Here is a 53,009-nt window from a genome sequence, read left to right as displayed (position 1 = left end):
GCAAGACGATCGGCCGGTTCAGCAGAAACTCGCCGCTTGAAATCGATCGCCGTCAATTTGTTCATACACCACTATTGACGTTAGCTCAGAAGCGACGGACGCTATATCCAATCCTAGCAGTCTCGGGCCGGCGCGCTCGAACGCATAGTCGCATCCCGCGAGCAACGGCAGTTCTTCTCCATAAAGCCTATCGACATTGCCCGCAGCAGCATAGTTCTCCAGCAGATACCGAAAATCCACCGCGTCCTTCGGGTTGGACTGTCCGCGGTCCAGCCACGCGATCAATTTCGTCATCACGAGGCCCGGTATCGACGCAACGGGGATATCGCAATGATCTGCGATGTGTACAGTCACGGCACTATCGAGCGCTTCGGCATAGCCCGCTACATTCATCACGATTGCCATGTCTGGCGGCCATGCCACCTGCGAGGGGGAAATCTCGACACCGCCGAACGGCACCAGATCGACCGGAAAACCCTCTCCCACTGCTGGCGAATAGTGAAGCCGATGCACGATCTTCGCGTCCGGTCGGAACGTCGGCTCCCGACTGGCGCGGTTAAGAGGGAATCCATGAAGGTGGTACATCAAAATATCTCGCGCCGTCGCACCGACAACGAAGTACCGCAGGTTCGTCAGCCGGGCAACGCGGTCCATGATTATCAGCACAGCCCGCTTTCCTTCCGGCAGCGGCGTTTTCAGTTGTATCGCCGTCACGCGCCCTTCTCCATTTGTTGGCGAATCAACGTCGCGGCCTCGACGTTTCGCGGTTCCCTCGTACGCTGGAGATCTGCATACACGAGCAAAGGTGGCGCCGTCAGTTGTTTCATTCGTGTCTCGTCGACATCACGAGGTTCGCATCCGTGAGCGCCAGAAGCGCGTTCTGTACCGAGCTCTGCGACACGGGCGTACCGACCTCGGCCGCTAAGGCTTTGACAGTCTCGGCGGCGTATAGCCCGCCCGCCGGACCGTCGCTCTGGCAGATCCGGTATACACGGCTATGGCCAGGTCGCCCAATCCCTCGACCCGGTTAATCTCGATATCGGCGGCGCACTGGCGCAACGCCTGAACGATGATGGGCAGTTGCGTGTCCGGCTCGAGATGCGCGGGGCTGTCGCGCAGCGCGATCAGGGCCTTGAGCAGTTCCTCCGGTCGGCTGCCCAGTTGCTCGAACGCGTTGACCGCCGCTGGCAAGGTTGGCGAACGATCGGCCAGTTGCTTCCTGGTCCGATCCAGCACATAGGCAACGTACTGTTCGCCCAGCAAGGGGAACGGCTGTGAAAATGCGCCCTGGAAGGCCTGGTTGCCGCGGACGACCATCTCCTGCACTTGCGCACGGTGCGACCCGGTACCGATGATGCACAGTCGCCCCGGCATGTCCGGGCGCAGATTCACCGCGTCCCTGGCGGCCTTCAGCGCAAGCAGCAGATCATTGCCGGAGGTGCTGGCCATCGCATGCTGGATCTCGTCAATGATGAGCACGACATCCGCGCGTGTCTTCTCGGCCAATTCAGTAAACACCTGAGCCAACGTCGGGCCGGCGGGCTTGCCTATCTGATCCAGCCTGAAGCCAAATGTGAACCCCGCCCCGCCTGCGTCGAGTTCAGAGACACGCTTGAGCTGCCGGCCGATTCGCCCGAACAGATCCGACGCTGGCGTTTGCAGTTCTTTGATGGTCTGCTGGAGGGCGCCCGTCACGAGATCGGCAGGGTTGGCCTGGACCTGGCTCCATAGATCGACGTACACGACGATGGCGCCCTGGTTCTGCAGCGCAGGTATGTAAATAATTCATAGTAAATCCGGCTCCGCTGTACGCCGATCCTCAGTTGAACACCCTCGCTCAAGCCGCCGCAGCCCGGCGCTCCGTTGATGGCCGCCAGCCTAGCGCGGGTGCGATGCGCGTGACGAAATCCTCGAGAATCTGCCGATAATCGTCGAACGGCAAATCGTAGGGCAATTCCAACCGAAGCTCGCGCACCTGCTCCAGTACAGGGTCCGCCAGCAGCCGATCGATGATCTCGTCGGCCGGGCCGACCAAATCCGGCAAGAACACCGTGCGCCGCTCGCCGTGCGGCGCCAGCGTCCGCGCGTGACGCGCTTCGGCGAAGGCCTGGTAGCGCCGCCGCGTCGCCGCGTCGGCGCCGTCGGTCGGCACGATCACGCGCCCCAGCGCGACGCGCGGCGCCCGCCCCTCACTCCAGTTCGAACGGAACGTTTCGATCTGGCGCAACTGCGCTTCGCGGAAATCGTCGGTGCCCTCGCCCGTCGTGATATTGCCGAGCAGCAAGTTGAAGCCGTTGCGCCCCGCCCACTCGGCCGAGTGCCGCGAACCGCCTCCATACCACAGCCGCCCCACGAGGCCCGGCGCGTAGGGCGTCACGCGCGGCCGAACCCGGCCCGCCGCCGATTCGACGAACGTTTCCTCGTCGCCCAGCCACTCCCCCTCGAGGTTCCGACGCAATCGCGTCAGGCGTGCATGGGAAAAATCGACAAGCCCCGGATCCGTGTCGAACAGCCGCTCGCCGAGCAGCTCGCCATGATTCGGCGCACCCGCGCTGAGCCCGACGTTGAGCCGGCCTCTGGAGATGATGTCCACGGTCGCAAGGTCTTCGGCCAGTCTGAACGGGTTCTCATAGCCCATCTGAATGACCGCCGAGCCGAGCTCGATACACGAGGTGCGCTGGCTAGCCGCCGCAAGAAAAGTCGAGGCGGACGACACGGCGCATTCGAGATGGCGCTGCCGCACCCACGCGCTGTCGTAGCCGAGCGCTTCGCCCACCCGAAACAGTTCGAGCGACCGCTCGAAGCCGTTGACGGGATCCTCGCCGGGATAATTTCCGGGCGTCAGAAATGCGATGTGATCAATGCGGATGGCGCACATGCCGGTTTCCTGTGCTGATGTATTTCTAGTCCTTCGATTGCCGAAAACATCGACATCGATCGATTAGGAATCCTTATAACCTGGCGGATTGGTCTCCGATTGCCGGATCGCTTCCTCCTCGAGTCCCCAGCGCGCGAGCGCCGCGCGATATTGGCCGCCGGCGATCAGGCCGTTCGTCGCCGTCGTCAGTGCCGGCGCGAGCCCGCTGCCCTTGCGCGTGGCGATGGCCACATCGGCCTTGAGCGGCCAACCGGCGTTCACCATGCCGGCGATGCGGATGTTCCCCTTCGTCGCGGCTTCGTAGGTGAGCGGCGCGTGCGGATTGAAGATCGCATCTGCCCTGCCGGACACGAGCGCGAGTATCGCCGAGTCGCTATCGTCGAAGTAGAGCAGCGAGGTTTCCTTCAAACCATGGGCCGTGTTTTGCCGGCTCCACTCGAGCAGGATCCGCTCTTGAATCGTTCCCGAGCTCGTAATGACACGCAGCCCCGCGATATCCTTGGGCTCGCGGATCGACTGGATCGCGCTCGTCACCGGCACATAGAACGCATGCAGCCCGAGACGATACGTCGTGAAATCGAACTTGCGCTTGCGCTGCTCGGTCACGCCCACGTTCGAAATGACCGCATCGTATTTGCCCGACGTGAGCCCGAGCGGCCAGTCCGGCCACGCAACCGGCACCAGCGCGAGCTTCAGGCCGAGGGCGTCGGCGAGCAACTGAGCGTAATCCGGGTCCGAGCCGATGACGGTGCGCGCATCGGTGGCGTATGTCCCGATCGGCACCGCGAACGGCGCGACGGCCACCGTAAAGGTTCCGGGCGTCACGAAATGGAAGGCGCCCAATTCATGAATGGCGTCGGGATTTTTCGGCGCCCTCAGCCGCCCGCGCTGCTCGGGACTGAAATCGAACGAATGCGTATCGGCCCGTGCGCTTCGCACCGGCCATACCGCTGCCGCGACCGCGAGCGCCGCGACGTTCATCAGGAATGTTCTTCTTTGCGTCATGAAAACCTTTCGGCAACGGTGCTAGCCCAGATACTGCAAGGCGAGAGTCAATACACTATCGACGCCCATCCCCCGAGTAAACGAAGAATTCCGCATTTGGATTTCTTCCCGAGAGGAACACGCATCGGCTTGGGCCGCGCGCGGCATCGTTAGAACTGGTAACGCGCGCGGAGATAGTAAAAGCCGCCGTCGAGGCCGATCGCCGACGTCGTGGAGTCGTACACGGTCCCCGCATACTGCGCGGCCAACGGCATCTTGTTCGGCCGCGCATCGAATAGATTCCTGGCGCCCACCGCGACCTGGAAGCGTTTCGTCACCTTGTAGCGCGCTTCGACATCCGTCGTGTACTCCACTCTGTTGGTGAAAGGAATGAACACCGAGACCGAGCCGGCATTGGGTCCCGTGCGGTATGACTCCTGAGCCGAAGTCGTACCGTAGCGCGTCTCGTGCAAAGAAAGTCCCCATCTGCCCAATTGCCAAACTCCGCCGACGACTATCTTGCTCTTGGGCGTGCCGGTCGTCAGGAAATCGATCTGCTGGCCGTTGAGCAGCGGCTGGCCGTTCGCGCCTCGCGCGAGGCGCTTCAATGCCGTGTCGTTCAGATTGATCCCGGCGTTCCAATCCACCGTGCCGAACCGGCCGAACGACGTGTGATAGGTCGCCGACAGATCGATGCCTCTCGTACGCGTATTCGCCCCGTTCGTGAAGTAGCTGGCCGAAACGGCCGATGACGGAATGCCCAGCGGAGCAGAGAAACCGGCCAAGTCGATGGCGCCGAGCGCTGCCGCCCCCACCTGCGAGCCGCCTTCGACGATGCGGTTGCGAATATCGATTTGGTACGCATCGATCGTCACATTGAGATCGTGCGACGGCGTCAGCACGAGCCCGACGTTATAGCTCGTCGATTGCTCGGGCTTCAACGGCTGCGCGCCGAGCGATGCCGCCGCCGCGGAATTCGCGGCAAGCAGCGCGAATGCCGATGTCGGCGTCGGGCTCAACGTCGTGTAGTGCTCCTCGGCGAGCGTCGGTGCACGGAACCCTGTCCCGACGCTGCCGCGCAGCGCGATCCAAGGCGCGAAATCGTAGCGGCTGGAAATCTTTCCGTTCGTGGTATCGCCGACGTCGCTATAGTGTTCGAAGCGCCCCGATAGATCGAGCCGCCATTTTTTCGTGAGGTTGGTCGAAAAATCCAGATAGATGCCGAACACGTCGCGCGTCGTATTGCTCGCGGCGGCCGGTGCTAGACCGACGAGCGCCGGCGTGCCGCCGTACAAATACGCATTGGGCTCTCCCGGGCCAACCGAATAACCCTCCGTGCGCTGCTCGAAACCGAACGACACGTTGACGGGCGCGGGCAACAGCGGGAGGTTGACCGGGCGCGTGAAATCGAGGTTATTTGTCCACTGCGTGTTCTCCTGGCGGCCAATATAGAAATTGGTCGGCGTGCTGCCCGTTGCCCTATATAAGCCGATGTTCTCCGACGACGCCTGACTGAAATTGTCGTAGTCGCCGCCGTAGGTCGAACTCAAATCCCACTTCCAGCCCAGCAGGTCGTCGCCCTTCGCCCCGACCGTGACCGAGAAATCATTTTCATTCAGAAGATCCTGCGGCATGAAGCCGTTCGAATAGATCGCCGGCAAAACGCCCGCGCCGCGCACGGTCTGATAGCTCGCCGCATTCTTATGCGCATAGGTGCCGAACCCATAGAGCCGAACGTTATCGCCGAGGTCATAACCCGCGTTGAAGCCGAAGGCCTCGCGCGTGCTCGATGGATCGCCTGTATAGGCGTTACTGACCGATCCCGCGAGGGCCCCGGTATGCGCGTAGGGATCGGTGCGGTTCGTATGGTTCTGCCGTGCGATCTCGGCGCTCAGCGCCAGAAATCCATTCCCTCCAAGCGGCAGTCCGTAATGAGCGGACTCCGTTTGATTCAGGCCATCGCCGCGATAGGTCTGCCCCGTCGAGCTCTCGATATAGCCTCCGCTGCGATCCGACTTCAAAATGATGTTGATCACGCCCGCGATCGCATCGGAACCGTACTGCGCCGCCGCACCGTCGCGCAGCACTTCGACGTGATCGACGGCGCTCACGGGAATCGTGTCGATGTCCACGCCAGTGGAACCCTGCTGCGGGCCGGGGTTTAGCGAAATAGTCGCCGTGGAGTGCCGTCGCTTGCCGTTGACGAGCACGAGTACCTGGTCGGGCGTCAGCCCATGCAGCGTCAAGACGTCGACCAGCGCGGCCTGCGCCCCGCCCATCGCTTGTCGCTGAATCGAGGGCGACAGAGAAACGAGCGCATCACGCAAATTGCTTTGGCCCGTGGATTGAAGTTGCGCGGCCGTGATCACGTCCACCGGCGTGAGGCTCCGGGCGGCCTTCGTCGCCGTACGCGTGCCGGTCACGACTACTCGGTCCTGAACCTGCACGTCGATCTGTCCGCCTTGCTGCGCGGGCGCGGCCGGCTGCCCCGAACTCTGTGCATAGGCCGCGCCGGTAAGGGCGAAGGCTGCAACCGCCGCGGGAATGGACTTCCGTCGCCATTGGACAATGGTCATGCGACGCTGCTTCGTCGCGCGTGTCTTCCGATGCATGCCGACCCCGGCCGATAGAGTAGAGAGACGCAGGATCGTCCCGGTCCTTCGATTAATAAGGAATGCTTATCATCTTTCTCGTGTTGCCGATCGGATCGAATTCGTCGAGCTCATGCGAACGGCATCACCGCGCAAAATAGTGCATGACCCGCGTGCGGGCTCAAACGAAGTAATTCGCAGGTCGTTATTCCTGCGCCGCTGAAATGCAAGCGCCCAGACGGTGCGTGCGGCGCGGTCATCGCGAGCGGGCGCAGGCTGTCCGCGCACCTCGATCGCGCACAATCCCGGAAAGCTCCTTTCTATTTCACTTCTTAATTCGTTGCCGTCGGGGTCATATAGTCATCCGGTTAGAGCGATCAAAGCTGACTGGAGACATCGATGTACGAAGACCGAATCCGTTGCGCCGCATTGCACCCGAAAATCACGACGGCGGCCGAGGCGGCGCGCCTGGTGCGCAACGGCATGCGAATCGGCGCGAGCGGCTTCACGCGCGCCGGCGACACGAAGGCCGTGCCGATCGAGTTGGCCCGCCGCGCACGCGAGGAGAACGAGCCGCTGCGCATTACGTTGATGACCGGCGCCTCGCTCGGTCACGACATCGACCGCATGCTGACCGAAGCGGGCGTGCTCGAACGCCGTCTGCCATTTCAAGCCGATCCCACCTTGCGCCGCGCCATCAACAGCGGCGAGGTCATGTTCGTCGACCAGCATCTATCCGAAACGGTCGAAATGCTGCGTGCGAATCTGCTCGGCAAACTCGATCTAGCGATCATCGAGGCCGCGGCGATTACGGAGACAGGCGGCATCGTGCCGACCACGTCGGTAGGCAACTCCGCGAGCTTCGCGATTCTGGCGGAAAAGGTCATCGTCGAGATCAATTTGTCGCAGCCCCTGGCGCTCGAAGGCTTGCATGACATTTGGATTCCGGGCCGCCGTCCGCAGCGCGAGCCGTTGCCGATCGTGCACGTTCAAGATCGCATCGGCACACCCACGATCGAGATTCCGCCTGAGAAAATCGCGGCGATCGTGATCACGAACGAGCCGGACAGCCCCTCCACCGTCCTACCCGCCGACGAGGAGACGGCCCGCATCGCCGGCCATCTCATCGAATTTCTAATGCACGAAGTGAAGCACGGCCGGATGCCCGCGAAACTGCCGCCGCTCCAAGCCGGTATCGGCACGATCGCCAACGCCGTGCTCTCGGGCTTCGCGCACTCACCGTTCGAGGCGCTCACGATGTACTCGGAGGTGCTGCAGGATTCGACGTTCGACCTGATCGATGCAGGCAAGATGGTCTTCGCCTCAGGCTCCTCGATCACGCTGTCCGGGCCGCGTCAAACACAGGTGCTCGCGGAACTCGACCGTTACCGCGACAAACTCGTGTTGCGCCCGCAGGAGGTCAGCAATCATCCTGAAGTAATCCGGCGCCTGGGGCTGATCGCACTGAACACCGCGCTCGAATGCGACATCTACGGCAATGTGAATTCGACGCACGTGGGCGGCACCCATATGATGAACGGCATCGGCGGCTCGGGTGATTTCGCGCGCAATGCCGCGTGCGCGATCTTCGCGACGAAGTCCGTGGCCAAGGATGGGCGCATCTCGAGCATCGTACCGATGGTCCCGCACGTCGATCACAACGAACACGACGTGGACGTGATCGTCACGGAACAAGGTCTCGCCGACTTGCGCGGACTCGCGCCGCGCGAGCGCGCCACGCTGATCGTCGAGCGATGCACGCATCCGAGCTATCGCGACTTGCTGCGCGACTACTATCGTGATGCGCTCAAGCTCGGCGGCCAGACGCCGCACGATCTCGGCAGGGCGTTCGAAATGTATACGCGCTACAAGGAAACGGGTTCGATGATTCCGCGCTCCAATACCGTTTAAAAACCGCGTGGCGTCACGAGGTCCGCGGCGCGCAGATGCGCTCGCTGTACGAGCGGAATTTTTACCCAGGCGAAGACGCTCATATCGCGATAGCCGGGCGACGCGCGATAGCCCACACCCGCGCCGACGATCACGTTCGGCGCAACAAGCGCGGCGATCGTCGTCGTGTCTTCGCCGAAGGCACCCGACGCGCGCCCCGTGAACAGTTGGCGCGCGGCATACCCCAGCCTGCCGCCTGTCTTGAACAGCAAACGGCCGCCCTCTTCCGACTGCGCATTGAAAACGAGCCCGGCCTCGCGATTCGATTTCGGGCTCCAATAACCGGCATAGGGACCGTCGAAGCGGTTCGCGTCATAGCGGTACGAACTGAATCTCACCTCGGGGCCTGCGTTGAGCCAACTCCAGCCTTTCGCCGTGAAGTCGCGTGTTACGCCGAGACTAGCGGCGTAGAACGGATTGAAGGCCGTGCCGCTCGCGGTCACCGCTCCGCCCGCGAGCGATTCGCCCACGTGCCACGCGCTGCCGCCGATGGGCTCCCGCGCAGCCATTTCGAGCGAGGACGCAATCGCCGGTCCGGGGCCCGAAGGCGTACCCTCGTAGGCACGCAAAGAGTCGTAAATGCCGTCGCGCTTCGCCGTGATGCGGAAGAACGCATCTTCGTCACGCGCGTAGCGCAGGAATTGGATTTTGCCGAGCCATTGCGTGGGCCCACGTCCCGGCAATTGTGCGCCCGCACCGGCGCTGAACTCGCCGCCTAGCCAATCGGTTCGCGCGCTCATCGCGAGTTGCTTTCCCCAAGCGTGGCGCACCTCGTCGTCGAGCCTCAGCAGCGCCGCGTCGACTTGCACGGTGAGGGTTGGCGTCGGCAGCATCGTCGCCGAGAACTGCGGCATGGTCCAGACGGTCAGCTTGTCCTGTCCGGCGGTACCCGACTTCCGGTCGAAGTCCATCATTGCTTGCAACGCGGCCTCATGGCCCTCTATCGGATGGCCCGCCACCCTACTCGCGCTTGAATAGAGCGCTAACCGCGCATCATGCTCGGCGAGCGCCTCGCGAGCAAGGGCCGGGGTGCCCGGCTTGTTCTCTCCCACCAGGGCATCGAGCGCCGCATAATCGCGTGCGGCAGCCGACGCATAAGCGAGCCCTTGCACGTATTCCTCGTTATCCGGGGCTTGCTCGTGCAAGTCGCGAAAGATCGCTTGCGCTCGCGCCGGGCGAGCGCTCGACAAGAGCGCCCAGGCCATCAGCGCACGTGTCGGCGCGTCGCTCGCCCCGCCGGTTTCATCGATAAGCGCCAAAGCGGCATCGACCTGTGCTCGATCTCCCGATGTCTTGGCGCGAGCCAGCGCGATCTGCGCGTTTAGCCTGCGCCCCGCCGGGGTCGCCGATACTCGCGACTCGGCTTGCGCTTCGTCGAGCCGCCCTTGATGGAGCAGCGCTAACGCGAGCCCTTGACGCGCGGGCTCGGGATCGCTCGCGGTTTCGAGTGCTTGCCGGAACAGTCGTTCGGCGGTTGCATCTTCATGGGCTTGCTCCTCGAGCCAGCCCGATACCTGCAGGGCCGAGGGATCCAGTTTGACCGACGGGTCGGCGCGCAGCGAACGAGAATACTCGAGCGCCGCGGCGAAATGGCCCGCCGCATTCTCGACGTACATTTGCTGCAGTTCGATGTCCGAACGCGTCTTACGCAACGCCGCTGTATCGAATGCGGGATCGGCAAGGAGCCGAGCGACATGCGCGGCAGGCAATGCCTTCGCCGCTTTCCATGCCGTGCCTTCGAGTTCGCCGGCTCCAGAGCACGTGTGCAGCAACTGCGCATAGATGCCATATGCCTCATCGATACGGCCGGATTCGGCCAGTCGCTCGGCATGTGCCCACTTCACCGGCAAGTTCGCGCAGCCGGACGCCTCGGTGCGTGCTCTGCCTTTCGCGTGCGCGGCAAGTCCGGCGCCGTGGCTTCGATGCGATGTACCGCGAACAGTCCGAGCTGGTGCCGGCGTTGAGGGCGTCGGCTGTACGGGCGGCTCGGCGAGTCGCAACGAACTTGCCGCCGCCGGGGCATTGCCCCAACCGTTTTGCGTTTCGCTTGCCTGGCCGGCCACGCTCGATGCCTGCCGCGACTCGGGCACCGGCCGCGCCGCTGACTGCGCCGCACTTGACGCGTTATACGAGGCAAGAACGGAGGCCGTAGCCGTCAGTGCAAGCACGCGCTTCATATCGATTCGTTGTTCGTTCCGATCGAAGACCTTTCGCCGGCCGCCACGAGGCGCCCCGCGATTTGCGCCTTCAACGCGAGATTGACGAAGACGAAGCTCGCCAGGAGCAAGCCCCCGAGCAATGGCCAAAAGACGAGCGGGTCGGCCAGGACGAGGCGCGCTTCGGCAAGCGGCGTACGTCGGGCGACGGCAAGCGGCAATACGGTTTGCGTCCGCGAATCGATGAGCGTCGCATGCTGCGTGAGGAGGGGCCATGCTGCCTGCCGGCGCAGTATGTCGACGGCATCGGCGACGACCGCGTTGCGCACGCCTACGATGGCGACGAACGCCTGCCCGCCGATGCGTGCCGGAAGCGACACGGCCTGTCCCGGTTGAAGCGGCGCATAGGTGGGCAGGTGACGACGCAGACTCATCGGCAGCGACGAGTCGCGCGCAAGCAATAGGTTCGCCCCCGACGCATCGGTCGAGAATCGAATCGTGAAATCGGCGACGATTCCCGTCGCCTGTGCGCGCAGCGCGGCGAACCGGAGCACCGCGCGCACGAGCGCCGGATCGTCCTCGGCGAGCGCAACGTTCATGCGTGCGGCAAGCGGCATTGCCGGGACATCGCTGCCAAGGACGCGCGCCGCGCTCGAAGGCATCGAGGCCGAGCTATCCGCAAAGAACCGGGCGGCGCGAGCGCAATCGGCATCGCTGTCGCCGGAAATCACGACCGCGACGGACCGGCCGCCGTTGACCGGATATATACCGACAAAGGGACCTGTCACGGCCCGCGCAACGGACGCCGGCAGTTCACGCGAAAGCGCGGCGCGCGTACCGACGAGCAGCACATCGCCCGCCGCGATCTCTTCTTGCGCGATCCCCCAGGACTCGGCATCGCGGCTCCACGGCGCAAGTGTTGTTTCGCTTCGGTACGCCACCATGAGGTTCGACGGCCGCATCCGTGCCGCCACGCCTTGCACGGCGATCGATGCGGCGCGCAGTTGGCCGGGCGAGATCGCGCCCTCGCCGAGATCGACGGTCACCGTACGCGGCAGCCATCCGCGCGCGTCGAATGCGAGCGGAAGTTGCGCGAGTGTAGGCGCCGGATTGTCGCGCACGCCCGCGAAATCCAGTATCAAGTTCGAGCGCGCATCGTCGACCGGCGCCGCGTCCGTTACCGCCAGAGCCGCGCTTGGCCCAGCGCCGTCCGGCACGAGCGCCATTTGAATCGTGTTGACGCCAGGGGCGAACGCGCCGGGTGCGAGCGCGAGCGTCTGCGTCACCCCGCTTGCCGCGACATCGGCCGCTAGCGCGCCGTTCACCCACACCGCGTAGTGCGATCCCGTCGGCGGTATCGACGCGCTCACGATCGCCAGGTGCGCGCCGCTCAGCACTTCGCGCGGCGCAAGCTCCACCACGAGCGCATGGGCGGCCGCTGCCGGCCCGCTCGCGGGACGCAGCGCCGTGAAAGGCCGCGCCGCCGTCTGCGCACGGATGTTCGTCGTCGCGCAGGCGCATCCGAGCACGAGCAAGGCGGCGAGGCTCGCGAGCCGGCTAACCATGAAAGACTTTGCGTCCGAGATGGCGGGCATGGGCATGGGCGCCTTTGATCGAGGCGAGAAGCATGCCCGCGAGCGAACTCACGAAATTCGCCGGTGCCTCGCGCTCCTTCCATTGCCGCAGCCAGCGCTCGCTGTCGCCGTAGGCGAGCACGACGGCGGCTCGTTCCTCCTCGGGCGAGCCCGGGGTGTAGAGGCCGACGTACTCGCCGCGGCTGCTATCCACGAACGCGCTGATACGGGCATTGAGCAAGCGCCCCGCGAATTTGACGGCGAAACGCCCGTCCGCAAGCGGCGCCCGCACCCGCACGCGCAGTCCGATTTCGTTGGCATCGACGAGCAGCGCTTGTTGTTCGCCGATCGAATCGACGACGGTGATCGATTCGCCGATGGCAATGCGCGGCCTCACGCGACGCTGGGCTTTCTCGAAGAGCGCGCCGAGGGCACCGAAGCTGAGCAGCAAATTGAAGCCGATCCAGGCCACGGCCGCGGCCAGAATGGGGCGCGCCTCGGGCTCGAGAATCACGCGTGCGATACCCCAGACGAGCCCAATGGCCGATCCGGCGAAGATGGCGTAGAACGGCAAACGGAATTCGCTGATAAAGTCGGCTTCGCTGCGCTCTCCCTTGGGCGTCACGCTGAACGTCGGCGCGTTCGGTCGCACGAGCGCGGAAACGATAGCCGGAAGCATATAAAACGCTTGCAGCGTTTCGTAGAGCTCGGACGAAAAAATCCGTCTGAAACGTCCATTCAACCGCTCGGCCGTCAGCAAGGCCGCAACCAGGTACGGCAGCGTATAGCCGATGAGGTTTTCGGCGCCGCCCGGATACATCTGCAGCTTGAAGACGATGCTGATGAGCGGCACGACGAACGTGACCAGACGCGCAAACGGAAAAAACCAAAAGAGTCCGACCGAAAAATAGCTGACGCGCTGCGCGAGCGAGAGTCCGCGGATGAACCAGGGGTTTTGCTTCATCAGGATCTGCATCATGCCCACGCCCCAACGGATGCGCTGCACGAGAAAACCCGAGATCGTTTCGGGTTGCAGCCCGGCCACCATCGGCCGGCCGAGGTAGACGGAGCGCCAGCCTCGCTGGTGAAGCTTCACCGAGGTCGATGCGTCCTCGGTGATCGAATCGGTTGAAAATCCCCCGACTTGCTCGATGGCCGTACGCCGCACGAGCGCGCCGGAGCCGCAAAAAAACGAGGTATTCCAAGTGTCGAGTCCCTTCTGCACCACACGATAAAACAAATCGTTTTCCGCCGGCATCCGATTGAACAAGCCCAGGTTCTTTTCCAGCGGATCGGGATTCGTGAAGAAGTGCGGTGTCTGCACCAGCGCCGCCTTGTTATCGGCAAGAAAAAAACCCACCGTCGAGCGCAGAAAATCGCGCGTCGGCACATGATCGGCATCGAGAATGGCGATAAGCTCGCCCGAGGTGTGGGCCATCGCCGCGTTCAAGTTTCCACTTTTCGCATGCGCATTGGTTTCGCGCGTCAAATAGGTTGCGCCGTGCCGGGCGCAGAGCGCCTTGAGCGCTTCGGCCCGCTCGGCCAGTTCGGCCCGCTGCTCGGCCAGCTTGGCCGTTTTCGAGCGCGGAAAGCCGTCGTCGAGGACGAATACGCGAAAACGCTCGTGGGGGTAATCGATTTCGACGGCGCCGCATACCGTCGGCGCGACGACGCTCAAGGGCTCCGAATAGGTTGGAATGTAGACGTCGACGAACGGCAGCCGCGCGGGATCATCGGGCAGCGGCAACGGATGCCGCTCCAGGGGCCTCGCGCTCACGAAGTACCCGAACAGCACCACTGCCATGCAATAGAGTTCGGCCGCCAACAAGGCGACGGCAACGATCTGGGACGGTAAACCGCTATGGATAGGAAACGACGCGAAGCGCCAGGCGATGTAGCGCGTAATCAGAAAGCCGCTAAAGACAAGCAATAGCGTGCGCGTGAGCGGCGTCTGCAGCGCTACCAGCACCCCGAACACGGCAAGAAAGCCGAACGCAGTCGCCATCTCGTGCGGCAGGCCGACCGAGAGCACGGCAAGCGCGAGCAGCGCGACGAGGCTCAGGATCGCCGCAGCCCTATAGATATTCAATAGCATGTTCGGCTTATCGACGGGGTCGGTCGGACATGAATTGAACGCCGCATTCCCAACGGCATCGATTGCGGCGCAAGCACGGAACGCGTACTCAGCGTTCCGATCCCATAGCAGCATAGTCGCAAGGCCGCATTCGCGCCATAACCGAACGCTGCTGAACGCGCTCGGTTATGGCGGTGCCAAGCTCACGCTCACTGACCCGGGAGCGCGTAGGCGATCACGTAATCGCCAAGCTTGGTGCCGAACGAACCATGTCCTCCGGCCGCGATCACCACGTACTGACGGCCGTTCACGGAGTATGTCATCGGCGTGGCTTGCCCCCCGGCGGGCAGACGCGCGCGCCATAGTTCCCGACCGTCGTCGACGTCGAACGCGCGGATGTAGTTGTCCGCCGTCGCTCCGATGAATGCGACGCCCCCCGCCGTAACGATCGGACCGCCCAGCATCGGCATGCCGACCTTGAATCGCAGCGGGATCGGCGAGCTGTCGCGCGTCGTGCCGATCCGCTTCTTCCAAACGATTTGGTTCGTCTTCAAGTCGATCGCCGACATGTAGCCCCATGCGGGTTGTTTGCAAGGCAGCCCGAACGGCGAAAGAAACGGATTGAGCGTCACGCCGTAGGGCACGCCGTATTGCGGCTGTACGCCGGCCTCCGTGCCGCTGCCCTTGGCCCCGGCCACGGGCTCCATCGGATTACCGGGGCCGCGCGGGATCAGGCGCGAGACGAACGGAAGCGCGATCGGATTGGCGATCGCGATCTGGCGATCGGTATCGACGGCGATTCCGCCCCACTCGAACATGCCGAGATTGCCCGGGAAGACGAGTGTCCCTTGAAGCGACGGCGGCGTGTAAATGCCTTCGTAGCGAAGCCGATGGAACATTACGCGGCACACGAGCTGGTCATACATCGTGGCGCCCCACATGTCGGCGTCGGATAGGTTGTTGGCGGGGCGGAACGTCAGGTCCGAGAACGGCTGCGTCGGCGCCACGTGATCGCCCGGCGCGGCACCCTGCGGCACGGGCCGCTCCGGCGCCGGCACGACCGGCGTGCCGGTGCGTCGGTCCAGTACGTACAGATTGCCGGTTTTCGCGGGCGCATAAACGACGGGTACGGTCTTGCCGTCCTTACCGGTGATATCGGCTACCGTCGGCTGCGACGGCTGGTCCATATCCCAGAGATCGTGATGCGTGCTTTGGTAAAACCATGCGAGCTTGCCTGTCGATGCATGGAGCGCGAGCAGGCCGCTCGCATAGCGCTCTTGCAACGGCGTGCGATTGCCGCCCCAGATATCGGGCGTCGAGACGCCCATCGGCAGATAGACCATATCGAGCGCCGGATCGTAAGCGGCCGGCGCCCATGAGTTCGGAGAATTCCACGTGTAATGCCCGCCCGGCCCCGGCATTGCGTTGGGGTCTTGCGCGCCCGGATCGAATACCCAGAGCAGCTTGCCCGTGCGCACGTCGAAACCTCGGATCACGCCCGACGGTTCGCGCGTCGAGAAGTTATCCTCGACGGATCCCGCCACGATAATGACCCTGCTCGTGACGACGGGGGGTGACGTAGGTTCGTACATGCCGGGCGTCGTCACGGGCTCGTTGTGCTGCAAATCGAGATCGCCGTTGTCCGCGAAATCGGCACAGCGCTGGCCGGTTTGCGCGTCGAGCGCATAGAGATGGCCGTCGTTTACGGGCAGCAGGATCCGGCGTGTACAAATGCCCGGGGCCGTGCCGGCGGCTGCAGGCTGTGCGGGAATGTTCGCGGCGGGGACATCGGAGGCCGCGGAGGCTTCCGAGGCCGCGGAGGCTTCCGAGGCTGACGATGCTTCGGCCGCATTGCCGCCGCTCGCCGACAGGTCGGCGTAAGACACGCCGCGGCACGTCACGTGCTGAAACGATGGATCGGCTTTCAGCTTCGGGTCGAATTTCCACTTCAGCTCGCCCGTGCGCGCGTCGAGCGCAAACAGAATTTGGTGCGGCGAGCATAAATACAGCATGTCGCCGATTTTGAGCGGAGTCACCTCGTTCGTGATCTCGACGGGGTCGTTGGGCCCTTTCATGTCGCCGGTGCGAAAGGTCCATGCAACCTTCAAGTTCTTCACGTTCTCAGGCGTGATTTGAGCGAGCGGCGAGTAGCGTGTGCCCTGCTCGGTGCGCCCGTAAGCGGGCCAATCGGCTGCGCCGGACGGGCTAGAGGCCGCGGGCGCGGCCTGAGCGGTCACGACGCCGTTCACGGTTTGCGGATCGTTGAAGACCGCGTACACGAGCACCCCGCCCCAAATGACAAGCGCCGCGAGCAGCGCACCGACCGGAATGGCGCGCGGCGGCATCAACGAGGGGCTCCCGAGCAGCAGCAGCCAAAGGCCGAAGATGGCGAGCACGTCGCAGCGCGGCACGAGCGCCCAGAAGTCAGGCCCCGATTCCCACAAGCCCCATCCGGCGGTGCCGAGCAGAACTACCGCATAAAGGACGAATGCTCCCGGATGGCGGCGCCAGATGAGCCATGCGACGACGAGCAAGGCGATGCCGGTCGCGACGTAATACGGCGATCCGCCGATCGCAACGAGCCATGCCCCGCCGACAACGAGATACAGGGCCGTAAGGCCGCAAAAGATCACGGACAACACGTCGACGACGCGCTTCGAACTGGATGAGGTGGTCATGCTGGTTTCAACCTTTCCCTCGATGACGGTTTAGAGAGCGACGCACCACGATGCGATACCCGTTGCGCCGGACTTGCTCCGATCCAGCGCAAAAATCGTTCCGGAGTCCGGCGAAGATCGACCGGACTGCCGTACGACAGGGCGGCGGCCGCGAGAAGGCGGCCGCGCAATCGCGGTCCTTATTTCGACGTAGCTTTTACCTCCAGCTCGTTTCGCACAGCCGTCACACCGTCCAGGCCTCCCACGACATCGCCGGCCTTTTGCTTCTGAGCGGCATTCGCCACATGGCCGGAAAGCGTCACGATGCTGCCGTGCGTAGCGACATGCACGTCGCCGGTGTCCAAGTTGTCGGCGCGCAGGAGCGCCATCTTCGCCCGAGCCGTGATGACGCTATCGCCGACGCCGCTCCCCTGCGACGGCACCGATAGGCTCTCCGGCGGAACCACCTGCGGCGCCATTGCCCCCGAACTCGCCTGAGACCATGCCCCGCCCGAGGCCAAGCTCAGGGCAAAACCCAGCCCCGCGACCATCAACGCTCTGCGCTTCATCGGAATCTCCCTCGTACTGAACGATCCGCTCATGGATCGGCCTCGATGAGCGCACCGCCGCAACGCCCATACCCAATCCCACGCGCCGTCGGCGCCATCTGCCCGGGGCGAATTCGCCATTCGGAAGCAGACAGAACGTTCAATAAGATGGGCTTATATCAATTGCCTTCGCATCATCAACTACTAAATTTCATAAATAAACCCTTAACAGACGATAAATACATCGGAGAAATACCACCCCTCTGATAACGCCTAATACTCGGGACGATGTGGCACCACATTTATTCATTTTATCGATTGATTTTTAAATCGATCTATTTATGATCATCACCTTTCCTTGGCCGCGGATCGGGCGGCATTCGGCGTGTACCGAAAGAAGCGGATTTGCATTCCGCGGTGAGGTACTAACAGACAGACGGGGCATTATGCAAACCATCCGAATGAATACGACAGACGTTCCGGCGCAACGCAAACGTTCGATGTCTTTCATCCTCGCCGCAATCGCGGCCCTATGCGTCATACCGGCTTCGGCAAACGCCGGGACACTTCCCGGCGGCGGACGTTTCGTTGCGGGAAGCGGCACGATCTCCGGCAACGGAACATCGATGACGATCAATCAGACCGCGCCTCGCGGCGTGATCGACTGGGATAGCTTCTCGATCGGCCAAGGCAACAGCGTTGCCTTGAACAACGGATCGGGTGCCACCCTGAACCGCGTGACGGGTGGCAGCCTTTCGATGATCCTCGGTTCGCTCACGTCCAGCGGCAGTGTCTATCTGATCAATCCGCAAGGCATCGTCGTCGGCGCCAGCGGCACGATCGCGACGGCGGGCCGCTTCGTTGCCTCCACGCTCGATACGAAGGACGACGAATTCATGAAGGGCGGTTCGCTCACGCTGAGGGGCAATTCGGCCGCGGAAATCGTCAACCTCGGCCGCATCGGATCGAGCGGCGGCGACGTCTTTCTCATCGCGAATAGCGAAGTGATCAATCTCGGTCGGATCGAGGCGCCGAAGGGGTCCGTCGAACTTGCCGCCGGGCAGAGCGTGTTGCTGCAAGATTCGTCCACGAGCCGCCAAGTCTTCGTTCAGACCGGCAGCCAAGGCACCGTGACGAACGTCGGCGCACTCGATGCGGCGCAAATCAGTCTGCAAGCGGCGGACGGCAACGTATTCGCATTGAGCGGCAATCATTCGGCCATCCGTGCGAACGGCACCGCCACGCGCGACGGACATGTGTGGCTCGTTGCCGACCAAGGCACCGTGGACATGGAAGGTAGCTTCACCGCGAAAAACGCGGACGGCACGGGCGGCACCGTCGATACGTCCGCCTCGACGTTGGCCGCGGATCCGCTCGGCGCCACCGTAGGCGCGGCCAAGTGGAACGTGACGACGCCGAGTTCGACGCTCACGCAGGCGCTCGGCATCGCGGTGACGAATAGCCTCGGCGCGGGAACGTCGGTCAACGTCAACACGACGCAAGGCGATATCGAAGTCGGCACCAATCTTCAATGGTCGAGTAACGCGTCGCTCAAGCTGAACGCCTTCGGTTCGATTGCGGTCGACCAAGGCGTCACGATCGGTAATCGAGGCGGCGGTAATCTCACGCTGCGCGCCGATACCACCGGCATCGACAATAAAGGCTCGGTGACGAACAACGGCACGATCGATTGGTCCCACGGCACCGGCATCGTCAGCGCGCTCTACGACATGAACGGCAAATACGCGCCCGGTACCGTACTGGCCAATCGAGCATGGGCACCGGCGGCAGGCAGCGGACTTCTTACTCAGATCACCGGTTACCAGCTCGTAAACTCATTTGGCGATCTGCAAGACGTTTCGCGCGACCTCGGCGGAAACTACGCGCTCGGCAAAGATATCGCCGCCGGCAGCGTAACGCCGATCGGCGACCTCACGACGCCGTTTTCCGGTCAATTCGACGGAATGGGCCACTCGATCAACGGCCTAAGCTTCGCCTCCCTCTACTCGTCCGTCGATGGGTCGCCGCTGCCGTCGGGGTTGTTCGGCGTCATCGGCGATACGGGCGTCGTGCGCAATCTAAACATCTCGGGTTCCTCGGAATCGATCGACAATCGCACTTACACGATGGCTCCGGCGGGTCTTCTGGCAGGACTGAATCGCGGCCATATCGCCAATACGTTCGCGAGCGGTTCGCTGTTTTCGTTCGATGAGATGGACCTCGGCGGTCTCGTCGGGTTGAACACGGGGCTCATCGAGCGCTCGGCCGCCGCCGTGAACGTCACGGGCCGGCAAAGCTACATGGGCGGACTCGTCGGCCAGAACGACGGCACGATCGCGCAGTGCTACTCGACAGGCGCGGTCGAGGGCATGCTGCATCCCTCGGTACCGGCCGGGTTGGTCGGTGTCAACACCGGTACCATCGAGCAGTCGTTTGCCACCGGGCAAGTCACCGGCGATTGGCAAGTCACCCCATACATCGGCGCGATTACGAGCAGCAACTCGGGCACCGTCACGGCCGATAACTATTGGAACGTGCAGACCACGGGCGTGCCCGATGGAGGCGGAGCTCCGGCCGGCAACGGCTTGACCACGGCGCAGATGAGCCGCGCCGCAAGCTTCGCCGGATGGGACTTCAGCGCGAACGGCGCCTGGGCGATGCCGGCCGGCGCATCGCATCCCGTACTGCGCTGGCAACTGGCGAACGGAGCGCCGGGCCAATGAGCCGGCACGCCGCCGAGACCTCACACGGCGCGTTCGACGCATCGATCGAATTCGTCGAAGGCCCGCCCGTCAAATGGCGGGAGGCGGCGGCTCGTTGAGCACGGCCCAAAACATTCCGAGATCGTTGATAGCGGCCATGAAGTCGTCGAACTCCACGGGTTTGACGACATACGCGTTGACACCGAGATCGTAGCTGCGCAGCAGATCCTTCTCCTCCCGCGAGGACGTGAGCATGACGACCGGGATCCGCTTGAGCTTTTCGTCCAACCGCACGGCCTTGAGCACTTCATGGCCGTCCATCTTCGGCAGCTTCTTATCGAGCAAAATGACGGCGGGATTCTCGTTGAGCCGCGTGGCGTACTGCCCTTCACGCCGCAGGAATTCGAGCGCCTCCACGCCGTCGCGCACCGAAACGACCGGATTGGCGATACGGCTTCGCTCCAGTGCGATCATCGTCAGCTCGATGTCATTGGGATTGTCTTCAACGAGCAGGATCGGTCTTAACACGTTTGTTGTCCTCAAATTTCGAATCTTTTAATACCGGCCTGAAGGGTTGGCCCTGCGAAAGCGCCGCGAGACGAGCCACCGCATCGCTGGCCGTTTCGTGATCCTCGACGACCTGCGGCTTGAATTCGCGCGGCAAGGAGAAATAGATCGTTGCCCCCCGCCCTACTTCTCCGACGGCCCAGGCCCGGCCGCCATGACGTTCCACGATTCGCCTCACCGTCGCGAGGCCGATCCCGGTGCCCTCGAATTCCTCGTAGCGATGCAGTCGCTGGAATACGCCGAAGAGCTTATCGACGTAGCGCATATCGAAGCCGATGCCGTTATCGCGTACGTAAAACACGTCTTGATCGGCCAGTACCCCGTCGCCGGGCTTGTATCCGATCTCGATGAGCGTATGTTCGCGCGGTTTGCCCGGCTCGCTTTCACGCGTGAATTTCAGCGCATTGCCGATCAAGTTTTGCAACACGACCTTGGTCAACACGGGATCGGCCACGACCGCGCGCAGCTCACCGATTTTCCACTCGATCGACCGGTCCGCCGCATCCTTCGATTCCTCCGCGATCACCGCATCGACGAGCGAGCGCAGCTCGAAGCGTTCGGGATGCAGCGCCGAGCGCCCGGTGCGCGAAAACGCCAATAGGTCGTCGACGAGCCGTCCGCCGAAACGCGCCGCGCTGATCACGCGTTCCACAAAGTGTTTGCCGCGCTCCGAGAGCCGATCGCCGTCCAATTGATAGAGCAAGTCCGCGAATCCGACGATATGACGCAGCGGCGCGCGAAGATCGTGGGAGACGGTGTAGGAGAATCCTTCCAATTCCTGGTTGGCGCGGCCCAGTTGCGTCGCCAGTTGCGCAAGCTCCTCGGCGCGCCGCAAAACGATCCCGAGCAGCGCCGTGCGGAATTCGACGGCGATTTCGAGCTCCGCCGTCAGCCAGCCGGGCGAGCGCCCCCGGACTGTCCCGGTCCACGCATCGAAGCTCTCCCGCGACTCGCCCGCCCCTTCGATCGTTCGTGCGCGTTCGGCACGAAACCAAATGATGTAATTGCGAAAGAGCTTCGAAAACGACAATACCAGTATGCCCGCGTTATCCGGATCCACGGGCTTGCCCCATGCCGCCGCAAGGCTGTCCGTCGCGAAGACGTCCTCGCTTTTCCCGTCGAGCCAGGTCACGAGATCGTTCACCGTCTCGGCCCGAGGCGTCGTACCGATCGTGACCGTGTGCCCGTCGAACACGATCGCGGCGCCGCTCGCGCGCATCAGGCCGAGCAGCGCGGACGGGTCCTGCGCCAACGCATCGACGAAATTCACCGAGTTGGCCATCGCTGCTAGCAGTGCGGATAAGCGCGTGCGCAATGCGAGGCGCCGCTCCGCCTCCTGCTGGTCTTCCTTGGCCTCCACCTGCAGCGAGAGCACCTGAGCGATGTGTTCACACGCCGTTCGCACCTCGAAAGAAGGCACGCGCGGCGTGGCATGGTGGCACGAGATCAAGCCCCACAGCTTACCGCGCACGACGATCGACATGGACATGGACGACCACATACCCATGTCTTTCATGGACTGCGTATGCAGCGGCGAAACGCCGCGCAGCGACGCGTACGTCAAATCGGTCGGCTTACCCGTTCGAGGGTGAATCGCCGGAATCAGACGTGCCGGCGTATAACCGGCGTCGGCGATTACGCGCAGGCGATTGCGCACGTACAGCGCACGCGCCGGGGCCGGAATATCCGATGCCGGGAAATGCCGGCCCAAATAAGAGTGGTAGCCCGGCAGTAGCGCCTGTGCCAGCACCGCGCCGTTACCCTCCTCGTCGAAGCGGTGCACGAGCGTACGGCCATAGCCTGTAATGCGCTGCACCTCCTGGGCGGCCAGCTCGGCCAGCTCGATCACGCCTTGCGCCTTCTGCAAGTTGCCGACGAACGTTCGCACCAGCGGATACATCGAGAAAAATACGTCGTCGGTACCGCGTGCGGGCTCCAGCTCGATCAACGCGACGCCGTCGAATCGATGGACGACGATCGCCAGTGGCGCAGCGTGCGCGAGCGCCTCGCTGCGCGGGTGTTCCATCGATCCGGCGTATAACGGCACGCCTTCCTCGCGCAATTGGCCAAGCGCGGCGGCGATCGCGGCTGCCGGCGACTCACCCAGCACCTCGCGTAAGGAGGCGCCGAGAATCGTCTCGAACGTCCCCCCGGTCAACTCCGCGGCATTCTCGCTCGCCTGAACGATGACGCCGTTCTCTTCGACGCAGAACAAAAAGCCATGCGGCTGAATGCCGCCGGGAATATGAATGGGCTCCGTTGCGCAGATCGCAATTCGTTCATCGACGCTTTGGGGTGCCGCGGTGGCCATGCATGCTCCGTAAGCTCAGTCCGTGACATATGAATTGGACAAGCCGTCATGTTGCCAGATTTATGTCCTCTTCGCTGCCAGCCATTGCCCCGCATCCGAAAATAGAACATCGAATTTTCGGTACATTTTTCTCAAATCGAAAAGCATTGCACACTCAGCTTCGGCATTTAATTCTGATATTAAGCACGCGCGCCTTCCGCGCGTGCTTGCGCCGCTAAAGCGTGCTTTGTGCGGAGCACAGCGCGTGCCTAAAGTGCGTTCGGCGCCCCGCACGATGCACTTGAGCGAATGGTGCGATAAGCGCTAGTCTTGCATGTTGCCGTGAACGCGAGCCTCCGGCGATGAAATACGCCTCGAAGAAGACGCAGTGCGAGGCAAGCCCTGGCACGATCGCCCTTTCAGGAATTCGCATGCAAGTTTATATGCCCTCTACAACTTCGGAAAACGATTGGGATACCGGGCCGCTAATTGTTTTCGACCTCGGGCTACGCGTCGTTAGCGCAAAGAACATTGAACCGACACCTGTGATCGGCATGCATTTGAGTGAAATCGGCGAATCGCTCGGGCATCCCGCCTGGCTGCCCGACGTCGACAAGCTCCACCAGGCGATCGAGGCGGCGCTGCATTCGGGACGGGCTCAGACGGTCAGCGTCGAGGCGGCGCTCTCGTCGCCCTCGGTGTCGATTTATCCGCTCTGGGGCAACGGCGAACGCACGATCGCATGCCAGGCGCAACCGCAATTGAAGCGAGGTCCCGCCGGCAAGGACCGTCCAAGCGGCGAGTCGGAACTAGCGGCGCAACGCCGGTGGTTCAGCCGGGTACCGGGCAGCGCGGGCAATCGACTGCTGCTCGAAACCGCGAGTCGTCTCGAGATGGCGGTCGAGGCTGCCGATATCGGCACGTTCTACGTTCCCCTGCCGATGAGCCGCATCTATTGGAATGCGCAGTGCGCCGCGCATTTCTGGGTGCCGGCCGATGCGAGAATCGATTTCGATCTGTTCTACTCGCGGCTGCACCCCGACGACCGCGAGCGTGCCCGAGCGGCCGTGAGCGGAGCCGTGTACGAGGGACGCCCCTACGATATCGAATACCGGGTACTCTCCCCTCAAGGCGAAATCAGATGGATACGCGCCAAGGGCGCGGTGCGCTACTCCGCGCAAGGCGTTCCGACGCGTTTCGACGGCATCACGATCGATATTTCGGCGCAAAAACGGGCTGAGGAAGAGCGCGACCGACTGTTGCAAAACGAACGGCTTCAACGTATCGAAGCCGAGCGCGAGAGCCGCATGAAAGATACCTTCATCGCCACCGCGTCGCACGAGTTGCGCACGCCGCTCAATGCGATCCAGAACTGGATCGAACTGCTCGAGCGCAAACCCGGCGATCCGTCGTTCGTCAATCAGTGCATCGCGGTGGTGAAGCGCAACCTTTTGAGCCAGACGCGCCTGCTCAACGACCTGCTCGACGCGAGCCGCATCGCCGCCGGCAAAATGGAAATGCGCGCGGACCGCGTGAACCTGACCGACGTTCTCGGTGCGGAATTGCAGGCGCTACGCCCACTCGCCGACCGCAAGGAGGTGCGCGTCATCGCCGACTGGATGCCGCAAGCTTATATCCTCGGCGACGAGACTCGGCTTAGGCAGGTATTCGGCAATATTCTCGGCAACGCACTGAAGCACACGCCGGCCGGAGGCAGCATTGCCGTCTCGCTAAAATCGCGGCGCGGCGAGTTCGCTGTCGAAGTGACCGACACCGGAGAAGGCATCCCGCCGCAGTTTCTCGAAACGATCTTCGCCTCTTTTGCCCAGGTGGACGGTTCGTCCACGCGCAAACACGGCGGCCTCGGCCTCGGGCTCGCGATCGCCCGCAAGCTCGTCTCGCTTCATAACGGGCGCATCGAGGCATTCAGCGAAGGCGCCGGCAAAGGCGCGACGTTTACCGTATCGCTGCCGCGCCTGCAAGCCACCGGCGACCAGCAGGACCAAGATTCGGGCAACGACGAATGGGCCGCGGATAAGCACGACGACTTCAGCGGTTTGAACGTCCTGCTCGTGGAGGACGACCGCGACTCGCTGGAGGGCTTCCGCCTCATGTTGATGGGTTTGGGCGTCGAGGTCACCTCGGCGATGTCTGCCCAGGAAGCGCGCGCTGCCCTAAGCCGGCGAACGTTCGACGCGATCTTTTCCGATATCTGCATGCCGGACGAGGACGGCTACCAGTTCATGAAATCGGTCAGAACCGACGGCGTGACCGTTCCGGCGTTCGCGGTCACCGCTCTGGCACGCGACCAGGATATCCGGCAGGCCGTCGCGGCCGGCTACGACGACCACATTCGCAAACCTGTCGAGAGACTGGCGATCGTGCAAACCCTCGCCCGCGTACGCGCGCTCTCGAATGCGAGCGCGCAAGCCAGGATCCAGCCTTGAACCGATCCCACATTACGCGCGCAACTGCTCACGCAGGAGATCTTCGGTCCGCGTCCGCCGCCGCGCGCGCACCGCATCGGCAAGCGCCTCGAACAGATAGCCGGTGTCCTCCAGCGACACGCATGCGTCGGTAATGCTCTGCCCGTACGCGAGCGCGGTGCCCGGAACGACGTCTTGCCGTCCCTCCTTGATGTTCGATTCGATCATCACGCCGACGATGCGCTCGTCGCCGCGCGCGACTTGATCGGCGACATCCGCGCATACGCTCACTTGATTGCGGTACTGTCGCCGGCTATTCGCATGACTGAAGTCGATCATGACGCGTGGCGCAAAATGCGCCGCGGCGATACGCTTGCAAGCCGCATCGACGCAATGCGCCTCGTAGTTCGGCTCGCTGCCGCCGCGCAGCACCACGTGCGTATGACGATTGCCGGATGTGGACAACGCGCACAGCCGGCCTTGCGCATCGATCGACATGAAGCGATGCCCGCGTGCCGCGGCCGACATTGCGTCGACCGCAACCTGCACGTTGCCGTCGGTGCCGTTCTTGAAGCCGACCGGTAGCGGCAACGCGGAGACCATCTCGCGATGAATCTGCGATTCGACCGTGCGCGCGCCGATCGCCCCCCACGCGATGAGATCGCTCAGAAACCGGATCGATAACGGGTCGAGAAACTCCGTGGCGGCCGGCATTTCCCGATCGTTGATATCGCCGAGCAGCGCCCGTGCGGTGTAAAGGCCCACGTCGATCCGATGACTGTTGTCGAGCAGCGGATCGTTGACGAGTCCCTTCCATCCCACCGTCGTGCGCGGCTTCTCGAAATACACGCGCATGACGATTTCGAGTTCCTGGGCGAAGCGGGCGCGCTGCAACGCGAGCCGTGCGGCGTAATCGCGCGCGGCGACAGGGTCGTGGACGGAGCACGGCCCGACGATCACGACGAGCCGATCGTCGGTACCGTTCAAGATATCGACGATTGCGTTCCGGGCTTTTTGAACGGTACGTAATGCGCGAGGCGTCGCCGGCAGTGCCTCCGACAATTCGGCCGGGGACGGCAGGCACTGCACAGCCTCATGGTCTGTCGACCACGATTTCGATTGCATCGCACTTCCTCCTTTCGGTAAATCGACGAGATCGAACCAGCACGGACTCTATTCAGATCGCGCCGTTCATGCAACTAAGATATCTAGCAGTTCATTCACTTAAAAATGGAAAATCAAACGAAAATCACAGCCAGATCACGAGAGATCTATTTAACGAATTTCTTTCATCATTATTTAATATATCTCAAGTTCTCCACCGCCCATGATCGCGACAGCAGATCCCCACGCGAAACGTCCTACTAGATCTTGCAGTCTCCATCCTGCCGCTGTCTCGTGACAAATGACTGACTCCCAGTCATAATCAGGCTATCATGTACCCAAAGTGCTTTGCAACAAGCTGTTTTCGCAATGATCGTCACATCATTGACGCCATTTATTGCCTGAATTTTCTGCATCACTACCTTTTCTTGTAGCGATCACGATGCGTCAACCGGACGATTGATGCGATATCGAAAGAGATAATTGATTCAAATGCGGTTTACTTATATGAGTCCAGTGAATAGATTTCGGCACCGAGAAGAAGGCGAAAAACGTACGAATAGGCACATTGAAATGACGGCATTCGACTTAATCAACCGCGACCAAACGCGCACGGCCGCATGTGCCATTCTCATTTCGGAGCGAACGATATGTCGGAGCAATTGATCGGTGTCGAAGACCGCGGCGCCGGGAGGGATCGGTCGTTGATGGTTCTCGGCATGCATGCGACAAGCGCCGACCGAATTCGAAAACTGCATCCCGATGTTGTCGATGTGCTGACTCGGCATGGTGTCGTTCGTCATTTCGTTCCTCGCGCGTTCGGCGGAGCGCATGGGTCGTTCTCGGAGCTGATGCCTACGATTCGCGCACTAGCGATGTACTGCACTTCCGCAGCTTGGTGCGCGGTCGTGTACGCGGTTGCGGCTCGCATGGCGGCCTATTTGCCCGTGCCGGCGCAACGCGAAATCTGGCGAGACGGGCCCGATACGCGCATCTGCGCGTCGTTTCGCCCGACCGGCCGCGCGGCACCTGCCGTTGGCGGCTGGGCCCTATCCGGGCAATGGCACGCGCTATCGGGCATCGATTTCGCCTCCTGGGCCTTGCTTTGTATCGAGCCGAGCGGTCGTGACGGCGCGCCGCGCTATGCGGCCGTGCCCTTGTCGTCGCCGCGCGCCCGCGTGATCGACGATTGGCACACCCTCGGCATGCGAGGAACCGGCAGCAAATCGCTGGAGCTCGACGGCGTTTTCGTGCCCCACCATATGACGCTTCTAAAAAGCGCGTTATGGGACGGACGCTCGTCGCACGCGCATGGCCCCTGCTATCACGTTTCCCCTATCGCCGCCGATCCGCATCTGTTCACAGCCGCGGCACTAGGCGCCGCGGTGGCCGGTCTCGGCTTTTGGGGCGCGGCCTTCGGCGATAGCCCCCCTGCCGGAGAGCTGGCTGCCGTCTACGCCAGATCGGCGGGTGAGATCGACGCAGCTCGCCTGCTCGTCGAGCGCGGATGCCGAACCGCCGATCGAGGCGGATTGCCGCCCGCGCTCACGGCACGTAATGCGCGCGACGCATCGCTTGCGGCGGACATGGTGCTGACGGCCGTGAGCCGTCTGTTCAAGTGCGGCGGGAGTCAAACGCATTTCGAGCACAACGCGTTGCAGCGCGTTTGGCGCGATATCCAAACCCTGAGTTCGCATATCGCGCTGAGGCCGGATATGAATTTCGAACACTACGTTCGAAGCGCCTGGACCACGGACCTCATTGGTCACGCGGAATTGAAATTATCGTGGGAAGCGGCTTGGGCTTGCCCGAGCGCCGACCCGATTTCAACCTAACCGGTGTTCTATGCAAACTATCGATGAAACCGTCGGCAACGAATCGATTTTCAACGATTCACCCGAAAACCCGATCACGGCAGTGCGTTCCTGGTACGCCGACGCCATCGCCCGCAACGTCTCGGAACCGGGCGCGATGGCGGTCGCGACCGTCAGTGCGCAGGGCGTGCCGTCGAGCCGGACCATCCAAATCCTCGAGCTGAGAGACGAAGGCTTCGTCTTCGCGACGCATGCGCAGAGCCCCAAAGGCAGGGATATCGCCGCAACCGGATGGGCCTCGGGCGTCTGGTATTGGCGCGAGACCAAACGCCAAGTCATCGTCACGGGCAAGGTGACGCCGCTCGCCGATCACGAGTCGGACGCACTGTGGGCGTCCCGCCCGCACGAATCGCATGCGATGTCGACCGTCAGCCGCCAAAGCGCGCCGTTGGAGGACGAGCACGCACTGGCCGAGCAGATCGAGATGGCCAGCAAGTCGGACACGCTCGTGCGGCCGGATGGATGGCTCGGCTACATCCTGCGCCCGAGCGCCGTGGAATTCTGGGAGTTCTCGCCCGACCGTATCTATAAGCGACTGCGATACGAAGAGTCCGGCGGCGCCTGGTCGAACCATCGGCTGCAGCCGTAATCGAGCCTTCGCTCGCCGCCGCACCGCGCAAGCATCGCCCTTCGAAGATGCTTGCGCGGCGGCCGGCGAGCCGTACAAGAACCTGGGAGATATCCATGCCTGGCATTCCGACAATCGCTCCATATCAAGTTCCCGGCACGACCGACGTATGCGCGAATATCGCGGGCTGGCATCCGCAACCCGAACGCGCCGCGCTACTCGTGCACGACATGCAACGCTTTTTTTTGCGTCCGCTACCAGTCGACGCCATCGCGCGACCACTCGTCGAAAACGTGACGCACCTCGTCACGCGCGCGCGTGAGCTGGATGTACCGATCGCCTACACCGCGCAACCGGGCGGCATGACGCCCGATCAGCGCGGGCTGTTGAAAGACTTCTGGGGCCCCGGCATGGCCGTGGCGCCCGCCGATCGAGAAATCGCCGGTACGCTCGCGCCGCGCTCCGGAGATTGGGTCTTCACCAAATGGCGCTATAGCGCATTTTTCAAGTCCGATCTGCTTCGCTCGCTGCGCGAGGCGGGCCGCGACCAACTGATCATCTGCGGTGTCTACGCGCACATCGGCATCCTCGCCACGGCCATCGACGCCTTTTCGAACGATATCGAAACGTTCATCGTCGCGGACGCCGTGGCCGACTTCAACCGGGACGACCACTTGATGGCGCTGAACTACGCTGCGCGCTCATGCGCGGTGGTTACCAGAACCGAGGAGGTTTGGCAATGAACGATTCGCTCCTATCGTCGCTGCTGAACGAGCCCGGCCGCGTCGGGCCGTTCGCCCTGCTCGTGCGTGGCGATCGCACGCGCGAGCCCGTGCTCGAAATTTATGCCGGGGATGCTTTGACGTGCGCCCGGCTCGAAGACATCCCTCTGCCGGCGCCTGGCCGGACGGGTCGATCGGCGCTCGCCGTGGTGCCCTACCGGCAGCTTGCCGAGCGCGGCTACGCCGCCGTGGATGACGGAGAACCGCTACGCGTGATCCGCATCGAGCGCGAACAAAGCGTTCCACTCGACGCCGCGCTGCGCGCCTGGCCCGACGCGCCGATCGATGTTTCCGGCGGCCATTTCGACGTGGAGGATGCTGCCTACGCCGAACAAGTGAAGCGGATCGTCGCCGACGAAATCGGCGCGGGGGAAGGATCCAATTTCGTTTTGAAGCGCACTTTCCGCGCACGCTTGGACAACTACTCGCTCGTCACGGCATTGACCGCGTTCGGCCGCCTCGTGCGCCGCGAAGTCGGCGCCTATTGGACGTTCCTCGTGCATACCGGCGATCGGACCTGGATCGGCGCGAGCCCGGAGCGCCATGTCAGCGTAAGAGCCGGGACCGCGAGCATGAACCCGATCAGCGGAACGTACCGCTATCCGCCGAGCGGTCCGACGCTTGACGGCATCGTCGAATTCCTCTCGAACAAGAAGGAAAGCGACGAGCTTTACATGGTCGTCGACGAGGAACTGAAAATGATGGCGCGCTTTTGCACCCAAGGCGCCAAAGTCATCGGCCCGAAGCTGAAGGAAATGTCGCGCCTCGCTCATACGGAGTACGTTTTGGAGGGGCAGACGCAGGCCGATCCGCGTGACATCTTGAGGGAGACGCTGTTTTCGCCGGCGGTGACGGGCAGCCCCATCGAGAACGCGTGCCGGGTCATCGCGAAGTACGAGGACGGGGGACGCGGCTACTATGCCGGCGTCGTGGCATTGTTCGGCCGCGACGAGCAAGACCGGGCCGAACTCGACTCGGCGATCGTCATTCGCACGGCGGATATCGACAGGGATGGGGGCCTGCGCGTCTCGGTCGGGGCAACGATCGTGAGGCACTCGGAACCCGAGTCGGAAGCCGCGGAAACGCGAGCCAAGGCGCAAGCGATACTGAACGCGCTGGGCCAACCCTCCTCTGAACACTTCTCGACCCACCCGCGGGTACGTTCGGCGCTGAGCGAGCGCAACGTCGGCATTTCACGATTTTGGCTGGCGGATGTCGACAAACGCAAGGAGACCATCGCGGGACTCGACGGCCGCAAGCTGCTCATCATCGATGCGGAAGACGCCTTTACCTCGATGCTCGATCATCAATTGCGCGCGATGGGGCTGACCGTCTCGCTCGCGCGCTTCGACGACGAGCGCGTGCGCACGGGCAACTGGGACTTGGCCGTCTTCGGCCCCGGCCCCGGAGATCCGCGCAGCAATAGCGATATCCGCGTGCGCACGCTGCGCAAAGCGCTGTCCGATGCCCTCGCCAACCACAAACCGTTCTTCGCGGTATGCCTGAGCCATCAAATGCTTTGCCTCGAACTGGGCATGCCCATCGCACGCCGCCATCAGCCGAACCAAGGCGTACAGCTCGAGATCGACTATTTCGGCTCGCGCGAGCGTGTGGGCTTTTACAACACGTTTAGCGCGACCTACGCCAGCGATGAACTTTGGTACGACAACGAACGCGTGGAGGTTTGCCGCGACGCCCGCACGGGTGAAGTCCACGCATTGCGCGGCAAAGGATTCTCGTCGATTCAATTTCACGCCGAGTCGGTACTGACCGAACGAGGCATCGACATCGTCTCCGAAGCGTTGCTGAGCGTGCTGTCCACGCAGCTTGAATCGGTCCACTGAACCGCCCTTCGCTTGACTTCGAGATCGTCCAATGAGCGCTTCCGAGTTTTACGACTACGTCGTTGCCGATGCTTTTACCGACACGCCGCTCTGCGGCAATCCGGTCGCCGTGTTCACGAATGCGACCGGACTCACGGCGCGAGACATGCAGCGCATCGCGCGCGAACTGAATCTGTCGGAAAGCACGTTTGTCTTTCGCCCCAAAAGCGATGGCGATTATCACGTGCGTATCTTCACGCCGGTCAATGAGTTGCCGTTCGCCGGCCACCCCACTTTGGGCACCGCCTTCGTGTTGGGGCGCACGCACGCGGGGCCGCAACTGGTGATGGAAACGGCGATGGGCCATGTACCGTTCGCGCTCGAGCGCGATAGCGGCGGGCAGATGATCTCGGCGACGATGACGCAACCCGTGCCCACTTGGTCCTCGTACGAATTCGAGGACACGCTGCTCAGGGGGCTCGGCCTCGATGCCTCGACGTTGCCCGTCGAGGTCTATCGCAACGGACCACGCCATGTGTTCGTGGGCTTGCCGAGCCTATCCGCGCTATCGGCCGTCAAGCCGGATCAACGCATCCTCGCTCTCTTGCCCGACGTCGCGGCGAACTGTTTTGCCGGCAGCGGCCATCAGTGGCGCCTGCGAATGTTTTCGCCGGCCTACGGCGTCGCGGAGGATGCGGCCACGGGTTCGGCCGCGGGACCACTGGCATTGCACTTGATTCGTCACGGTCTACTTGATTTCGGCCAGCGGATCGAGATCGAGCAAGGGGTGGAAATGGGACGCCGTTCCGTGATGCGGGCCGAGGTACACGGCACGCTCGGGGAGTTGGGCCCGATCCGCGTATCGGGCAGCGCGGTCATCGTCGCCAAAGGGCAGTTCGTTCGCTGGTAATCCGCATGGGGCCGTCGAGCCCCGACATCAACCGTAACAGGAGAAAACATGTCACAGGACGTTTCGGCAGTTGAGGTCGAAGACCAAGATTCGGAACTGCGCCGCCGCAATCGAGCCGTGGTGGAAGATTATATGAGCCGCCGCGGGGAAGGACGCCTAACGCGTTACGAGCTGTTCGCCGAAGACGGCGTCGGCGGACTATGGACCAACGATACACTCGAGCCTATCGTGGCGCGCGGGCACGAAACGCTGAAAAAACACGCGACTTGGTCATTGAAGTGCTTCCCGGACTGGCAATGGACCGATGTGAAGATCTTCGAAACGCAAGATCCGAATCGTTTCTGGGTCGAATGCGGGGGGCATGGAAAGATCTTATTCCCCGGCTATCCGGAGGGCCACTATGAAAACCATTTCATTCACAGCTTCCTGCTCGCCGACGGCAAGATCAAGGAGCAACGCGAATTCATGAACCCGTTCCGGCAAATGGTCGCGCTCGGCATTCCGATTCCGCGGATCTTGCGCGACGGCATTCCGAAGGACTGAACGCGCCGGCCTCAGCCGATAAAACCGACGCTACGCAACGCCAACGTCTCGACCGTGCGAGCCAAGCTCGCACGGGTCATGCGATTTTTCGTGCGGGACAAGTGGTCGACCATGCTGTGGATGCCGCCGAACAAAAACACGGCCGTCATGCGCGTATCGTCGATCGACCAAGCGAGTGAGCGCTTGCCCTCTTCGAGCAGCCGTTCGAGATCGTCCACCACGCAGTTGTTCAGTTCGCCGTCGTGAGGGTGTGACCATGTTCCGCTGAAGACGGCGTCGTGCACGCGTACCGACGCGAGATACCCCGTGGCATAGGCTTTCGCCCAAGCGGCGAGCTTATCTCGCCAGTCGCCGTCGATGCGCCGGGTCGCCTTGTGAATGGCGTCGAGCAACTGCTCACCGAAGCGGGCGCCGAGCGCGGCCAATAATTCGTCCTTCGACGTGAAATATAAATAGAACGTCCCTTTCGCCACCTCGGCCGCGGCCGTGATGTGGTCCACCGTCGTGGCGGCCACGCCATGTTCGACGAACAACCGCTGCGCGGCATTCATGATGTCGTTGCGCCGGGTCTCCGGCGGCTTGGTTCTCGCACCCGGCTTAGCGGCGACAGGCATCTTCGGTCAAGCTCCGATTTTTTATAGGGACGATGCATGGAGCATAGCGTACCGGTTCGGGAAATGGCAACAGATCGGGATTTCCCCGCCTCGCATCGGTTTGCCCGAATCGGTTTGCCTGAATCGACTTTGGAAATCTTGGGTGTCCGAGCGCCGTGAATACGTCGCAGGGCCGAATACCTATGAATACTCATAGCGCGGCCGCAAAAGCCCCCTCTTATGCTTGTCTCCGCGACGTTTGAGTGCAGGCGAACTCCGGCTGGACCATCGTCGCGACGCAAAGCCGCGCGACGGCTCCCAATGTGCCCTTTACCGCCGTTGCCGCCATTCAAACTATCGAGGCCAAACTGATGAACGGTAAGATATTCGCGACCATGTTCGTTGCCGCCGCCGCCGCGGCGCCGCTTCTCGCCTGCGCCGGCGACGCCCCCACCGACGTGCCTTTCGTCGTCAAAGAACCCGTCGACAAAGCGCCGCCGGCTTTCCCGATGTGTAAGAGCATCGCGCGCGCAAGGTGCTCGGCGGACTCGAAAGGCTATCCGCCCAGCACAACCTGCGACGTCGTCAAGTACGAAGGGTTGACCTATTGGCCCATGACATTCGACGACAACCGTTATGCGATCGTGGCTGCCGGCTACGACGAAAAGAACAAGCAAGTCAAAACCGTCTATGCCGCCGGTACTCGCTACATCTGGAAAACGACCGTCGAAAACAATGAACGCAAGGTGACGTTCTGGGGGCAAGGAGATACGAAAGCCGCCGTGCCATGGGACCATCTAGCAGCGGGGACTGGAAGCGTGAGTCCTTGTCAACCGAATGCCGCGAACAATACGTCGAGCGGCGATCAGCATTAGTTTGTGAAGCCGCCGTCGGTGCACATGCCACTCCTTGGCTCCGTCGCTGGCTACGTGATCCATTAGGTCAAAAGGGAGCCCAAACCGATGCCATTGGCGCCGACGCTCACACGAACGGCGCGAGCACATCCGGTGAAATACTGAGACTCCCGTAATCCCTTAGCTTAAGTTGGCCAGTTAGCGATCGACCAATGTTTTTGATATCCCCGTCCCTGTCCAGCCACCAACCCGGCACGTGCAAGCCGGTCACCTCATCGCGCGAAACGTCGTCGAGACGCTCCATGATGAGGAATCGCCCCGACTCGCTCCATGCTGATATACGGCCGAGAAACGAATTATCGGTCACATTTTGGTAGACAACAATCTCGGTCCAATTGTTCACATAACGCGAAGCACTAGACACTTTCATTATTTTGTCGGCATGAGATGGCACCGCGTATGCTTCGCGGGTTCTGCCGCATCCAATCATGCGACCACATCTCGTCAGCAGGTTTTCAAATTCCACGTCTGGCGCGCCCGATTTTGGAATGTCGATCGATCCCATCATCCCTCCCACGAATTCATTCATTGTAACGGCGCAATCAACACAAGAGGGGCATTTTACAAGCCTCTCATAGTCACCGTCCATATCTTATCGATACAGCATCGAATTACCCAAGATATGAGGCGATCAACCATTAGAGCAAAAGGACACAAACCAACCAAAAAACTGATGACAAAGCGACATTCCCTGTAACTATTTACAGCTACATCGAATGAAATCATGTCTAATATAGCCATACGACGACCCTCAAGCACACCATAAAGGCACTGAAAAATGGAATCCACGACCACTTGCCCATACAATTGTGCAATGAATATCGACTTGGACAACAAGTCGATTAATGCAGTTTATGCGAATGGAAAAAACGAAATTAAGGTCACCACCCAGTACGAAATCTCCCTTATCGCTTCAGGAGAAGACGCCAAAACCCAAAATTCGGCGACGGTAGAACTTATCAATTTCCTCAATGGACAAAAAATCCCGTCCTACAACCCTACGGATATTCCGCCCGGCACGGCGACCGGATGGAAATACTGGACGGAAGCGGGTAAATATGTTAACCCCTTCTCGCCTCCGGCCGGAACAAATTTCGTCGAATCAGGCGATATCCAATCAACAAGCAGCCCCGTCGACACAACCGGCCCGCAATACCGATATTTTTGGCTATACAACGACTCCGGGGTTAACGATCCGTTAAGCGTAGCAATGTCCGTTAGTTGGACCGATCCCGATGGAAATCCGTGGACCTTCACGACCGCGCAATCCAATAGCAACTCCGCGGCCTCGGTGGCAGTCACCGCCGTGAGTCCAAAGATTTACGGAATTGGAAATACAAACGGCGACAATCTCGATCACAAATCCACTGCAAGCGGCACCTTGGACTCCGGGCCATCGTGGTATCAAACGAATTATTTTTTTAGAATCAAGGATGCCAATTTTTACATTAAAGACGCCACAATAACCAGCAATCCAGACACCGAACAGAAGAGCCCGTTTGCGATAATACAAGACCATGACACTTGTTTTTTATATTATGCATGGGATCTGGGCGCCGCAGATACCGCAACGATATCACCGCTAAACATCTCGGTCGATTACAACGAACGACAAGGGCAATTATGCATAACGCAAATCATGGTCCCATTCGATTATTCTGAAACCGCATGCTTCAACAATACCACAGCGACTATTCTCGACAATTATGCAAACGGAACCACATTTAACATCACGATAGTCGACTCAGGGCGCACTCCTCAGTTCACAAACAATAATTAGAAAGTTTTTGATTTATTTCGAGCCCGATACGTCATCGAAAAAATTAAACGAACCCTCAAGGACTTTTCCCATGAAAGACGAATCCTCCTTCTATCAAATCAAAAGCGGCAGCGGCACAAACTCATCGCGATCGTATCAAATCACAATTAACAATACGAGCGACTCGGATCTCAAATTCAAGACCCAAACGATAAGTTCTGGAAAATGGAGCGACGGCGGCTCACCCACTGACGTCTCCGCAAATTCGAGCGGAACTTTCACCGCGGAATCGAAAGGATTGTGGACGGGGTGTATTGGAACAGCGACTTGGACGATATCTAGAGAATCATGGAATAACTCTGAGTTTTATCTCAATTTTAGTGTTCCATATTCATCAAGCACGAGCGTATCGTGGACCATCACGCAATCCGGAAGCGTCTACTCTGCTAGCCCGACCTCTTCGAGCGCAACATCATCATCCGACAACCCATCTGATTACGTAACCTTCCAAGGAAAGAATCAATGAATGCCTTAATCAATCTCTCAACCCGTCAACATCGAATCGATACACACTACTGAAATTGACTATTATGCAAATTAACGCAAAAATCCGCAGATCGACGGTCGATTCGATTTTTGAGGGTTCTTCCGATGACAACTGGATCGGCAGCATCTCGACGTCGAGCGAATTGCCCATCGAATTTGATGGAGAATATATTCCGGTCGTAGCAGACAAAAATCGATACATCATTGGTTTCAACAAATACTTCATCTATAACCACGATCTCGATATTTACAGCTACGAGAACAATTTCCTAAAAACAGAGAAAGGCGCATCATTCATTCCGGCTCAAAATCATCGATACCTCGGCGTTTCCATCATCGATCAAACCAACGGCGAAATTGTATCGACATCGCCCATTTGCACGGAAACAAATCCCGAACATCACGTTATCGACGAGACCTTCGTCAAGGTATTCTACGCAGCCATCGATCATTTCCATCTCGCGCATCCGGAAATAAAACAATATATTTTCGAGGGAAGCCATATCGCTCAGATCGTCAAGCAAATCGAGCAGAAGATCAATACAGTGCCGAACCCGAAGTTGCAACTAACTACGTTGAGCGCCTTGGCGGCGCCGCATTATGTTTTTGAGGTAAGCAGGCCAAGCGCTGTTGCACTCGATTCATCCAACACATCTGCGGCCCACTGACGCCCGATCGGCGCCATTTCGACACGATGGCTCTTGCATCGTCGCCCGCGAAAGACACGATTGCAGACCCTTTGTAGGGAATGACATCCATGCAACAAACGGAGAAGCGAGCGCCACACTTGACAGGCGATGCCGGTCGGGACGATGCACGCATAGCGATCGTCGGGATGGCGTGCCGCTTTCCCGGTACCGCCGTTTCCGTCGACGCTTATTGGAAAGCGTTAGTCGACGGCGTGAATGCCGCCACGGCCGTACCGCCGGATCGGTGGAGCCTCAGGCGTTTCTTTCATCCCGAGCCCGATACCCCCGGGCGCGCCACCGTGCACCGGGGCAATTTCCTCACGCAACCGCTCGATCAGTTCGACGCTAGCTTTTTTCGTCTCGCGCCTCGCGAAGCGATGTTGATGGATCCGCAGCAACGCCTGTTACTCGAGGTCGCGTGGGAAGCGTTGGAAGATAGCGGCTTGGCGGCGGAGAGCCGAGGCTCCGTTACGGGCGTATACGTCGGTGGTTTCATGCTCGACCACCTGCTGCAGTTGCAGAGCCCGCTACAACGGTCGGCTATCGATACGCATACGGCCGTCGCTCATACGATGTCGATGCTATCGAATCGTCTGTCCCACGTATTCGACTTGCGCGGTCCTAGCCTGTCCGTAGACACGGCGTGCTCATCTTCCTTGGTCGCGCTTCATCTGGCTTGCCAAGCACTGTTGAACCAAGAGTGCGACACCGCGCTTTGCGGCGGCGTGAACGTCATGCTGCGACCCGACACCATGATCACGCTTTCCAAGGCCGGATTGCTCTCACAGGACGGTTTGTGCAAAACGTTCGACGCCGCGGCGGACGGATACGGCAGAGGCGAAGGCGCCGGCGTCGTGGTCTTGAAGCGCTTGGCCGATGCACTACGGGAAGGCGACGACATCCGTGCGGTGATCGCCGGCACCGGTGTCGGCCAAGACGGCCGCACCAACGCCATCACATCGCCCAGTGCCGAAGCGCAGATCGCCTTAATGCGCCGCGTGCAGCGGGACGCCGGTATCGGCCCCGACCAGATCCAATACGTCGAGGCGCACGGCACCGGGACGCAGGCCGGCGATCAAGCCGAAGCCCATTCCATCGGTACTTGCATCGCCCAGCGCCGTCAGAGCGACCAGCCGTTGTGGATCGGATCGGCCAAGACTTCTATCGGCCATCTCGAGGCGGCGGCCGGCGTCGCAAGCATCATCAAGACAGTGCTTGCCCTAGAGCACCGCACGATTCCTCCCCATCTGAACCTCCACAATCCGAATCCTGCAATCGACTTCGAGTCATTACGTTTGCGCATTCCCGGCGAACCCATGCCGTGGCCCGCGACTAGCGGCCCAGCAGGCGCCGCGGTCAACGCGTTCGGCTATGGCGGTACGAATGCGCACGCCGTTTTGCTCGAGACGCCGTCGCGCGAGCGCGCTCCTTTCGAACCACGAACGCGCCCCGCGGTATTTCCTGTATCCGCCGAGAGCCCGCGAGCGCTTTCATCGCGCGTGCGCCAATTGGCCGATTGGTTAAAAACCAGGCCCGACTTGGACTTGAACGAGATCGGTTACACACAGGCACGCTATCGCCCGCATTATGCGTATCGAATCGCGGTTGTCGCTCACGACCCCAGGCAGTTGCTCGACGAACTTGAACAACGGGCGCGTACGGCTGAATCGCTAAGTATCCGCGAAGGCGATTCTTCGCTCGGCGGCCCACGTAAGGTCGCGTTCGTCTATACCGGTATGGGCATCCAGTTCGGAGGCATGGGAGCTGAACTAATTGAACAGGAGCCGGTTGCGCAGGCCACCCTCGCTCGATGCGAGACGATTTGGCGCGAACTCGGTGGCGCACCGTTCTCTGAATTGCTTACGGTCCGCACGCTTGATCCGATCACGCGCCCCGAGCAAGCACAAGTCGCGAACTTAGTCCTGCAGATCATATTGACGGAGGTGGCTGCAGCATACGGGCTGCAGCCGGATTGCTGCGTCGGCCATAGTGTCGGCGAAATCGCGGCCGCCTATGCTTGCAATGCGCTCAGTCTCGAAGAAGCGCTGTCCATCGTCTATCACCGCAGCACGTTGATGAAACGCGTCGCCGGGCAGGGGGCCATGCTCGCGGTAGCATTGTCATCGGTCGAGGTCGCCCCGTACTTGACGTCCGCAGCGGGCCGCGTCGTGATCGCCGCCTTCAACGGCCCCCATTCCGTCACATTGGCGGGCGATACAGACGCAATCGATCGTTTAGGCGATGAACTCACGCGCGGTAACGTATTCAATCGTCGCCTCAGCACCGACGTTGCATACCATAGTCATCACCTCGACGCTTTGGAGGACGAATTCAAGGCGGCGCTATATTCGCACGTCGCCCGTCCGCCCGCCTCGCCGCTCTACTCCACCGTCACGGCAGCTCGCATCGAGTCGCGCTCGCAGGATGCGCATTATTGGTGGCGCAACGCGCGAGCGCCGGTGCGCTGGGGCGAAACAGTAGCCGCCATGCTGAACGACAACGTGAACGTATTCGCCGAGGTCGGCCCCCATCCAGTACTGGCACGGACCATCGCGGATTGCGCTCGGCAGGCGGACAAGCAGGTCATGAGCTTCGCCCTGCAGCGGCGCGACCAAGAAAGCCTTACCGCCTTGCTCGGCGGCATCGCTCAGCTTTATGCCGCCGGCACGCCCGTTGACTGGCGCACGCACTACGCTTGCGGTCGCCGTATCGGATTGCCTCCGTACCCATGGGATCGGCAACGCCTTTGGACCGAAACCGACTTATCGCGCGCCGACCGCCTCGATACGCCGTGCCATCCGTTGTTGAGCGAGAAAATCGGCGAACCGCAAGCCAGTTGGGACGGCGACATGGCCGCCCACCTTTATCCCTACTTGCCCGATCACTGCGTCGCTGGCGAAGCGCTCCTGCCCGCCGCCGCCGCGATCGAGATGGCTTTGCTAGCGCATCCCAATCGCGATGGCGTCCGCACCATCGATCGCTTGTCTTTGCATTACGCATTGGCGATCGAAGAGACCCCTCTCGTGCGTGTGCAGGTGGATAGCGACGGTAAAGGCTTCGCTATGTACAGCCGCTCGCGCGCCTCCGACGCGCCGTGGAATCGATATGTTTCAGGCAGTTTCGGTACGGCAGTCGAAGTAATTGGCCCGACACGCTTGGACGGTGCGGCCTGGTTCGACGCCTCGCACGACGAAGCCGATGTCGAAGACTTTTACCGGCGAGCGGAGGCGCTCGGCTTACGGTATGGCACGGCGTTTCGCTGCCTCCGTCGCATTGGCATCGGACCGGACGAGTGCATCGGGGCGATGGAATTGGCAGACGAGCAAGCAGCGGACGCAATGGACTATTTCGTTCATCCGTGTTTGTTGGATGGGGCGCTCCAAACTCTGCTGGCGCTGGTTCTAGAGCAGCCCGCGTTTGCGTCGAAGCTGTGTCTGCCCGTTTCGATCCAGCAAATGCGCTGGTATCGAAAACCGGGCGCAAGAGCACTTTGTCGTGCTCGGATCGCGGAGTGGCATGACGCGTGGGCCGTGGGATCGCTCGATCTGTACTCATCGGACGGAGAGATCTGTGCAACGTTGAGCGGTATCTCGGTGCGTGTCCTGCATGCGCCGGACACCGTCGCCACGCCACTCGCCAACGATTGGCTCTATGAGACGCAGTGGGAGCCCGAGCCGGCGCTCATGGGTTCTCCGGCGGACACAGCAGAAGACGGGCAAACATGGCTCGTATTTACCGATACCGGCGGCATTGCAAACGCATGGGCTGAGCGCGCCCGCGCGCACGGAGCATCCTGCATTCACTTATATATGGGTTCGGCATACCGGCGATGCGACGACGGCTCTTTTATTGTACGGCGGGGCTGCCGCGAGGACATCCAGCACGTCCTAACCGCGATCGGTCCAGCCCACATCTGCGGCATCGCATACTTCTGGGCACTCGAGCCCGACCGCGTGATCGATCCGCATGAAGCGACTGGCCTCACAGACGTATTGGACCTCGTCCATATATCGCAGGAACTCGAACGCACCAGCCGGCAGGACCATGTCGCCGTCGTGCTGGTCACCTACCGAGCACAGGCCGTCCGCGCGAACGATGCCGACGGCGGTCCCAGGCAGCAAGCTCTCATTGGACTCGCGCGGACGATGCGAGTCGAACGCCCGGCATGGCGGATCAGATCGATCGATATCGATACGCTCGACGCGGCCGACGCCGCCGGCGTCGTGTTCTCCGAGTGCAATGGCTATCAAACGGACAGCGAGGTCGCCTTCCGCGCGGGACAGCGATACGTTTCGCGAATCTTACGCGCCGATTTGCCTCGCACGAATCGCGTATCGACGCAGTTTTCTCCTTCTCTTGTTCAAGCCGACGGCGCCTACATGGTGACAGGCGGGGCCAGCGGGCTAGGACTGATGACCGCGGCTTGGTTGGCCGAGAAAGGCGCGAAATACATCGCCATTTTGAGCCGTCGCGGGCCGACAGACGAGTTTGCGCACCAAACGCTAGCGAAACTCCAAGCAAGCGGTACGTCAATATGGATCGTCAAATGCGACGTCGCCGATATGACTCAGTTGCAACGATCGCTGGAAAAACTAAAGACAGTCATGCCGACCATACGCGGCGTGATTCATGCCGCAGCGGTCGTGGAGGATGCTAGCCTCAGTACAGCGGAGGACACGGCAATAGCGCGCGTCTTTCAAGCCAAGGCGATCGGCGCGTGGAATCTGCATCGCGCATTCAACGATAGTCCGCTCGACTTTTTCATCACGTACTCGTCCGTCAGCGCGCTGCTCGGCAACGCCGGTCAATCGGCTTATGCCGCCGCGAACGGATTTCTCGAGGGCTTGGTGCAATGGCGGCGGGCACATGGACTGAGCGGCGTCAACGTGCTGTGGGGTGTCATCGGCGATATCGGAATCGTTGCGCGAAATGCAGTCGTTCAAGCGGCATTGGAAGGCCAAGGATTACGTCCGATCTCGGCGGCAGGTGGGTTGGCCGTATTGGATCGAGCACTGGCAAGCGATTGGCCGAGCCTAGGCGTATTCGATATCGATTGGTCGCGCTGGCAAAACTCACTCGGCGCTCAACACTATGACAAACGTCTCGCCGATGTGCTTCGGCCGGCGGCCGACGACCGGCGACTCGAGAACGACGATACGGGATCGCTAACGCGGCAATTGCAACGAACACCACCGGACCAGCATTGGCAATTGGTTTACGAATCGGTCACCGCGAGCGTGCGTACGGTGCTCCGAATCGAAGACTCCGCCCGCGTGCAGGGAAGCAGCCGCCTGAACGAGATGGGCCTCGATTCCTTGATGGCGACTGAGTTGGCTCGAACACTGAACAGGCGCACAGGAACGGCGGTTTCGCCGCTCGCGCTTTTGCGAGGCCTGAGTGTCGCCGAATTGTCCGAATACGTATTGAAGCATGCAGGCGCTACGGCGTGACGGTCGTCTAGCCGTCTGCGCCAATCCTCGACACAGTCGTCCTTCAATCGTGAATATGGAGGCAGTAGAAGATCATGGCAAATTCCACCAGCAGTTTTGTTACGCACGCGACCAACTTTCTCTCAGCAATTTCGGGTGCCGTCGATCCTCGCACGGGGCTATACGGGGTGAACATCGATCTCGGGAAGTTCGTCGGTAACAGAGCGCTTGGCCCTGCTCTTCCCCTCTCGCTGCGATACTCCCCGCTCGAAACGATGAACTTCGGTTTCGGGAAAGGCTTCAAGTTGAACACGACGTTCTATCGCAGAGGCGTCGTCGCCCAACCCCGAGCGCTGCTCTTGTCCACCGGCGAACAATACGCCGTAGCGGAAGGTAATGGCGACGTGGCCGTACTTCAACAGCGTCTGAAAAGCTTCACCTTTGCAACCCAAAGAAATAGCAATAGCGACGTGACCGGGTATCTCGTGGCACATAAATCAGGGAGTCTCGAATTTCTCGGCGCCAGTCCAACCCTTTGCCTGCCCAAAAAGATCTACACGGGTACTGGTCAGTGGCTCGAACTCTCTTGGACGGTAGCGAACGATGTCCCGAACTTACTGGCGGTGACCGACGGCTATGGCACACCATTGCTGTCGGCAACGTATTCAGATGTCTCCGCCATCGTCGACATTCTTCCTGGCAATGCTACGGAGGGGTACCGTGTCGTGTTCACTGTTCAAAGCGAAGTGCTGACGGACATCGTCGCCACCGGGAACGACGGAGAGTTGAAATGGAGCTTCCCTAGCGCACCGGTGGGTGACGGTACACAGGGCCGGTGGATCACCGGCATGACCGCACCCGGCGGCTACTCTGAAAAAGCGACGTACCCCAAGAACGGGGGGCATGCGTTCGCCAAGAACGGCCCCTCGTCACTGCTTCCGTTTGCCACGCAATTCGAACGTCATCCCGGCGGCGGGCAACCGGTCGTAACGTCACAGTATAAATTTTCCAATACGAATTTTCTTGGTGCGTTCTCGGGCAGAAATTGGATCGCCACAGAAGATTGCCTGCTGAACGGGCCTTTCGATTCGAATTACAACTATACGAGCCAAGAAACACAGTTTCACACCGAGAACAACACGCCGCGCAATACGATCATTCAACGCGCTTATAACTGCTATCACCTGCAAACAGAAGAAACGACAACGTGCGGCAAGATCACACACACCGCCGCGACAAGCTATTATCTCCAGCCCGGACAAACTTTAGATCAGCAACCGGCCTACTATCAATTACCGAAAAGCAAAGCCATCACTTGGGACAACGGCCAAGGTAAAACGCATACCGAAACGACGCAGACCACGTGGGATGACTGGGGCAATCCACTGCAAAAAATCGATCCGGACAACGTCATTACCACGTGGTCGTATTACTATGAGCGACCGAGTGATCAGAGCGACGACAATCTTCCGGATGATCCGAATTGCCCCAAGGATCCGAGCCATTTCGTACGTTTCCCGAAATGGAAGCGGGTGGATCCCACACAGGTTTTATCCGGCTTGACCGACGCCCCGATTCACCAGATCGAGTATCATTTTTCCAATTTTTCTCCGGCGCAGAACGATCTCATCAGCAGGGTGGTGCTCAAGAGCTACGAGTCGCACACGAGCGGCGGCTCCGTGAATAACGGCAGCCTTGTCGGCGCAACGTTGCTGTCCGAAGCGAGCTACGACTATTACGGCGGAGGCGACGCCGGTCGTCTAAAAACGCATACCTTCAAACATTACCCGAACGGAAAAAGTGTCAATCCATACATATCGACCGAATCGTTCAACTACTCCAGCGGCAACGGCCCGATAACCACCACGCATACGCTGACGTCCTCCGACAACCAGACCATTACAGACAACAAGACCACGTCGGCTTTCACAGGACGCATGCTAAGTACGACAGACCTGCAAAACAACGTAACGACCTATACCTACGACAGCTTCGGCCGGCCAAAAACGCGGACATTGAATTCAGGCTCCCAAAAGGGCTTCCAAAATCAGTGGACCTACACCAACAACGTGAGCAGTGCGGACCAAACTGGCAACCACGCGGGCAGCTGGCCATTTCAGATCATTCAAGAGGATGGGAAGCACAACCGTATCTGCTATACCCTGGACGGGCACGGGCAAGTTCTATTCATCGACATCAATGATCGGGACAGCACGGATTCCGACACATATCACACGACCGAAGCGCGCCAGTACGACGACATGGCGCGCCCCCTGGTTTCGACGGCATTCGATTACGATCTTATCAACGGCAAAACATACAGCCTTGCCAAGACCCTGACCTATGACGATTGGGGCAACGCTTCGTCCGTAGCCTACTCCGACAATACAGTTGAAACTACGCTACATGACTTTGCGACGCAAACGGTCAGTGTTACGAAAAGTGGTCCGAACGCCAAAGCAGGGACCGAAGTTACGACCTATGACTACAATTTCAGCAAAAAGGAAATCAAACTCGAGCGGTACCTCATCAACAAGACACCCGGCGTGGACGCGCCTTACAGCACGCAAACCAAAGAGTACGACGGCCTGCACTTGCTGCGCAGCGAAACCGATCAATCAGATGCGACGGGCACGACGTTGAACCTCAAGACTCAATACCAATACGATGGCTGGGGAAGATTGATACAAACTCAATTACCGGATAACACGATAGTAATAAAAAAATATAGCGATAACTCACCCGACAATCATGTCGACAAAATTACGGTTTCCCAAAAAACGATCGGAACACGCGTATTCGACGGCCTTGGACGGGTGACGAGCAAGACCGTCTCAGGAAAGCAAACCCAATATTCTTACAAGAGGCCCGCCGATACACGGCCGCAATACGAAATTACGCCGGACAAGAACCAATTGAACTATACGTATTACTCTGAGTTATCGGAGGCGCTTTGGACGGTCTCCGTAGGCGAAACGCTGAGCCAGACATACGAATACGAACCGGTCAGCGGCGTGCTGAACTATGCGGCATCGACGGCGGAGAACGGAAGCACGCTGACAAATATCGGGTTGTACGATTCCGGTCGCCTCAAAAGCGAGACGATCACTTACGACGACGTGGCCGCACCCAAGCCCACGTTCTATACGTATACCGTCGCTGGGTCGCTCATTAGCTATCAGCATATCGACAACGCGATTTCCAATATATCGCGCAACCCGCAAGGGCGAATCACGAGCATTGCCGACGACAACATTTCCGTGGTGCCGAGCTACGACGGACTAGGACGCATGACAGGGTGGACTGCCGCTGAGCTGGTCAACGGACATCCATCGCACACATTGACGACGGTGATCCAGTACGACGACTTCGACCGAGAGACCAGCCGGACAGTCACCGACAATCGAACAAACAATGCTTGGACGACTACCCAGCAATGGTATATCAATGATCTATTGAAGTCTCGGGCAATTACGAAGGGAAAGAGCCGGCCGACGATCTATGTCTACAGCTATGACAACAGGAATCGTTTGATCGCGTGGGATGTCTCCAAATTAGATAGCGCAGGACCCGCGCGTCCGATGGATAGATACGGCAATGAAATGTTGCATCAAGACTTTGTCATCGATAGCTTCGGCAACATCACGTCCGCGACGACAACGCTCGTACCTACCCAAACCCTTCGGTCCCCGCGTAAAAACGTCGCGACGTTCAGCTACGACCAAGAGCACCCCTGCCTGCTCACGAGTGTCACGAATACCGATCCTACTTATAGCAAGGGCGGCGCGGTGCAATACGACGACGCGGGCCGAATCACGTTCGACGGGATGGAAACACATCTCACCTACGATAAGCTAGGTCGCGTATCGACTGCGAACAGCACCCTGACGAACTTGAGCGGAGACTATGCGTACGATCATCACAATCGTTTGTATAGAGAAAAGCGTAAAGATCAAAGCGACCCCGTCTACTTTTACTACAAACACGAGGGCAAACTCGATCAGTTGGTGAATTTGATACAAGGCGAGAATCGACAACGGCTCTTTCGATCGCCCTCTTCCGCACCGGCGGCACAATTCAATACCGGCACCGATGCGGGCGCGTGGTTGCTCGGTGCGGACATGCTTGGCTCGGTGGTCAACGGCAGCGACGGTCAAAACACCGAAGAGCGATCCTACTCGGCCTATGGCGAAGAGTCGGCCGTGACGGCCAAATAGGCTCTCAAGCAGCATTGGCATGCAATCGACATTCTGGCGGCCACGCTTGCGGCATGGCCGAAGGAGAAACGCATTGTGAATTCGATACTCGCGCAGGGGTTTGCCGACGCCTACCAAGACCCAGTGACGACCGCATACCCGTTGGGTAACGGTTACCGATTCTATCTACCCGCCTTGATGCGGTTCAGCGCCCAGGACGCTTACAGCCCATTCGGAAAAGGGGGCGTGCATGCCTACGGTTATTGCGCAACGGATCCTATTAATCTCAAGGATCCTAGCGGCCATGACTTCCTAGGCTCGTTTCTCAGTCTGCTGGATCCTGTGCATGACATCAATCAGTACATCCTCAAGCCGCTCGGGGTGAAGATGCCGCAATGGGCTAAAACGGTGGAGCGGGTGACGCGGGACGTTGCGTTCACGGCAGTGGCCATTGCAGCTCTACCTGAAACGGGGGGTGCCAGCGCCGCAGTGCTAGCCGCTAACGTGTTAGACATCACCGCCATGGGCCTTTCCATAGGTGCCGACATTTCAAGTACGTTTCAAACCGGCAGCGCTCAGCTCGTGACCGAGGCCCTTTCGTATGCCTCGGCGGCGACTGGCGTCGCAGGCGTTGACGTTCGGGCAGTACGGTCTTTCGTTAATCGCGCCTATACCGGTGCATCGTTGGCACGGGAAGCGGAACGAGGACTCGTAACTTCCACCGAAGAAGGAGCAGAAGATGCACTGCGTTCGACGACGAAAATCACTTCGCGTTTTTCGTCGCTTCCCAAGCGGGTTATGCATTTTGCAGGCATCGCAGGCGTAGCGAACACATTAACCGCTGCGTCGCTCGCGGAGAGATTCACAAACGAACCTCCGGCGCGCGTCGTTGCTCCAGAAGTCCAGACACGGTCCCCCGAATTGCCGGGCGGCGATCCCGGAGGCTCAAGCAATCCGGATAGTCAGAAACCAAACAGGAAGCAAAGAAGAATACTGACAGGCTCAGGTCAGAGTTGAGCCGGCCAGAGGGAAAGCGTCGTAGCAGAGATGCCAAAGGATGCCGCACATGAGCGTTGATCTTGCTCTTGGATACGCCGGAGAACGTCCGGATCGCGCGACGGCGGGATACCCGCTCGGTACCGGCTATCGATGGTATATGCCTAGCCTGATGCGCTTCAATGCCGCCGATACGTGGAGCCCCTTCGGCCGCGGCGGCATCAATCCTTATGGTTATTGCGCAGCCAACCCTATCACGCGCATCGATCCTAGCGGACACACGTGGGGTGGAATCGAGGAAATGGATACCATCGCCTCGGGCTACTCCCGAGAGGACCTGGAGATTCAGGGCATTTTGAGCAACGGTGCACTTCACTTCCCTACCTCGCCCATAATGAGCACGCCCACTACGACGAGTTCGGCGTCCGATGCGATTGGAGCCGCCGTTGCGCATGGGTCCTCGCATGGATCCCCTTTCGGAGAGCATTCACTTAGCACACCTATTGTCATGTCCCCTGCAAGCCCTATCGCGTGGTATATGGCCTACTTGCTAAATAGGAAAACGCCGGACGGATGGGCGTGGCCCGAAGGCGAGGGGTCATCGGCCATAAGGCCGTCGACGCAGGCCCCTGCGTCCCCCTCGGCTGCGATCGCCGGCCATGCCCCACTACCGTCTTTCGACGAAGTGTTCGACGCCTCCATCCGTCGCCGCGCCGGTATTTCTCGTGACGAGTTGTACCGTCACTGGCCGACGGCAAAAATGGCTGCCGACTTCGAACCGGTACGGAATCTCTTTGCTTTGGTCTCGGAGCTTCGGGCGAGAAAAGTGAATGGCCGTCAATTGAGTGGATTCCCTACCATGAATCGCTTATCGCTTCGACTGAAATACGGCAGAACGATGCTGCATCGGACGCGATCCGAATATGATCCAACACGCTCATCGCGCAAAGATCGAGATGTCATGCAATGGCTATTCGACGAAGAATGACGCTTTCTCGGCGCCCGGTTAGCGAAGCGCCGATCGTTCGAGCATACGCACCTAGCGGCAGCGCGGTGTCGATGCGACGCACAACGCCTCACCCGCGGATGGAGGACGTCGATGAGCAGTGCTTTAACGCTCCTATATACGGGGCTCAACGAGGATTCGATCACCGGGGGATATCCACTGGGCAACGGCTATCGCCTCTATTTGCCGTCCCTGATGCGATTTACCGCGCTCGATGCGTCGAGCCCTTTTGACGAAGGCGGCGCCAACCCGTATGCCTACTGCGAGGAGGACCCGATCGACCGACGCGATCCAACCGGCCACTTCTTCTTGCCGGTCGGAATTGCAATCGTCGCCTCGGCGACCATCGCATTGAAGTTGGGCTTATCTCTGCTGGTGCGCAAATACGGTCAGAGCGCCAAAGACTGGATCGAGAACTTACCCAAAGACGAAAATATCGGCGCATTCAACGCTGAACATGAGGCGGCGATCGGGACGGATGCGGCTCGCCAGGTATCCTCGACGGGCGTTGGGGCCATCAGCGCGACTCAAGCCGCGCGCCTTCGAAAAATGCAGTTCGTCGTCAGCGAGCAACTGGATCGCGTCGAGAAAAGCCTCGCGGCGGCTCAAGGATATCGCGAGCGAAGGCAACTGCTCCGCAAGGGTGCGATGAGTAGCCACGATCCTTCGCTTGCGAGGCACCTGGCGTTCACGGAGAAGGAGAATGGTTTCCAGGAGTTGGACTCGGCACGAAACCTTATCAATACCATCAAGAGCCACAGAGACAGTCTGGACCCTGAACTAAAGCGCAGACTGGATTTCGCCGATCGCACCCAAGGAAAGCTCAGGCGCGATTTCGACAGAACATTCCTTTCCAATCGCTCTGGGGACTAAATGACATTTCGCACAACTTCCTGCGGGCTCCCATGACCCATCGCTCCATTCTCGACTTTACTGGCGCATTCCGCGATTCGGTTTGTGCAGGCATAGCGCTCGGCAATGGATACCGCTGGTACCTGCCTGCCTTGATGCGCTTCAATGCCCCGGATAGCTTGAGCCCATTCGGCGCGGGGGGCGGAAATCCGTATGCGTATTGCCATGACGACCCGATCAATCGCAACGATCCGACCGGTCATATCGGTTGGTTCGCGGCGACTAACGACACGAGGATGTTTGTTACGCGCAACGTGGAGCATAACGAAGAGCACGCCATTTCAGCGAGGGAAGCGAGCGGCGCGGCGAACCGAACGGTCGCCTCGGGACATGAGCCAGCGCCTCAAGTTCGTCGACACGCCGTACCGGCACCGGGCAGCGCTGTGCCTCATGTGGAACGGACGATGATCGCGGCTAAGAAAGCACTTCCCTATTACTTCTATTTTGTCCTGGACCAAGCCGAGACGATCCAAACACTCGAAGGGCCCAGACAGGCGGAAGTTGGCGATGTAGTTCTCACCGGCATCAAGGGGGAGCAATGGCCGATGCGGTTTAGCGAGTTCAATGCGCGATACGATTTTGTGGGGGCGGCTGGCGTCGCTACCCCTAGCGCCGTGCCCACTAAAGTCAAGGCTGAACAAATGAGTGGCCCTTTCACGGTCACGCCCCCATGGTCGGAGACGCCGCTTTTCTTGAATACGGGAGACATCCGAGTCGCCGTATTGGGTGATTCGCGCAACGTCTGGGGCGTGGATCACGACATCTTTTTCGAGACCTACGACATTCTCGAGGGTTAGAGCGACGGCAACGCGCTCACGAGAGCGCGCGCTGTCTTCTTGCCGTATGCCCAGGAGCAGGCCCCAATGAAACCTATGATTGCGCTCAATTACACAGGTGCCCATCGCGATGGAGTCACTGCCGCCTATCCCCTCGGCAACGGCGCGCGGTGGTATATGCCCGGCTTGATGCGTTTCAACGCGCCGGACACGCTGAGTCCATTCGAGGCAGGAGGCCCCAACGCCTATCTTTACTGCGACGACGACCCGCTCGATCGCGTGGATCCCACCGGGCATCTGAATTGGTCCATGGTGGCTAGAGCGGTGAGGAGACTTCTGACTCGTTCGGGCGCGCGAGAAAAGAGCGGCTCGATTTCCGGGAAGCTCGCGATCGAAAACACCGCCGAAAGCGCTGACCAGGTAGTCGAACAACAGCTTCATTCGACCGCCACCGTTAAGCGGCCGTCCACCCATTTCGTGGGTCTACCAGAGCCTATCAGCGCATGGCTGCCTCAGCGGAGAGAGGAGTCGATCTTTCACGTTGTCCGCACCGCCACGTTGCTCGACAAGATGGGCGTACCCGAGCTAAACGATCAGCTGCTCAGCGAACACGTCATCATTAGATCGGCATCCGGAACACAGGTCCTTATGTCGAGCGCGGTGTTCGAACAAACCTTCTATGCCGACGGCAAGCGCAGCGTTCAAGGTCTGCAAACACTCGGGCTGCCGCAAGCACTGCCAGGTGACGCGCGAGTCAGCACTGCCCTTCCTGTCGAGCCTCCTGGGCCGCTCTGGGCACTGCAGAAGGATAGCGGCATCGCCGAGCCCGCGGCAGGCGGCTCACGGCATCGCCTTCTTTACCTGCCAATCGATGGGTCGGCACCGTGAGCAAACTCATTGCAATGGGCTACACAGGTAGCTACGAGAACTCAAGCTCCAACGTCTATCTATTGGGCGCCGGCTATCGACTTTATAGTCCCGCGCTGATGAGATTTGTGTCGAGCGACGACTGCAGGGGCGCGAGATCCGGGACGACGATCTTCGAAAGCGAGGCGGCCCGAGAAGCTGCCCTCGAAGGCATCCGTATGCAAGGGGGCGCGGCGATCGGGGATTTCTTCTTGCGCGTAACGCCGTCGGCACCAGGGTCCGCGGCAGAAAGGGCCATCGCTACCCGCAGCCGTTATTGAACGGCTGCTGGATCGGATCCGGGAGGATCGCGATCGTCGAACGTGAGGTATTCCAAGAGAGAGAAACCATGCCGGCTCGTTATGCATCAAGGTTCGCCGGGACGCATATCGACCCGGTGATTTACGCCTATCAGCTCGGTAACGGCTACCGCGCCTATCTTCCCTCGCTGATGCGCTTTAACGCACCCGACAGCCTGAGCCCCTTCGGCGCCGGCGGTCCTAATCCATATGCCTACTGCGACGGCGAACCGGTCAATCGAGTGGACCCCTCCGGGCATATGGAGCTCGATCCGGCGTCTTTGGAAACGTTGCAGCGCGCCCTCGCCAATGCAAGTGAGGATGCAACGCCGGGCGTGTACCTACCCCATGTCGTTTCGCCCGGCACGGACCAGCCCATCGGTACCGCCCACGCCGCCGAGAACGCCGCGCCCTCTTCCTCAGGTCCGAAGCCACGTTCGAATTCGATGCCGATTCTAGGCCGGGCTCAGGCCAAGCCGTCCGTGGCAGACGCTAACAACGTCGATTCCGTCGTCGAATGGCGCCGAAAAATATCGTCAACGGAAAACCGCGAACGCAGAGAGAACATCGCCGCCGCTAGGGCGCTGCTCTACAAACCGCGTCCATACGAGCTAGGCCCGTTTTTCAAGGTAGTCCCGCCGCACGCTTGGGCACAAAGAGGTTATCGCGAAACCGTAACGATCGGATGGGAGGAAAACGTCGGACTCCGGACCATCCAAATATTCGCTCATGTGCACTACAGCTGGAACCGGGGTGTCTGGACAAAAATTCCCGGCAATGCGTGGATACCGGGGGTCAAGAATTGGCAGCACCCTACGACACCGGCCGTACTGAACTTGGCCCCGTTCCCGCCGGATCGCGGGCCCTGATAGCCCTGACGCGAACCCGCGGCAAAGACAGGTGTCACCTTCCGGCATAAAGGAGCCGGGTATTTCCGGCATATAGGCGCCAGTAGAAGTGGGTAGAAACGAGCATCTTTGCGGTTCA

36 protein-coding genes are annotated in these 53,009 nt (G+C 60.5%); 20 read left to right on the top strand and 16 right to left on the bottom strand.

The annotated features are described in order from the left end of the window. Positions 1-18: 18 nt before the first annotated feature. The 6 genes from DXT59_RS14380 to DXT59_RS14355 all read right to left on the bottom strand — a co-directional run bounded on the left by DXT59_RS14380 (position 19) and on the right by DXT59_RS14355 (position 6,438). Positions 19-714, bottom strand: coding sequence for a nucleotidyl transferase AbiEii/AbiGii toxin family protein (locus tag DXT59_RS14380; RefSeq protein WP_116137564.1), 696 nt, complete (start codon positions 712-714; stop codon positions 19-21). Next, positions 711-827, bottom strand: coding sequence for a type IV toxin-antitoxin system AbiEi family antitoxin (locus DXT59_RS14375; protein WP_116137563.1), 117 nt, complete (start codon positions 825-827; stop codon positions 711-713). The genes DXT59_RS14380 and DXT59_RS14375 overlap by 4 nt, the downstream gene beginning before the upstream one ends. A 94-nt stretch (positions 828-921) precedes the next feature. Then, on the bottom strand, positions 922-1,743 hold the full coding sequence (locus DXT59_RS14370; RefSeq protein WP_116137562.1) for a hypothetical protein: 822 nt from the start codon (positions 1,741-1,743) through the stop codon (positions 922-924). 94 nt (positions 1,744-1,837) lie between these two features. After that, positions 1,838-2,878, bottom strand: a complete 1,041-nt coding sequence (locus DXT59_RS14365; protein ID WP_116137561.1) for an LLM class flavin-dependent oxidoreductase — start codon at positions 2,876-2,878, stop codon at positions 1,838-1,840. 63 nt (positions 2,879-2,941) lie between these two features. Then, a complete protein-coding gene (locus DXT59_RS14360) occupies positions 2,942-3,883 on the bottom strand; it encodes an ABC transporter substrate-binding protein (RefSeq protein ID WP_116137560.1) in 942 nt (313 codons plus the stop codon). Between the two features lie 149 nt (positions 3,884-4,032). Further along, entirely contained in the window at positions 4,033-6,438 is a 2,406-nt protein-coding gene (locus DXT59_RS14355) for a TonB-dependent receptor plug domain-containing protein (RefSeq protein ID WP_116137568.1), read from the bottom strand. Positions 6,439-6,852: 414 nt separating this feature from the next. On the opposite strand from DXT59_RS14355, the gene DXT59_RS14350 reads away from it, so the two are divergent. Further along, positions 6,853-8,364, top strand: coding sequence for an acetyl-CoA hydrolase/transferase family protein (locus DXT59_RS14350; protein ID WP_116137559.1), 1,512 nt, complete (start codon positions 6,853-6,855; stop codon positions 8,362-8,364). Here DXT59_RS14350 and DXT59_RS14345 read toward each other — a convergent pair. From DXT59_RS14345 to DXT59_RS14325, 5 genes are all read right to left on the bottom strand, one after another. Then, entirely contained in the window at positions 8,361-10,247 is a 1,887-nt protein-coding gene (locus tag DXT59_RS14345; RefSeq protein ID WP_162878082.1) for a tetratricopeptide repeat protein, read from the bottom strand. The two genes, DXT59_RS14350 and DXT59_RS14345, sit on opposite strands and share 4 nt — an antisense overlap. A 329-nt stretch (positions 10,248-10,576) precedes the next feature. Continuing rightward, the gene (locus DXT59_RS14340) at positions 10,577-12,154 is read right to left on the bottom strand and encodes a cellulose biosynthesis cyclic di-GMP-binding regulatory protein BcsB (RefSeq protein WP_162878081.1); all 1,578 of its coding nucleotides are present in this window, start codon (positions 12,152-12,154) and stop codon (positions 10,577-10,579) included. Next, the gene (gene bcsA / locus DXT59_RS14335; protein WP_162878080.1) at positions 12,117-14,228 is read right to left on the bottom strand and encodes a UDP-forming cellulose synthase catalytic subunit; all 2,112 of its coding nucleotides are present in this window, start codon (positions 14,226-14,228) and stop codon (positions 12,117-12,119) included. The genes DXT59_RS14340 and bcsA overlap by 38 nt, the downstream gene beginning before the upstream one ends. A 188-nt stretch (positions 14,229-14,416) precedes the next feature. Further along, complete coding sequence (locus DXT59_RS14330; RefSeq protein WP_116137555.1) at positions 14,417-16,885, bottom strand: glucose/quinate/shikimate family membrane-bound PQQ-dependent dehydrogenase; 2,469 nt, start codon at positions 16,883-16,885, stop codon at positions 14,417-14,419. A 179-nt stretch (positions 16,886-17,064) separates the two neighbouring features. Next, a complete protein-coding gene (locus tag DXT59_RS14325; protein WP_162878079.1) occupies positions 17,065-17,433 on the bottom strand; it encodes a BON domain-containing protein in 369 nt (122 codons plus the stop codon). Positions 17,434-17,858: 425 nt separating this feature from the next. Here DXT59_RS14325 and DXT59_RS14320 point away from each other — a divergent pair, with 425 nt between their 5' ends. After that, a complete protein-coding gene (locus tag DXT59_RS14320; RefSeq protein ID WP_476718432.1) occupies positions 17,859-20,135 on the top strand; it encodes a two-partner secretion domain-containing protein in 2,277 nt (758 codons plus the stop codon). Positions 20,136-20,204: 69 nt separating this feature from the next. Here DXT59_RS14320 and DXT59_RS14315 read toward each other — a convergent pair whose 3' ends face one another. Then, a complete protein-coding gene (locus tag DXT59_RS14315) occupies positions 20,205-20,642 on the bottom strand; it encodes a response regulator (RefSeq protein WP_116137553.1) in 438 nt (145 codons plus the stop codon). Continuing rightward, a complete protein-coding gene (locus DXT59_RS14310) occupies positions 20,617-22,992 on the bottom strand; it encodes an ATP-binding protein (RefSeq protein WP_116137552.1) in 2,376 nt (791 codons plus the stop codon). The genes DXT59_RS14315 and DXT59_RS14310 overlap by 26 nt, the downstream gene beginning before the upstream one ends. Positions 22,993-23,525: 533 nt before the next feature. Here DXT59_RS14310 and DXT59_RS14305 point away from each other — a divergent pair. After that, positions 23,526-25,418, top strand: a complete 1,893-nt coding sequence (locus DXT59_RS14305; RefSeq protein WP_162878078.1) for an ATP-binding response regulator — start codon at positions 23,526-23,528, stop codon at positions 25,416-25,418. Positions 25,419-25,430: 12 nt separating this feature from the next. On the opposite strand, the gene DXT59_RS14300 is transcribed toward DXT59_RS14305, so the two are convergent. After that, positions 25,431-26,522 (bottom strand): 3-deoxy-7-phosphoheptulonate synthase, encoded by a 1,092-nt coding sequence (locus tag DXT59_RS14300; RefSeq protein WP_116137550.1) that lies wholly within the window; start codon positions 26,520-26,522, stop codon positions 25,431-25,433. A gap of 629 nt (positions 26,523-27,151) precedes the next feature. On the opposite strand from DXT59_RS14300, the gene DXT59_RS14295 reads away from it, so the two are divergent. The 6 genes from DXT59_RS14295 to DXT59_RS14270 all read left to right on the top strand — a co-directional run bounded on the left by DXT59_RS14295 (position 27,152) and on the right by DXT59_RS14270 (position 33,001). Next, positions 27,152-28,336, top strand: a complete 1,185-nt coding sequence (locus tag DXT59_RS14295; protein ID WP_162878077.1) for an acyl-CoA dehydrogenase family protein — start codon at positions 27,152-27,154, stop codon at positions 28,334-28,336. A 10-nt stretch (positions 28,337-28,346) separates the two neighbouring features. After that, complete coding sequence (locus DXT59_RS14290; protein ID WP_116137548.1) at positions 28,347-28,964, top strand: pyridoxal 5'-phosphate synthase; 618 nt, start codon at positions 28,347-28,349, stop codon at positions 28,962-28,964. Positions 28,965-29,059: 95 nt separating this feature from the next. Next, positions 29,060-29,686 (top strand): isochorismatase family protein, encoded by a 627-nt coding sequence (locus DXT59_RS14285; RefSeq protein WP_116137547.1) that lies wholly within the window; start codon positions 29,060-29,062, stop codon positions 29,684-29,686. Beyond that, positions 29,683-31,569 carry an anthranilate synthase family protein gene (locus DXT59_RS14280; protein WP_116137546.1) on the top strand — a complete coding sequence of 629 codons (1,887 nt, stop codon included), beginning with the start codon at positions 29,683-29,685 and terminating at the stop codon, positions 31,567-31,569. The genes DXT59_RS14285 and DXT59_RS14280 overlap by 4 nt, the downstream gene beginning before the upstream one ends. A 31-nt stretch (positions 31,570-31,600) precedes the next feature. Further along, on the top strand, positions 31,601-32,458 hold the full coding sequence (locus DXT59_RS14275; protein ID WP_116137545.1) for a PhzF family phenazine biosynthesis protein: 858 nt from the start codon (positions 31,601-31,603) through the stop codon (positions 32,456-32,458). A 48-nt stretch (positions 32,459-32,506) separates the two neighbouring features. Then, positions 32,507-33,001 carry a PhzA/PhzB family protein gene (locus DXT59_RS14270; RefSeq protein ID WP_116137544.1) on the top strand — a complete coding sequence of 165 codons (495 nt, stop codon included), beginning with the start codon at positions 32,507-32,509 and terminating at the stop codon, positions 32,999-33,001. 11 nt (positions 33,002-33,012) lie between these two features. Here the strand turns inward: DXT59_RS14270 and DXT59_RS14265 are convergent, their stop codons facing one another. Then, entirely contained in the window at positions 33,013-33,615 is a 603-nt protein-coding gene (locus tag DXT59_RS14265; RefSeq protein ID WP_116137543.1) for a TetR/AcrR family transcriptional regulator, read from the bottom strand. Between the two features lie 242 nt (positions 33,616-33,857). Here DXT59_RS14265 and DXT59_RS14260 point away from each other — a divergent pair, with 242 nt between their 5' ends. Next, positions 33,858-34,469 carry a hypothetical protein gene (locus DXT59_RS14260; protein WP_116137542.1) on the top strand — a complete coding sequence of 204 codons (612 nt, stop codon included), beginning with the start codon at positions 33,858-33,860 and terminating at the stop codon, positions 34,467-34,469. A gap of 106 nt (positions 34,470-34,575) precedes the next feature. Here the strand turns inward: DXT59_RS14260 and DXT59_RS14255 are convergent, their stop codons facing one another. Then, the gene (locus DXT59_RS14255) at positions 34,576-35,037 is read right to left on the bottom strand and encodes a hypothetical protein (RefSeq protein WP_162878076.1); all 462 of its coding nucleotides are present in this window, start codon (positions 35,035-35,037) and stop codon (positions 34,576-34,578) included. 285 nt (positions 35,038-35,322) lie between these two features. Between DXT59_RS14255 and DXT59_RS30620 the strand changes: the two genes are divergently transcribed. From DXT59_RS30620 to DXT59_RS31180, 10 genes are all read left to right on the top strand, one after another. Then, positions 35,323-36,288 (top strand): hypothetical protein, encoded by a 966-nt coding sequence (locus tag DXT59_RS30620; protein WP_162878075.1) that lies wholly within the window; start codon positions 35,323-35,325, stop codon positions 36,286-36,288. Positions 36,289-36,857: 569 nt separating this feature from the next. After that, complete coding sequence (locus DXT59_RS14250) at positions 36,858-37,481, top strand: hypothetical protein (RefSeq protein WP_116137540.1); 624 nt, start codon at positions 36,858-36,860, stop codon at positions 37,479-37,481. Between the two features lie 89 nt (positions 37,482-37,570). Further along, positions 37,571-42,952, top strand: a complete 5,382-nt coding sequence (locus tag DXT59_RS14245) for a type I polyketide synthase (RefSeq protein WP_162878074.1) — start codon at positions 37,571-37,573, stop codon at positions 42,950-42,952. Between the two features lie 74 nt (positions 42,953-43,026). After that, entirely contained in the window at positions 43,027-47,148 is a 4,122-nt protein-coding gene (locus tag DXT59_RS14240; protein ID WP_116137538.1) for an RHS repeat protein, read from the top strand. Positions 47,149-47,223: 75 nt separating this feature from the next. Further along, on the top strand, positions 47,224-48,144 hold the full coding sequence (locus DXT59_RS14235) for an RHS repeat-associated core domain-containing protein (protein ID WP_205417429.1): 921 nt from the start codon (positions 47,224-47,226) through the stop codon (positions 48,142-48,144). Positions 48,145-48,193: 49 nt separating this feature from the next. Beyond that, entirely contained in the window at positions 48,194-49,111 is a 918-nt protein-coding gene (locus tag DXT59_RS14230; RefSeq protein WP_240324512.1) for an RHS repeat-associated core domain-containing protein, read from the top strand. A 111-nt stretch (positions 49,112-49,222) separates the two neighbouring features. Beyond that, a complete protein-coding gene (locus tag DXT59_RS14225; RefSeq protein WP_116137535.1) occupies positions 49,223-50,002 on the top strand; it encodes an RHS repeat-associated core domain-containing protein in 780 nt (259 codons plus the stop codon). Between the two features lie 32 nt (positions 50,003-50,034). Beyond that, on the top strand, positions 50,035-50,838 hold the full coding sequence (locus tag DXT59_RS14220; protein WP_116137534.1) for an RHS repeat-associated core domain-containing protein: 804 nt from the start codon (positions 50,035-50,037) through the stop codon (positions 50,836-50,838). 39 nt (positions 50,839-50,877) lie between these two features. After that, positions 50,878-51,705, top strand: a complete 828-nt coding sequence (locus tag DXT59_RS14215) for an RHS repeat-associated core domain-containing protein (RefSeq protein WP_275895779.1) — start codon at positions 50,878-50,880, stop codon at positions 51,703-51,705. Positions 51,706-52,000: 295 nt separating this feature from the next. Beyond that, positions 52,001-52,891, top strand: a complete 891-nt coding sequence (locus DXT59_RS31180) for an RHS repeat-associated core domain-containing protein (RefSeq protein WP_240324511.1) — start codon at positions 52,001-52,003, stop codon at positions 52,889-52,891. Positions 52,892-53,009: the final 118 nt, after the last annotated feature.

The organism is Trinickia diaoshuihuensis, assembly GCF_003390925.1.
Classification (GTDB): Bacteria; Pseudomonadota; Gammaproteobacteria; order Burkholderiales; family Burkholderiaceae; genus Trinickia; species Trinickia diaoshuihuensis.
The sequence above is the reverse complement of the archived record's forward strand: the minus strand, read 5'-3'. Positions and strand labels throughout refer to the sequence as shown.

Bases quoted from the DNA above. Each gene is read 5' to 3' on its own strand.
- DXT59_RS14280 (WP_116137546.1), top strand. From the start codon at position 29,683: ATGAACGATTCGCTCCTATCGTCGCTGCTGAACGAGCCCGGCCGCGTC.
- DXT59_RS14355 (WP_116137568.1), bottom strand. From the start codon at position 6,438: ATGACCATTGTCCAATGGCGACGGAAGTCCATTCCCGCGGCGGTTGCA.
- DXT59_RS30620 (WP_162878075.1), top strand. From the start codon at position 35,323: ATGAATATCGACTTGGACAACAAGTCGATTAATGCAGTTTATGCGAAT.
- DXT59_RS14285 (WP_116137547.1), top strand. From the start codon at position 29,060: ATGCCTGGCATTCCGACAATCGCTCCATATCAAGTTCCCGGCACGACC.
- DXT59_RS14245 (WP_162878074.1), top strand. From the start codon at position 37,571: ATGCAACAAACGGAGAAGCGAGCGCCACACTTGACAGGCGATGCCGGT.
- DXT59_RS14365 (WP_116137561.1), bottom strand. From the start codon at position 2,878: ATGTGCGCCATCCGCATTGATCACATCGCATTTCTGACGCCCGGAAAT.
- DXT59_RS14330 (WP_116137555.1), bottom strand. From the start codon at position 16,885: ATGACCACCTCATCCAGTTCGAAGCGCGTCGTCGACGTGTTGTCCGTG.
- DXT59_RS14305 (WP_162878078.1), top strand. From the start codon at position 23,526: ATGCATTTGAGTGAAATCGGCGAATCGCTCGGGCATCCCGCCTGGCTG.
- DXT59_RS14265 (WP_116137543.1), bottom strand. From the start codon at position 33,615: ATGCCTGTCGCCGCTAAGCCGGGTGCGAGAACCAAGCCGCCGGAGACC.
- DXT59_RS14250 (WP_116137540.1), top strand. From the start codon at position 36,858: ATGCAAATTAACGCAAAAATCCGCAGATCGACGGTCGATTCGATTTTT.
- DXT59_RS14290 (WP_116137548.1), top strand. From the start codon at position 28,347: ATGCAAACTATCGATGAAACCGTCGGCAACGAATCGATTTTCAACGAT.
- DXT59_RS14300 (WP_116137550.1), bottom strand. From the start codon at position 26,522: ATGCAATCGAAATCGTGGTCGACAGACCATGAGGCTGTGCAGTGCCTG.
- DXT59_RS14225 (WP_116137535.1), top strand. From the start codon at position 49,223: ATGAGCAGTGCTTTAACGCTCCTATATACGGGGCTCAACGAGGATTCG.
- DXT59_RS14325 (WP_162878079.1), bottom strand. From the start codon at position 17,433: ATGAAGCGCAGAGCGTTGATGGTCGCGGGGCTGGGTTTTGCCCTGAGC.
- DXT59_RS14310 (WP_116137552.1), bottom strand. From the start codon at position 22,992: ATGGCCACCGCGGCACCCCAAAGCGTCGATGAACGAATTGCGATCTGC.
- DXT59_RS14320 (WP_476718432.1), top strand. From the start codon at position 17,859: ATGCAAACCATCCGAATGAATACGACAGACGTTCCGGCGCAACGCAAA.
- DXT59_RS14240 (WP_116137538.1), top strand. From the start codon at position 43,027: ATGGCAAATTCCACCAGCAGTTTTGTTACGCACGCGACCAACTTTCTC.
- DXT59_RS14255 (WP_162878076.1), bottom strand. From the start codon at position 35,037: ATGAATGAATTCGTGGGAGGGATGATGGGATCGATCGACATTCCAAAA.
- DXT59_RS14375 (WP_116137563.1), bottom strand. From the start codon at position 827: ATGAAACAACTGACGGCGCCACCTTTGCTCGTGTATGCAGATCTCCAG.
- DXT59_RS14350 (WP_116137559.1), top strand. From the start codon at position 6,853: ATGTACGAAGACCGAATCCGTTGCGCCGCATTGCACCCGAAAATCACG.
- DXT59_RS14230 (WP_240324512.1), top strand. From the start codon at position 48,194: ATGAGCGTTGATCTTGCTCTTGGATACGCCGGAGAACGTCCGGATCGC.
- DXT59_RS14340 (WP_162878081.1), bottom strand. From the start codon at position 12,154: ATGCCCGCCATCTCGGACGCAAAGTCTTTCATGGTTAGCCGGCTCGCG.
- DXT59_RS14275 (WP_116137545.1), top strand. From the start codon at position 31,601: ATGAGCGCTTCCGAGTTTTACGACTACGTCGTTGCCGATGCTTTTACC.
- DXT59_RS14360 (WP_116137560.1), bottom strand. From the start codon at position 3,883: ATGACGCAAAGAAGAACATTCCTGATGAACGTCGCGGCGCTCGCGGTC.
- bcsA (WP_162878080.1), bottom strand. From the start codon at position 14,228: ATGCTATTGAATATCTATAGGGCTGCGGCGATCCTGAGCCTCGTCGCG.
- DXT59_RS14295 (WP_162878077.1), top strand. From the start codon at position 27,152: ATGTCGGAGCAATTGATCGGTGTCGAAGACCGCGGCGCCGGGAGGGAT.
- DXT59_RS14220 (WP_116137534.1), top strand. From the start codon at position 50,035: ATGACCCATCGCTCCATTCTCGACTTTACTGGCGCATTCCGCGATTCG.
- DXT59_RS14270 (WP_116137544.1), top strand. From the start codon at position 32,507: ATGTCACAGGACGTTTCGGCAGTTGAGGTCGAAGACCAAGATTCGGAA.